Consider the following 56,912-nt stretch of genomic DNA (forward strand, 5'->3'; position numbering starts at 1 on the left):
CGGTGTGTGTCAAGGTAGTTGTCGCGTGCACCGCTACGCAGCTTCTTTGTATCGGGTAGCCGATTGCTCGGTTCTTTCTGGGTTTAGATAGACCGAGCCTGCGAGTTTCCAGTTGCGCGTGTCGCCCGACCAGCGCGACGGATTGTTTGCCTTGGCTTGCTCGTACACAGCCCGCCGTTTGGTCAGCACCTCGTCTGCTTGTCCATTGTGCCGCTGGCTTGGCGTGACGTATTTCAACCCGCTGTGACAATGTTCGGCGTTGTACCAAGCCACAAACTTCTGCACCCAGACACGCGCCTCATCTAACGTATCAAACGGGCGCTCGGGCCACATCGGACAGTATTTGGCCGTGCGGAACAGCGCCTCGGCGTACGCGTTGTCGTTGCTCACCCGCGGCCGGCTGAACGACGATTCCACACTCAAGTCAGTCATGGTTGCGCGCATCAGTGCCCCCTTCATCGTGCTGCCGTTGTCCGAATGCAGCACGAGAGGACGACCCGCCGTGCCTTCAATCAGACAGGCCTTGCTCAGCAACGCGCTCGCGTGCTCGCCCGATTCCACATCCCAAACCTCGTTGGCCACCAGCATGCGGCTGTAGACGTCCTTCATCATGTACCAGTAAAAATAACGCCCTCGGATCGTGGTGGGCATCCACGTAATATCCCAGCACCACAGCTGATTCGGACCGTCTGCACGATGCGTAGTGGGCGCGCGTCGTTGCGGCACGCTGGCGCGCCCACGTCGCCGACTTAGATTCTCAGCCTTTAATATCCGGTAAAACGTGGACTCCGAACCAAGATAGCGTCCTTCATCGGCCAGCTTCGGCACGATCTGGTGCGGCGTGAGGCTGGCAAACTCCACCCGCAAGGCCGCATCCAGCAGCGCTTGACGTTCGGCGCCACTGAATTTGTTGGGCGGCGAATGGCGACCACTTAACTTCCGCGCGTCTTCGGGCTTGTGCTGCCAACGCTGTACGCTGCGCACGCTCACCCCCAAATGCGCGCTCGCGATCGCACGCCGCGCACCCGCTTGTACCGCTGCATCGATCAACTTCATAGTTTCACTGCGATCCGGGGTGCTGATCAGCCTTCCTCTTTTTTGCCCCAGATCGCATCGGCTTTTTTTAACATCGTCACCAACGCTGCGGCCTCCGCGCGAGCCGCCTCGGTGCGCTTGAGCTGGCGTTCCAACTCTCGAATACGCTTGGCTGCAAGCTTGGCCTGACCCCGTTCAGCCGCACTCAGTTTCGGCTCAAGCGGCACGTTGGCCTGCTCGCAGGCGCCACGCCATTCGCGGATCTGCTCAGGATAAATGCCGTTGGCACGGCCGTAATGAGCGATCTCGGTTTCGCTTAACGATGCAGTCTCCAGCACCACCCTGAACTTCTCGGCGCTCGACCACTGATCGCTCGTCTTGCCATTGCCCGGCATGTATTCCCCTGAGTTACGTAGGTTTCGCGCGTGGCGCCGCCAGGTGTGCAGCGTCACCGTCGTCACACCTGTGGCGCCAGACATCTCAATGACGGCCCGGTTTAAGGGTGGCATCATTTGACGCATCGCCCACTCTTTGAATTCCGTGCTGTAACGCTTCATCTTCCATTCGCTTGCCGCCCCCCAAGTTTGCACCAAAAGTAAATTCGGGTGACGCGACAACTAGCCTGACATGGAGGGCTTTGGACAAAGAAATGACGCGCCGCCACGCGCAGTGGCTAATAGTGATTAAGAAAACAGCTAATACTGAACGCGCGAAGACCTGAAAAGCACCAACCCGGCATTGAACCAGACCGCTAACGCCAGAACCTAGCATCCCGGCATAGATCCGACCGCTAACCCCAAAACCAGTCGGCCCGCCAACCCCACCCCCGAGTGCCAACGAAACCCCACCCCCGAGTGCGAACGAAAGGCCGCCAAAAAGTCCAAACAAAAAACCCCAGCCCGCGCGCCAGCGCAAATAGCCCCAGAACCCGCCCCAGACCCACCACGATAAGCGAAGTTAGCCGCGTCGCCACGCAAACTCCCAAAGCGTCCCACGCCCGCCGGAGGCCTCCGGCCCTCTCAAAATCGAATCCCGCGACAAATTTAGAGATAATTGGTGCTCAGCGAAACACCAAGTCGCGCACATCGAGAAACCCCATGACCGATGCAATGAACCTGCAGCGCCTGAAAGTCACCGTCGACGGCTACGTAGCACGGGTCACGCTCGATCGTCCCGACGTCCGCAACGCCTTCGACGACGCCACCATCGTCGAATTGACCGCAGCGTTCCGCGCGCTCGCCGACGACAACGCCATCCGCGTCATCATCCTCGCCGCCAACGGCCCGGCATTCTGCGCCGGCGCCGACCTCAACTGGATGAAACGCATGGCAACGTACTCGGACGCAGAAAATCGCGCCGACGCACTCGGCCTCGCCACCATGCTCAACACCCTCTACGCCTGCAACAAACCCGTGATCGCGCAAGTCCAAGGCGACGCGTACGCAGGCGGCATGGGCTTGGTCGCCGTCGCCGATATCGCAATTTGCGCGGAATCAGCGCACTTCTGCTTGTCAGAGGCGAAGCTCGGGCTGATGCCCGCCACCATCGCGCCCTACGTGATCCGGGCAATCGGCGCACGCACATCACATCGATACTTCGTGACCGCCGAACGTTTCGATGCCACCGAAGCACTGCGCATCGGCCTCGTGCATCAGGTCGTGTCAGGAGAAGCGCTGGGCGCCACCGTCGATGCAGTCGCCGCAGCAATCGTTGCCAATAGCCCAAACGCCGTGCGCGAATGCAAGCAACTCGTCGTCGATCTGGCGGACAAAGCAATCGATGGAACACTGATCGCGGATACCGCCGACCGTATCGCGCGAATTCGCGCCTCGGACGAAGGGCGCGAAGGCGTGCGCAGTTTTCTGCAAAAGAGCAAGCCGTCGTGGCTTGCCTGAATGTATTCGGGAGCGTTGCCTGAATTCGCCCAAGCGCACGACTGGCCGTTCCCCCTGGAGTCGTTTTGAACCTGAACAAGCAGCCAAAGCCCGCACCCGATGACTGGGTCGCACGCTCGCTACGCGCCGTATGGCACCCGTGTACGCAAATGAAACACCACGAGCGCACGCCGCTCGTGCCCATCGCTCGCGGCAAGGGCGCGTGGCTTTATGACCACGACGGCCATCGTTATCTCGACGCCATCAGCTCCTGGTGGGTCAACCTCTTCGGCCACGCGAATCCTCACATCAATGCTGCGCTGAAAGATCAGCTCGACACGCTCGAACACGCGATGCTCGCCGGTTGCACGCACGAACCCGCCGTCCTGCTCGCCGAGCGTCTGCACGCCCTGACGCAGCACACGCTGGGCCATGCGTTCTTCGCATCTGATGGCGCATCGGCAGTCGAAATTGCCTTGAAGATGAGTTTCCACTTCTGGCGCAACAGCGGCCGCGCGGAGAAACGCGAGTTCGTCTGCCTCGCGAACAGCTATCACGGCGAGACCATCGGCGCACTCGGCGTAACCGACGTCGCGTTGTTCAAGGACGCCTACGATCCGCTGATTCGACATGCGCACGTGGCGACATCGCCGGATGCTCGACAAGCCCGCGAAGGAGAGACCGGGCGGGACGTCGCACAGCGCGCTCTCGCCGATATGAAAACGCTCTTCGACGCCAAAGCCTCGCAACTTGCAGCCGTTATCGTTGAACCGCTGGTTCAATGCGCGGCCGGCATGGCGATGCACGATCCCTCGTATTTGAAGGGCTTGCGTGCTTTGTGCGATGACTACGGCGTACATCTCATCGCCGATGAAATCGCTGTCGGATGTGGTCGCAGCGGCACGTTCTTCGCGTGCGAACAGGCTGCTATCTGGCCAGATTTCTTGTGTTTATCGAAGGGAATCAGTGGTGGATATTTGCCGTTATCCATCGTGCTGACACGCGATAAAATCTACGCCGCCTTCTACGACGACGACATGACGCGCGGGTTCCTCCACTCGCATTCGTACACAGGCAATCCGCTCGCCTGCCGCGCCGCCCTGGCAACGCTCGACCTGTTCGACAGCGCGAATGTGCTTGAAGAGAATCGCCGCAAATCGTCCGTGTTGCGCACTGCGTTCAGTCCGCTTCAAGATCATCCGCATGTCACGAACCTGCGCGAACGCGGCACGATCTTCGCCTTCGATGCTCTTATTGAAGACCCCGCTCAAGCACGCTCGTTCTCGCGGCGTTTCTTCGAAAATGCCTTGAAACACGAGCTATTATTGCGACCGATAGGCAAAACCGTCTACCTGATGCCGCCGTACATTCTCAGCGACGACGAGCTCACGCTGCTCGCCGAACGCACGCGTACTGTCTTCGACGCCACGTTATCGGAGGCTGCATGAGCATCACATCGCGCGCTCTTTTCGACACCCTGAAACAAGGTCTTGCCGATATCGAACGCAACGGTCTGCGCCGTCGTCGCCGTATCGCCGACAGCGCCTGCGCCGCGCACATGACGGTGGACGGACGCGAGATCATCGGCTTTGCGAGCAACGATTACCTCGGTCTCGCCGCGCACGAAACCTTGCGCGAAGCACTCGCGGAAGGCGCGCAAAAATACGGCGCGGGCAGCGGTGGATCGCATCTGCTCGGCGGCCACTCACGCGCGCACGAGAAGCTTGAGGATGACCTCGCGGCGTTCTCCGGCGGTTTCGTCGACCAGCCGCGCGCGCTGTATTTCAGCACCGGCTACATGGCGAACCTCGCGACGCTGACAACGCTCGGCACCTTGGGCACGTCAGGCGGCCGCGACACGCTGATGTTCTGCGACGCGTTGAACCATGCATCGCTGATCGATGGCGCACGTTTGTCGCGTGCGCAAATTCGCATCTATCCTCATGCCGACGCCGAAGCGCTCGGCGCCATGCTCGAGGCATCGGCGAATGAGGGCGGGAATGAGAACGTCACGAAGATCATCGTGACGGATTCGGTCTTCAGCATGGACGGCGACATTGCGCCGCTTGGATCGTTGCTCGAGCTGGCTGAGCGATACGGCGCGTGGCTCGTGGTAGACGATGCCCACGGCTTCGGCGTGCTCGGTCCGCAAGGACGCGGCGCGCTGGCCGAAGCGGCGTTGCACTCGCCGCATCTCGTGTACGTCGGCACGTTGGGCAAGGCAGCGGGCGTGTCAGGCGCCTTCGTGATCGCGCACGAAACGGTGATCGAATGGTTCGTGCAGCGCGCGCGGCCGTACATCTTTACGACGGCATCGGCACCGGCCGTGGCGCACGCGGTATCGGCGAGCCTGAAGATTATCGAAGGGCAGGAAGGTGATCAACGGCGCGCACATCTGGCTACGCTAATCGAGCGCACGCGGGCCATTTTGCAAAACACGCGATGGTCGCCCGTGGATTCGCATACAGCAGTTCAACCGTTGATTATCGGCGGCAATGAAGAGACGCTGAAGCTTGCCGCCGAACTCGATGAATACCGCGTGTGGGTGCCTGCAATCCGGCCGCCGACCGTGCCTGTTGGCACTTCGCGCCTGCGCATTTCGCTGTCAGCCGCGCATAGCCTCGACGACCTCGCCAAGCTCGACGATGCACTGCAAACCCTGAGCAACCGACCATGACCGCGCCGCTCTCACTCTTCGTCACCGGCACCGACACCGAGATCGGGAAGACGCTCGTATCGGCTGCGTTGCTGCATGGTTTCGCTAACCTCGGCCTGCGCGCCGCCGCGATGAAACCCATCGCCGCGGGCGCGTTCGAACGCGATGGCGAGTGGCACAACGAAGACGCCGATCAACTCGATGCCGCCGCGAACGTCGCGTTGCCGCCATCGATACGCACGCCGTTCATGCTTAAGGACGCCGCCGCGCCGCACATTGCAGCGGCGCGCGAGAATGTGTCGCTGGACATTGCGCGGATCGTGGAAGCGCACAAGTTCGCCGTGCAGCAAGCGGACGTGGTCGTGGTAGAAGGCGTGGGCGGATTCCGCGTGCCGCTCACCGATGTCCACGATACCGCCGACCTCGCGTTCGCGTTGAACCTGCCAGTCGTGCTCGTGGTCGGCATGCGCCTCGGCTGCATCAGCCATGCGTTGCTGAGCGCTGAGGCTATCGCGGCGCGGGGGCTGCATCTCGTGGGCTGGGTGGCCAACCAGATCGATCCCGCCATGCTCTTTCCTGCTGAAAATATCGAAGCAATCCGGCTGCGGCTCGACAGTCAATACAATGCGCCGCTGCTCGGCACGATTCCTCGCCTCACGCCGCCGGACGCTCGGACGGCGACGACTTTCATAAATACCTCCCTGCTGCTGGACACGCTTCGTTCAGCCGGCGCGGGCCAGTAAATTATCGTTATCTGCAATACGAAAAGGATCCTCACATGACGCAAGTGCAATCCATCGACAAGACGACTCAACCTGCCGCTCAACCCGCTGCTCTGCAAACGCTGGCTCGCTGGCGCGTGGCGGATATCGTCGCGCTCTACGACCTGCCGTTCAACGACCTGCTGTTTCGCGCCCAGGGCGTGCATCGTGAACACTTCGATGCCAACACGGTTCAGCTCTCCACGCTGCTGTCGATCAAGACCGGCGGCTGCCCGGAAGATTGCGCGTATTGCCCGCAGTCGTCGCATCACGACACGGGCCTGAAGGCCGAAAAGCTGATGGCCGTCGATGACGTCCTGAAGGCGGCAGAAATTGCCAAGGCGAACGGCGCGACGCGTTTTTGCATGGGCGCGGCGTGGCGCAATCCGAAGGACCAGCATTTGGAACCGATCGCCGACATGATTCGCGGCGTGAAGGCGATGGGTCTGGAAACCTGCGTGACGCTAGGCATGCTGGAAGGCCATCAGGCGGCGCGTCTGCGCGATGCCGGGCTGGATTACTACAACCATAACCTCGATACATCGCCGGAGTTCTACGGCCAGATCATCTCGACGCGGACGTACCAGGATCGTCTGGATACGCTTGAACACGTCCGCGATGCCGGTATCAATGTGTGTTGCGGCGGCATTGTCGGCATGGGTGAATCGCGGCGTGAACGCGCTGGATTGATCACGCAACTGGCGAACATGGAGCCGTATCCGGAATCGGTGCCTATCAACAACCTGGTGCAGGTTGAAGGCACGCCGCTGACGGGTACCGCGCCGCTGGATCCGTTCGAATTCGTGCGCACGATCGCGGTTGCGCGCATCACGATGCCGAAGGCAATGGTGCGGTTATCGGCTGGGCGGGAGCAGATGGATGAAGCGCTGCAGGCGCTGTGTTTCCTCGCGGGCGCGAACTCGATTTTCTATGGTGATCAATTGCTGACGACGAGCAATCCGCAGGCTGAAGCCGACAGGAAACTGCTGGAGCGTTTGGGGATGCAAGCGCAAGCGTCACAGCAGTTGGAGGCGGCGGAAGCGTGTGAGGTGAAATGCGGGCACGCGCAGGTGCAGTGACCGGCAAACCAGTTTGCAGTGACGGCGCGGTGAAGCGCTGTTAATGTAAAAAATCCCTCGCGATCGTAAGATTTCGGGGGATTTTATTTTGGATTGTTCCGGCTTCTGCTATTTGTCGCGTAGCAGCGAAAAAACTTGAGTCATTCCCTCGCGTCAGCGGAAAAATGTCGCTTTCCAGCGAAGAAGGAGCCCAACGATCGCGAGAAGTGTCGCCGGGCGTCTTCAGAACCAGCCGTTTTTGTCGCGTAACATCGCAAGAACCGATTGTGCTCGATGCCGCGGCAGGCTGCTCGCGCGACTATGAACGTATCGCGTACGCCCATCATCTGATGGTGCTGGCCGCAAACATGGTCACATCCGAGTGCCGGCTCCTGAAGGAAGAGAGCAATACCTTGTAGGTATTGCCCGGCGCACTTACCTCAATTCTTATCCACAATCACTTGATCGAACGTGCCGCCATCGGAGAAATGGGTTTGCTGGGCTTTCTGCCAGTTGCCGAAAACCTGTTCCACCGTGAACGTCTTGATCGGCTTGAATTCGCTCGTGTGCTTCGCCAGCACCTCGGCGTTACGCGGCCGCAGATGATGTTGCGCGATGATTTCCTGCGCCGCAGGCGTCCACAAATAATCCAGGTACGCCTGCGCTTCCTTGCGCGTCCCGCGCTTGTCCACAACCTTGGCAACCACCGCCACCGGCGGCTCGGCTAACAAACTCACCGACGGATACACCGCGTCGAAATCCTTGCCGCTCGCGCCCTCGTTCATCAACGCGACTTCGTTTTCAAACGTCACGAGCACGTCGCCAATACCGCGTTGCGTGAAGGTCGTCGTAGCGCCTCGGCCTCCCGTATCCAGCACCGGCACGTTCTTGAAGATGGCTTTCTCGAACGCCTGAGCCTGTTCATCGGTTGCGCCTTGCTGCTTCTTGTAACCCCACGCAGCCAGATACGCATAACGCCCATTACCCGATGTCTTCGGATTCGCAATCACGACCTGCACGCCGGAACGCGCGAGATCGCTCCAGTCCTTGATGTTTTTCGGGTTGCCCTTGCGCACGAGGAACACCATGGTGGTCGTGTACGGCACAGCGTTATTCGGCAACAGCGTGCGCCAGTTAGCCGGCACGAGGCCACCGCGCTCGACCAGCAAGTCGATGTCATTCGGCTGGTTCATCGTGACCACGTCGGCCTGCAGCCCCTGCATCACCGACAAAGCCTGCGCACTCGACGCCCCATGCGACTGGCGCACGGAGAGCGTCTCGCCGGTCTTCTTCTTATAGTCGGCGATGAATGCGGTATCGATGTCCTTGTACAACTCGCGCGTGACGTCATACGAGACGTTGAGCAACGCCGTCTCCGCGTGAGCGAACGGTGTGAACGTAGCGAAGGTAGCAACACCCAGCGCCGCGATTGCTGCCCAATGCTTCAAACCCGCCATACATCCCCCGATGATTCGAGTAGTGAGAACCGCTATGAAGCGGCGATTCTATCGAAAAGCCGGGGTTGTAATGCATCGGACAACTCATCCATACGCCGCCTGTTCGATGGGCTCGAGGCGCTCGAACACATCGGGCTGCTCCGTAAAACGCGCGGGGGCCGCGCAATGAATCAGGGTATCGATAAAATATTTTGCGCGCGGCCACGGACCAAAACCCGCAGCCGTATTGATGTGCCCGGAATCGCCGAGATTCACGAACGCGCTGCCGAACTGGCTTGCGAGGCGCATCGCCTGATCGAAGGGTATCCACGGGTCGGTCATGCTGGCAATCAGCACCGATGGCACGCCAAGCCGACGCGGTTCGAACTCCCCCGCGAACTTGAACTTGTCCGGGCTGGCGGGCGCGACAAACAGCACCCCGGCCACGGCGTCGCCCGTCAGCCCCTGTGCGATCGCGTGTGCGGCCGCGAGGCAACCGAAACTGTGCGCGGCAAGAATCACCGGACCACGAACGCTCGTCACTGTATCAGCGACGGATTGCGCCCACGCGTCGAGTTGAGGCGCGTCCCAGTCGTCCTGCTCGACGCGCCTTGATCTTGGCAATTGCCGCTCCAGCCACGTTTGCCAGTGCGCGCCCTCGCTGCCGTGCAAACCCGGGACGGTAACCAGCCGCGGCGGCCAGGCGGATGTGCTGCATGAACTCATGTGAACCTCGCTGCCAGCTCGTAGCCAGCATGGTGAGGAACAATTCTGCTGTGGAAGCGCGCCCGCGCGAACCAAGTTTTCGTCATTTGGTTATCGGAGGCGATCGGGCAGCGATCAGGCTAAATCAGTGGCGTTATCGCCGGCGTTGCGCAGGCTAATCGGCGGAACTACGGCGAAACCGCCGCGAAACCGTAAAATAGGCTTAATTTCGGACACAATTCCACACTCGGTCCGCCTGCCCTTTTCCGCGAACAAACACGAACCTTCGATGAAGATCATTCTCTACGAACACCAAGCCGAGGCTCCGCTTTGGCTCGACGATCTCACCCGCGCGCTTCCCGACGCCGATGTACGCCTGTGGCAGCCCGGCGACAACGCCCCGGCCGACTATGCGGTCGTCTGGCGCGCGCCATCGGCGCTGTTCGCGAACCGGCCGGATCTGAAGGCCGTGTTCAATCTGGGCGCGGGCGTCGATGCAATCCTCGCCGTCGAACGCAAGCAACCCGGCACGCTGCCGCCCAACGCGCTGCTCGTGCGCCTGGAAGATAGCGGCATGGGCCATCAGATGGTCGAATACGCGACCCATGCGGTGCTGCGCTACTTGCGTCGGCTGGACGAATACGATGCGCTCCAGCGTGAACATCGATGGCAAAAACTGCCGCCCTATGCGCTCAAGGACTTCACGGTCGGCGTGCTGGGCCTGGGCGTTCTCGGCGCGCAAGTTTCGCAGGCGCTCGCAGCGTTCGGCATGCCGGTGCGAGGATTCAGCCGTACCACGCGCGATATCGCAGGCGTCAAGACGTTCGCCGGCAACGAGCAGTTCGACGCCTTCCTCGACGGCGTGAGGGTGCTCATCAACCTGCTGCCGCATACGCCGGATACGGAGGGCATCCTGAACCGGCGCACGTTCGAACGGCTCGCACCCGGCGCGTATCTGGTCAATCTGGCGCGTGGTGGGCATCTGGTCGATGACGACCTGCTTCACGCGATGCAAACCGGCCAGATCGCCGCCGCGACGCTCGATGTATTCCACACCGAACCGCTGCCGGACAATCATCCGTTCTGGACCACGCCGCGCCTCACGATCACGCCGCATATCTCGGCGGAAACGCTGCGCGAAGAAAGCATTGAGCAGATCGCGGGCAAGATCATGGCGCTCACGCGCGGCGAGCCGATATCCGGCATAGTCGATGTGAAACGAGGCTATTAAGCAGCTATCAAGGCATTAAAAAGGAGACAGGCATGCTACCCGCCAAAGTAAAGATCGTCGAAGTGGGACCGCGCGACGGCCTGCAGAACGAGAAGGAATTCGTCGCGACCAACGTCAAGGTCGAACTGGTGAACCGGCTCGCGAACGCGGGTCTGCAGAATGTGGAATCGGCATCGTTTGTATCGCCGAAATGGGTGCCGCAAATGGCCGATGGCGCGGCCGTGATGGCCGGTATCGAGCGGCGTCCGGGCACGATTTACTCGGCGCTCACACCGAACCTGCGCGGCTTCGAAGCGGCGCTGGAAGCGAAAGTCGATGAGATCGTCATCTTCGGCGCGGCCAGCGAAGCGTTCTCGCAGAAGAACATCAACTGCAGCATCGCGGAAAGCATCGCGCGCTTCGAACCTGTCGCGAAGGCCGCAAAAGAAGCGGGCTTGCGCGTGCGCGGCAGCATTTCCTGCGCGCTGGGCTGCCCGTACCAGGGCGATGTGCCGGTCGATGCCGTCGTCGATGTCGTGCAGCGCATGAAGGCGCTAGGCTGCGACGAAATCGATATCGCCGACACTATCGGCGTGGGCACGGCGGGCCGCACGCGCGAGGTGATGGCGGCGGTATCGAAGGTGTTCCCGCGCGAACGGCTCTCCGGCCATTTCCACGATACCTACGGCCAGGCGGTCGCGAATATCTATGCGTCGCTGCAGGAAGGCATCGAGATTTTCCACGCCTCCGTGGCAGGACTCGGCGGTTGTCCGTACGCGAAAGGCGCGACCGGCAACGTCGCGACCGAGGACGTGATCTTCCTGCTGAACGGACTCGGTATTCAAACCGGCGTCGATCTCGATCAACTCGTGGATATCGGCGATTTCATTTCGCAGGCGATCGGCAAGCCGAGCGCGTCGCGAGTGGGACGCGCATTGCTCGCGAAGAAGCGCGACGGCGTGACGCCTTGCGTTTGATGACCGGTTTATTTTTTGGATAAATATACGATGAACGAAACACTTGACGCCCTGCCCGAATCCGCTCGCCGCGTGGCGTTGCTGCTGCAGGAACGCGGACACGCCAGTCCTGTCGTGATGCTTGCCGAAACCGGCAAGACATCGGCTGAAGCGGCGGCCGGCCTTGGCTGTTCGGTCGCTCAAATCGCCAAATCGATCCTGTTTCGCCGCAAAAAAGACGACACGCCGGTGCTCGTGATTGCGAGCGGCGTGAATCGCGTCGATGAGAAGAAAGTGGCCGAACGGGTCGGCGAACTCGCCCGCGCCGACGCCAAGTTCGTCCGCGAGAAAACCGGCTACGCAATCGGCGGTGTGTGCCCAATCGGCCATGCCACCACGCCGCTTACGCTCATCGATGAAGACCTGCTCGCGCTCGACAGCCTTTGGGCCGCCGCCGGTCATCCGCACGCGGTGTTCAACCTGACGCCGCAGGAACTGGTCGCGCTGACGGGCGCGCCAGTCGCCGATGTCGCGTTGCGCGAGACGGCGCGATGACCGAGGCCGTTGCATCGCCGTGTATCGATGTCTGCAGGATGAATCCATCGACAGGCCTTTGCGACGGCTGTTTTCGCACGATCGATGAAATAGCGAACTGGTCTTCCTTCGATAACGCGCAAAAGACCGATGTCCTGAAGCAAGCGCAAGCGCGGAAAAAAGCGCCGCGCGTGGTGCGCATCGGCGAGTCCATCACGGCTTCGCTGAGCTTACCGCCCGATTCCATCAAGTCGTTCGCCACGCTGGTGAACGACCTCAACCCGCTGCATCACGACGATGCCTACGCCGAAGCCAGCCGTTTCGGTTCGCTGATCGCGTCGGGCACGCAACCCACGGCGCATTTGATGGCGGTGCTCGCCGCGCATTTTTCCACGTACGCCCAGCCGCTCGGCCTTGAATTCGGCATCAAGCTCACGCGCGCGGTCAAGGCAAACGACGTGCTCGCGATGAGCTGGCAAGTCATCGAAGCGCACTGGAAGCCGAGCTTGAACGGCGATCTCGTGAAGCTGGAAGGGCAGGCGCTGAACCAGCACGGCGAGATCGTGGTCAAGGCGAGCGCGACCATCGTTGTGATGCCGAAAGGCCCGCAACCATGATCACGTTGCCGGCGTCCATGCGGGTGTTTGAGCGCGGCTGGTTATCGTCGAATAACGTGTTTTTTATAGACGGCGCCCGCACAGCACTGGTCGATTCCGGCTACTCGACCCACGCGCCGCAGACGCTTGCGCTCGTTCAGCAAGCGCTAGGGAACGAACGCAATGAACGCACGCTCAACCTGATCGTGAACACGCACCTGCATTCGGACCATTGCGGCGGCAATGCGTTGCTGCAGGCGCATTTCTTCTGCGAGACGCTGATTCCACAAACAGAAGCTGACGCCGTGCGCGAATGGGACGAAGACACACTCACGTTCCGCGCGACCGGGCAGAGCTGCGAGCGTTTCAGTTTCACCGGCACGATTGCGCCGGGAGCGACGCTGCGACTTGGCGGTATCGACTGGTCCGTGCTCGGCGCGCCCGGTCACGATCCGCATTCGCTGATGTTGTATTGCGCCGAGGAGCGCCTGCTGATCAGCGCCGACGCGCTGTGGGAAAACGGCTTCGGCGTGATCTTTCCTGAACTGGAAGGCGAAAGCGGTTTCGCGGAACAACGCGCGGTGCTCGACCTGATCGCCACGCTTGACGTGCGGGCGGTGATCCCCGGCCACGGCGCGCCGTTTACGGAGGTATCGAAGGCGCTGGATATCGCTTTCTCGCGAATCGATTATCTGCGTGCCGATCCGGTGCGCAACGCGAAGAATGCGCTGAAGGTGCTGATCGTGTTCAAGCTGATGGAGTTGCGTTCGATGCCAGTCAGCGCATTATTGCAGCTCGTGGATAACGCCGGAGCAATGCGCGCCGCCGCCAACCTGCTCTCCGATGACCGTCCGGGATTAGTGCGAAAGTATCTCGCCGAACTGGCGGCGAGTGGCGTGCTGAAGGCGGATGGCGAAACGGTGCGCGTGGCGTGAACATAACGGCACGGCACTGAACAACCAAAAGAAAAGCCGCTTGTCGGCTGTCGATTTATCGTCGAACAGCAAGCCCCAAGCGGCGGAATTTTGTTGACGTGATCAGCGCCGATTGCATCGTAGCGCGCTCATTTTTGAGACGCATCGGTGCTTTCCCTACAGACTTATGACAACCAGTTGAACGCGCGATGACGCGCGCACGCTGCGCCCTTATGCGGCCTCTGTTGCCACAAAAAATGCGAGCATTTCCGCGAGCAGTTCGTCGGGGACTTCTTCCGGAATATAGTGGCCCGAAGGCAACGCCCGGCCGCTGACATCGCGCGCGACACGACGCCATTCGACCAATGGCTCGAAGCACTGTTCGATCACGCCTTCCTGCCCCCACAACACCCGCAACGGACACGCGAGCCGGTTGCCGCATTCGATATCGACCCGATCGTGCTCGAGATCGATGCTCGCGGACGCCCGATAGTCCTCGCACATTGCATGCACCGCGCCGGGCTGGCGCAGCGCGTCGCGGTAAGCCTGCAACGCATGGGGCGCAAACGGCGCGAGGCCGGCATGGCGACTGCCCATCACGCGCTCGACATACGCGTCCGGATGCGCGCCGATCAGCAATTCCGGCAGCGGCTCGGGCTGGATCAGGAAGAACCAGTGAAAATAAGCGGTGGCGAACGCGCGATCGGTGGCCTCGTACATGGCGAGCGTCGGGGCGATATCGAGCAGCATCAGGCGGTCGACGGCCGATGGAAAATCCAGCGCCATCCGATGCGCCACGCGCGCGCCGCGATCATGCGCGCAGACCATGAAGTGCTCGAACCCGAAGTGCCGCATGACCGCGACCTGATCAGCGGCCATCGCGCGTTTGGAATAGGGCGTGTGCTGCGCGTCGCTGGGCGGTTTCGCCGATGCGCCGTAACCGCGCAAATCCGTCGCGATAACAGTGAAATGCTGCGCCAGGACGCCCGCCAGCCGATGCCAGATCTCATGCGTCTGCGGATGTCCGTGAAGCAGCAGAAGCGGCGGCCCGTTACCGCCCTTCACGCCGGCAATGTCGAAGCCCGCGGCATCGAAGGTAAACGGCTCGTAGTCTTCGAACGACATGGCGTGATTATTCAGCGTGACGGGAAAAGCATTGTAGGCGTCCGCGGCGAACTAAACTGCTTGCAGGCAGGCGCTTTCGTAGAAGCTGAAGACTTCTTCCAATGTCCGCGATGATCGCGCATCGGAAGATTCGCCTATAATCGAACGGTCGTTCGCATGCTCCGCGTGCGGCGCTTTCGTTAAAGGTTCAAGCAATGCCCAAGTCCGGCAACAATCGCCAGCACGGTTGTTGCGACCCCACGCCAGATGGACGCGCGCGTATCGCCGGCTTTCACATTCAATCAGGAGACTCGTGTCATGGCACTCCCCGCCGCCCTGCAACACCTCGCGCTACCCGTCATTGCTTCGCCCATGTTCATCGTCAGCTATCCCGAGCTCGTGCTCGCGCAATGCAAGGCGGGGATTGTCGGCTCGTTTCCCGCGCTGAACGCGCGGCCGGCCGAGCTGCTCAATGAATGGCTGACGCAGATCAGCGAGGGAATCGAGGCGCATAAGGCGGCGAATCCTGGCGCTCCGGTCGGTCCGGTCGCGGTCAACCAGATCGTGCACCACTCGAACGCGCGGCTCGAGGCGGATGTGCGAGTGTGCGTGGAGCATCGCGTGCCGATCTTCATCACCAGCCTGCGCGCACCGGTCAAGGAAATGATCGACGCCGTGCATAGCTACGGCGGCATCGTTTTACACGACGTGATCAACTTGCGGCACGCCGAGAAGGCGCTGGAAGCGGGCGTCGATGGCTTGATCCTGGTCGCGGCCGGTGCCGGCGGACACGCGGGCATGACGTCGCCGTTCGCGCTGGTGGGAGAAGTGCGGCGTATTTTCGATGGCCCTATCGCGCTGTCCGGCGCTATCGCCAACGGCGGATCGATTCTCGCCGCGCAAGCCATGGGCGCGGATTTCGCGTATATCGGCACACGTTTCATTGCCACGCGCGAGGCGCATGCGCTGGAAGACTACAAGAGTGCGATTGTCGGGTCGAAAGCGGCTGACATCATCTATACGAATCTCTTTACCGGCGTGCACGGCAACTACATTCGTCAGAGCATTCTCAACGCCGGGCTGGATCCGGATGCGCTGCCGGCATCGGATAAAGCAGCGATGAATTTCGGCGATTCAGCGATCAAAGCTAAAGCGTGGAAGGAGATCTGGGGCGCGGGGCAAGGCGTCGGCCTGATGGACGACGTGCCGACGGTCGCGGAACTCGTGTCGCGTCTCAGGCATGAATACGACGATGCCAAGACGCGGCTGGGTATCTCGGCTGATGCGCGATAAAGGAATGCTGCGGAGCGCGTTGTATCGCTGGCGCGGCTGAGAACAAAAACGCCGCTCTCCAAGTTGATAGGGAGCGGCGTTTTGTTTTGCCGAGATCTAAACTTTATCGATCAGAACTTCGTGCGAATGCCTACGCCGTAGGTGTCTCCGCTCGACATGCTCGTGTACTTGTCGTTCAGGTAGGCAGCATAGACGTCCGTGCGCTTGGACAGCGGATAGTCATAGCCGACGGCCCAGCTCTTGTGCGTCTGGTCGAGTCCGCCGTTGCTGCGCGAATACGCGTACGACGCCATCACCGAACCCACGCCGACCGGAATGGTCACGCCGCCCTGGCCCGTGTTGACATGGAACGAACCCTGGTCGATATCGTTGTGCGTGTACATGTACTGAGCGAAGAACTTGACGAACTTCATGTCGTACGACGCACCAAACTGGCCTACGCTCTGGCTCTTGTAACCGGCCACGAAAGACGTCAGGTCACCCGGCGTCTCGCTGAAATTCACGTATTGATACACGCCGGTCGCCGCAAAGGGGCCATGAAAATACAGGAATTGGGCGCTGTATTTCTTCGAGCCTTGATCTCCGGCCTGATTTCCGAAGCTGTACATCGCGCTACCCGACAATCCGCTGAAATCAGGCGTGGTGTATTGAACGGAATTGTCCCAACCTGAATCGCCGACCACACCCTGGTCCGTCGTGTAGGTTGGGAACGTGCTCTGACCGAGGAACACGTGATAAACCATCGGCGAGAACGTGTAGGAATCGATGAACGGGTTAAACAGAATCGTCGATACAAACAACTGCGTGGTCAGCCGGCCAGCGGTAACCGTACCGTACGGCGACTCAATGCCGACATACGAGTTGCGCGCGAAAAATGTGTCGCCCTGGAAACGTCCGTAATTGCCGTTCTGCGCCCGGAAAAAGCTTTCCAACGTGAAGATCGCCTTATAACCGCCACCGAGATCTTCGCTGCCTTTCATTCCCCAGTACGACGTCGACATACCGCCGCCGCCCACATTCCACGCCGTGGCGCTGCCCGGGAATTTAGTGGCGCCCACCCATTCATCGACCTGTCCGTATAACTGGACGCTCGATTGCGCTTGAGCCGAACTGGCGGCAAGCAGGCCGAACATGCTGGCAGTAACGGTAGCCTTGGCCGCGGCCTTCAGCACGCGGTTCACGGGTGGCTTCATGGACTCTCCTGTCGTATTAACGTTAAATCGGGATTCGGCGAGGGGCATTGCCTCGCTTTATCGGACTGTTCTTATAAATGTCCGCTATGCGTGCAGATGGCTTAGAGCGGGACCATCTTTACGGATCATTTTTCTGGACAAAAATAACTTTCCTTATGCCGTCTATAGCGATTTGAATACATTGCGCGTGACGAACTTTTATCGCCCGATGTAACGCGATGTGAAAAGGACGCTTGAGGTAAGGGCCGGCCGGCAATGCGATAGCCCGCGATGCTATATGCCACGGTGCACCCGGGCAATCTGCAATCCGGCAACAATAAAAATGCGATCAGAAACGCTCGCCGAACCCATTGTTAATGCGACTAATTTTGAGAGGAATGGATGCGGGCATCTGGCGACAAGACTGTGGCGGGATTACGTCATTGCGACGCTCGCCATAGACGCGGGAATTGTTTTTTGTTTTGTACTCGCAAGCAAAGATGCGGCGAGGTGAATCATCGGTTGGAAGATTGTGTGGAGATACTTGCGGGGGATGCCTTCGTTCTGAAGCGTAGGGGCGGTGCGGTACGCGTTTCGCCTACGCGCGTGCCGTGCGCGCTTGATTCACGTCGGCACTACGCAAGCGTCCGGCTGTGCGCGGAGCACTTCCGCCGTTCGCCGCCATTAATTCCGATAAGGGGAGTTCGCCTGCGAGCGCGGGTCATCGCCCTGGCGTCCTGACGGACGCGGGCTGCTGCGCTCTTCGTTATAACGGGCGATGTCAGCGCGGATCGATCCGCCGGTGCGCAATTGCGCAGCCTGGTCGGCGCGCGCACCACCGCGCACTTCTGCGCTGATCGGCGTCAAGCCAGAACCTGCTGCAACACGCTGATAACGGAACGGCTGGGCTCCGCTCTCGACCTCGTCCACTCGCATCGCATGGCGATTCACCGAGTTCGCCGAATTTGCCCTCCATTGCCCCTGAGCCTGCCCGGCATTCCGATTAAACGTCCCGCCATTGTTTCCACCGGCGAGAGCCATCGACGCGCACAGCGCCGACGCCGCAACCAGTCCGGCGGCAGCGGCGAGGATCAAGCGAGCGATAGGTCGAAATCGGGTGAGCAACATGTCGATACTGCGAGTTGTCCGACTCTGTTCGAGCGTGTTGGCGGAAAGTGAATACCGCCGGGCATCGCCGATTGGTCATTTGTCGGACCATCAGGCCGGCGTCTCTCAACGCGCGCCTGCTAACCAATCTGTCATTCAATTTATTGTGCCGCGCGACTGGAGTCGAGCCAAAAAGTGTTAGGCCTTCCTGAGGGTTGTAACACCATGTTACTTCACTGTTTTTTGGCTCTTTTTGGGATGGATTCACGAGGCTTCCGTCTTACCAAATTCGTCTTGTTTCGACCGCTGATCGCCGGCTCGCGGAAGGTCATTTTCGGCCCCGCTGCGGGCTTACTCCGGGTACCCAAAACCGACCATTCATGCATTCTAAGAATTAATAGATCACTTAAATGAATTTGCATCTTGAATCGATATGCACGCAAAATAGCGTTAGCGACGCTTTTCGCGCATGTCTATTCGCCTTTTGAACCTTTTAAAGGCAAAAACGTGATCGCCGGAAGTCGTCAAGCACTCTCATGAACATGCGAATCCCTGATGACCCGCCCCAAGTTTCTCCCCGATAACTTCACTCTCGCACTGGTAGGCACGGTCATTCTGGCCAGCCTGCTGCCCTGCCGCGGCGCTGCGGCGGTCGGATTTAACTGGCTGACCAACATTGCCGTCGGACTGTTGTTTTTCTTGCACGGCGCAAAGCTTTCCCGTGAAGCGATTGTGTCGGGCATGACGCACTGGCGTCTGCATATCGTCGTACTGCTCAGCACGTTTGCGTTGTTTCCCTTGCTCGGCCTGGCGTTGAAACCCGTTCTCACACCGCTCGTCACGCCAGCGCTGTACATGGGAATCCTGTTCCTGTGCACGCTGCCGTCCACCGTGCAGTCGTCCATTGCGTTCACATCCATTGCGAAGGGCAATGTGCCGGCGGCGGTTTGCGCCGCTTCGGCGTCGAGCCTGCTCGGCATTTTCATCACGCCCGCGCTGGTCGGCCTCGTGATGACGGACGGTACCGGCCACGCTGGTTCCGCGTGGCACACGGTCGGCAATATCGTGTTGCAATTGCTCGTGCCGTTTATCGCAGGGCAGTTGCTGCGGCCGGTGATCAGCAAATGGCTCGACAAGAATCGCAGCATCCTGCGCTTCGTCGACCAGGGCTCGATCCTGCTGGTCGTGTACGTGGCGTTCAGCGAAGCGGTAAATGAGGGCATCTGGCACACCATTTCCTTGCAAACGCTCGGTGGACTGGTTGTGGTGAACGTAGTCCTGCTGGCGCTCGCGCTTGGAATCACGGCGTTCGCCAGCAAACGGTTGGGCTTCAACCGGGCCGATCAGATCACGATCATCTTTTGCGGATCGAAGAAGAGTCTCGCTTCGGGTATCCCGATGGCGAAGGTGATTTTCGCCTCGCATGCGGTGGGCGCGGTCGTTCTGCCGCTGATGCTCTTTCACCAGATCCAGTTGATGACGTGCGCTGTACTGGCGCAACGCTGGGGCGCCCGTGACACATCGGGTGAGCAGACGGCGCAGCCAGAAGCAGAAGGCGCTGGCGTGCGAGCGCGTTAGGTCCACTGGGACCATTAGGACCGCCAGTGAGCGCTGCGCCCACGCCGCCTCTGGCATAGTAGTGGTGTGAAAACGCGTTGCATGACTGACTCCCCGACTCATATCCAAGCATGAAGCCGCCCTGTGCGGCTTTTTTGCTATTTGGAGCTCATTCAGCCGTTCTGTCGATTCGTCCTGAAGACCTATGACTTGATGCGGCAGCCGGCAACTGCGTTTCGTTTCTCCACAACCCGTTTTCACAACTCCTATGCCGTCTGGCTGACTGGTGGTCGGGCATGTGCCTTGCCACACTTGAGTCCAGAAGCTGTTACTGGCACCAGGTACGGACAACAACATGCCTGACTTCATCCATGCAAGCGGTTAGGAGTGACCACCATGCAACCACTGACCGGCGGGGCCGCGAGCGAATCCATTCTCGAGTCGTTTTTGCGTGACCTCCGTTTCGAGCGCGGCTCGAGCACTGATACGGCCCGCGCGCTTCACGCCCTGATTGATGGCGGCTTTGATCGCCTGCCACTTCCCGGCCACGGCGCCACACTCGAACGCTGGCAAATTCTCGCTGCGGTTGCGGCGTGCGACCTCGCGCTGGTCAAACTGTTCGAAGGCCATACGGACGCGCTCGCGATCATGGCCGAGCTGGGCGAAGCACACGTTCCTGAACGCGGTCAGGCATGGGGGGTTTGGGCAGCTGAACCGCCCACGGCTCGCCTCGCCGCGAGTGCGGCATCCAACGCAAACAGCATCACGTTGCACGGTACGAAGGCCTGGTGTTCCGGAGCGGCCTCGATTACCCATGCTCTCATCACAGCCTGGAACGAAAAGGACGAGCCCATTCTCGCCGCCGTCGATCTCCACCAACCGGGCGTGCGCATCACGCGTGAAGGCTGGATGGCTGTCGGCATGGCGGCGAGCGCGAGCGTAGACGTCCATTTTGATCACGCCAGAGCTATCAGCATCGGTGCGCCGCGCGCCTATCTGGAGCGAGCGGGCTTCTGGCATGGCGGCGGTGGGATCGCGGCATGCTGGTTCGGGGCGGCGGCGGCAATCGGGGAATTCGTGAAACGGGACGCAGGCCGCCGCGCCGATCCGTACAAGCTCGCCCACTTGGGCGCAATTGACACGGCGCTCTCCGGGACCGCCAGCCTGCTGCGCGAAGCGGCAGCACGAATTGATCGCGAGCCGCAATCCGATGCAATGCCGGATGCTTTTCGAGTTCGATTGGCAGCGGAACGTTCAGCGGTTGCGGTCATCGAGCGTGCTGGCCGCGCACTGGGCGCCGCGCCTCTCTGCCGTGACTGTCATTTCGCCAGCCTGATGGCCGATCTACCTGTTTTTATCCGGCAGAGTCATGCCGAACGCGATGAAGCCGCGCTTGCTGAACGACTTATCAATGGGGAATGCGGCACATGGAACCTGTAGTAACTCACTCGGCAAACGCCCGCGCCATCAAGGGAAATGGCACGCCGGAAGCAACTTGGCAAAACTCCGGGCGGCTTTGGAGCCTGCCCGAAGTTGATTCGGCGATCCTCGTGCCGCCCGGATCACGCGCCGTGATTGTTTCGCCACATCCGGATGATGAAATTTTGGGCACGGGCGGCCTGCTCGCCCAATTGTCCGACTTGGGTCGCAAGGTGCTGATCATCGCTGTGACAGACGGTACTGCGAGCCATCCTGCGTCACCGGAATGGCCCGCAGCGAGACTCGCCGCGACTCGGCCGCAAGAAACGCACGAGGCGCTACAACGTCTGCGTATGAAGCATGTCGCGCTGGAGCGACTTCACCTTCCAGACGGCGGCGGAGAAGCGTTCGAATCGGAACTGGCGGAAGCGCTGAAGGCGCGTCTCGAACCGGGCGACATTGTATTTGGAACCTGGCGTTTCGACGGTCATCCCGACCACGAATCGGTCGGCCGGGCCGTGACCGCGGTGGCGGGTGCACTTGACCTGCCGTTCGTAGAAGTCCCCGTGTGGACGTGGCACTGGGCGACGCCCGAAGACTCCCGCGTGCCGTGGAGCCGAGCGCGCCGCATCGTGCTGGATGAAGCAACGCTTGCGCGCAAGATTCACGCGATCCAGGCTTTTCGGAGCCAGATCGAAGCCGACGATTCGTCGGGTCGCGCACCCATCCTGCCCGCGCATGTGCTCGAGCGTCTCACCCGTCCCTACGAGGTCGTGCTGATATGAAGAAGGAACCGAAGCCGCCAGGATCATCCGCGCAGGAATCAACAATGCAAGGGCCGAACGCGCAGGATTATTTCGCCGGTCTCTATGAAGGCAGTGACGACCCCTGGCTGCTTCGCGAACGCTGGTACGAGCGGCGCAAGCGCGCGCTCACGTTGGCGGCCCTCCCCGACGAACGCTACCGTCGCGGGTATGAACCCGGTTGCGCGAACGGCGAACTGACCGTTGAACTGGCCTCCCGATGCAAGAAGCTGCTCGCGGCGGATTTGAATCTGGCTGCGGTCGAACTCACGCGGCAGCGTGTCTCGCATCTTGAGAACGTCCGGGTCGAACAGCGCGCCATGCCTGACGACTGGCCGGATGGCGAGTTCGACCTGATCGTCATCAGCGAGGTGGCGTATTACCTGGATGACGCGCAACTCGCCAAACTTGTCGCGAGGATTGAGGTTTCGCTCGCCGACGGCGGCACGGTGCTCGCCTGCCATTGGCGGCGGCCGATCGAGGGATGGCCGCATTCGGGCGATCATGTACATCGGGAGCTTCGCGCAAAACTCACGCTGCCGCAGTTGTCCTTCTATCAAGACGACGACATGGTGCTTGACGTGTGGTCATCGGATGCGAAATCAACTCATCAGCGAGAAGCACGCTAATGCACACCACCCCGCAGCAAATTGAATCTCTTAGCCGAGGTTTCCCAACACACCTACTAAACAATCAAGCCAACTGCAAGCCTTACCTACAAATGGTTTAGGGGTTTTCTCTAGGTTTTTTCGAGCAGGATTTCACCTCGTTTTACTATACAATCGCCAAAATCGTGCGAACTTGGCGGCGTTAGTAAACACATCACGTGCATAAAACGCGTCATCCGCGAACAACATCCTACCCAACGGCGGAGACGAGAAACCCGATGGCCACAACCATTCGCGATGTCGCGCGCGCAGCCAGTGTGTCGATCGGCACGGTATCGCGGGCGCTTAAAAACCAGCCGGGCTTGTCGGAAACGACGCGTGAGCGCGTGGTCGAAGCAGCGCGACAACTTGGCTACGACGCCGCCCAGCTTCGCACCCGAATCCGGCGCGTCACATTCTTGCTTCATCGCCAGCATAATAATTTTGCGGTCAGCCCGTTCTTTTCCCACGTTCTGCACGGTTTCGAAGAAGCCTGTCGCGAGCGGCGGCTGGTGCCGTCAGTCCTCACGGCCGGTCCCACGCACGATCTCGCCCAGCAAATGCGCCTTCACGCACCCGACGCCGTAGCGGTTGCGGGATTTATCGAGCCGGAGTTGCTGACCCATCTGCGGTCCATGAACCGCCCGGTCGTACTGATCGATTTGCGCGCGCCGGGTTTCCGCTCGGTGAACGTCGACAACGCGCGCGGCGCCGCGCTCGCCATGCAGCATCTATTTGCGCTCGGTCGCAAGCGGATTGCCTTCATTGGCGGATCGCTGGCGCACTACAGCATCTCGCAGCGGGCAATGGGATACCGGCTGGCGTATTTCGAAGCGGGATTGCTCTTTAACCCGACGCTAGAAGTCACCACGCAGCCCGCTATCGACGCCGACATAGCTGCCGCCGACGCAATGGAGCGCCTGATCGCGCAAGCGCGCGCGCAATCCGCGCCGCTGCCCGACGCCGTTTTCGCCTATAACGATGCAGCGGCCCTCGCTGCCATGCGCGTCTGTCTCGCGCACGGTTTGCGGGTGCCGGAAGACATCGCGTTTGTCGGTTTTGACGATATTCCTGCCGCGGCTCAAAGCACGCCGCCGCTCACCACGGTTACGGTCGACAAGGAAGCACTTGGCAGGCGTGGCGTGGAGTTGCTGCTGGAAACCGCTCAGAATCACGATGACGCGAACACAACCGACACGCTCGTGCCCGTGCGCCTGATTCCTCGCGCGAGCTCGGCCATAACACGGACACAGACATCGGTATGAACTCAACCGCTCTGCACGTGGCGGGTTCGGCAGAACCGAACTTTCGAAGCCGCGATTTCCTCCTCGACCACGTTCGCCACACACTTGCGTTCTACGCACGAACCGCCCGCGACGACTCGGGCGGTTTTTTTCATTTTTTCAAGGACGACGGCACGGTCTACGACCGCACCACGCGGCACCTTGTCAGCAGCACGCGCTTCGTCTTCAACCACGCGATGGCCTTTCGTCATTTCGGCGGCCAGCAACATCTGGACAATGCCCGTCACGCGTTCGCGTTCCTGCGCAACGCGCATTGGGACACGGTGAATGAAGGCTACGACTGGGAAATCGAATGGCGCGACGGTGCGAAACGCACACTCGACGGCACGCGGCATTGCTACGGACACGCGTTCGTTTTGCTGGCGTACGCGCACGCGGCAATGGCGGGTATCGATGAAGCCAAACCCTTGATCGATGAAACTTTCCAGCTGATGGACAAGCATTTCTGGGACGCGGGCGCCGGTCTTTACGCCGATGAAGCCACGCCCGACTGGCAGTTGTCGTCGTATCGCGGGCAGAACGCCAACATGCACGCGACCGAAGCGTTGCTGGCCGCGTACGAGGCGACCGGCCACGTGCTGTATCTGGATCGCGCGGAGAAAATTGCCGGCAATATCACGTTGCGCCAGGCGCGGAAGAGCCACGGCCTGGTCTGGGAGCACTTCAACGCCGACTGGTCAGTCGACTGGCATTACAACGAGTCCGACAGTTCCAACATCTTCCGCCCGTGGGGTTTCCAGCCCGGCCACCAGACCGAATGGGCGAAGCTGCTGCTGATCCTGGAGCGGCACCGCGCGTTGCCGTGGCTCGCACCGCGCGCGATCGAACTATTCGACGCCGGTTTCAACCGCGCGTGGGACGACCAGCACGGCGGCCTGTATTACGGCTTCGGCCCGGACAACACCATCTGCGACCACGACAAATACTTCTGGGTGCAGGCCGAGACCTTCGCCACTGCTGCATTGCTCGGCAAGCGAACAGGTCTGGAGCGATTCTGGGATTGCTACGACGAACTCTGGCGTTATAGCTGGGCGCACTTTGTCGATCACGAATATGGCGCGTGGTTCCGCATCCTGACCTGCGACAACCGCAAGTACGGAGACGAAAAGAGCCCCGCCGGCAAGACCGATTACCACACGATGGGCGCGTGCTACGAAGTGCTGAACGCAATCAGCGTAGCGGACGCGCCCCACAGCCGCGACGCAACGAAAACAGCGACGAAAGAAGCAGCGAATGAAGCAAGCTAAAGAAGCGAGCTAAAAAGACAAGCTAAACGGTGAGTACGATGACTTCCAACGCAACTTCCAATTCAACCTTTCCCCAATTCGTCTCAGCTGGCGACATCCTCACCGACCTGATCCGAACGGGCCCGTCGGACTGGTTGTCCCGCCCGGGCGGCGCGGGCTGGAATGTCGCGCGAGCGGTTGCGCGCCTCGGTTTGCCGACGGCATCGGCCGGTTCACTCGGCACGGATAATTTCTCCGATGAACTCTGGGATGCGAGCGTCGCGGCAGACCTCGACATGCGCTTCATGCAGCGCGTCGAGCGGCCGCCGCTGCTGGCCATTGTCCACAAGACACAACCACCGACCTATTACTTCATGGGTGAAAACGGCGCCGATCTCGCGTTCGATCCCAACCTTCTGCCGACCGGCTGGATGGACTCGGTGAAATGGGCGCACTTCGGCTGCATCAGCCTCGTGCGCCAGCCGCTTGGTGACACGCTCGCTCATCTCGCCGCGCAACTTCGCGAGCATGGCGTGAAGATCAGCTTCGACCCGAATTATCGAAACCTGATGGAGCACGGCTACGAGCCCACTTTGCGCAAGATGGCCGCACTGGCCGACCTGATCAAAGTCTCCGATGAAGACCTGCAAAAGCTCTTCCCATCAATACCGGCTGAAACCGGCGCCATTGCCGAAATCCGTGCGATGAATCCGCAAGCCACCGTGCTTGTCACACGGGGATCAGCTGAAGCTACGCTGTATGTCGGCGACGAAAGCTGGCAGGCACGCCCGCCAAAAGTCGATGTCGCCGATACGGTCGGCGCCGGCGATGCATCCATTGCCGGCTTGCTCTACAGCTTGATGGCCCGCGCCGGCGGCTGGCCGGACCATCTTCGTTTTGCACTCGCAGCGGGCGCGGCGGCGTGCCGGCGGTCCGGGGCGCATTCGCCGTCGCTGAAAGAAGTCGAGGATCTGCTGGCCTGAAACGTGCGCCTACGGTGCAACGATTGACAGCGATAGACGGACATACGCGCGATAAATGCGCGTGCTAGCATCGTTTCAACCCTTGCCGGAGGTGCATCATGGAAGACACGATCTACACGAAAGGCATCTACACCGCGACGATCCGCGCTCACGCCGTAGACGGCGGCCAGTTTCGAGGCGCTGTCACGCTAGTGCGGGACGACGGCGAAGATGGCGAGGATTCGGAGCCGAAACAGTACGACGTCCCGGCCACATCGTTATCCGAAGATGAGGCGCTGGAAGAAGCCCGCGCGCTCGCTCACCGGATCCTCGGCGAACTCGAGTTGTGAACAACAGCGGCGCGCAGATTGCTTGCCGCTGTTGTTGCTTCACTTCGCTTGACCGGGAGAATCACCATGGCTGAACAACTCTTCCTCTACGGCGTCTACTCCATCCACGTTCGGCCCATCGAACTACAGGGCGCGCGCTGGGACGCCGAATACGAAATCCGCCACCACGACAAAGCCGTGCAGTCGTGGAAAACCATTGGCGGCGATAACGGCTTGTCGGCTCCCAAGGACGCGATTGATGCCGCGCACGTCCAGGCGGTTGCCGATATTGAAGCCGGCGCGGGCATTCCCAAACCCAAGACCTTCCCTTGAATCAAAGAGACGAATCAAAGAGACCTTACGGTTTCAAGGTGACCGTGCCCGTCTGCTGCTGCGCGGCGGCTGACGGCACCTTCTGCGCTTCCTGTTTATCGATCGATGCGGCGCGTTCATGCGCCTCCCGCGACGTCGCACGCGCAACATAATCCGACAGCGCCCCGCCCGGCTCGATCAGCTTCGCCATATAGGCGATCTGCAGCGTGCTCGAAACGAGGATGTCGGCTGCTGTAAAACGCGCGCCAAGCAGCCACGGGCCATCGGCCAATGCCGATTCAATCGCCTTTTCCACGCGGCCCAAATCGCCCCAGCCGAAACTCACGCTGTTGCTCGGAGCGCCCGTCATCCGTTCGGCCATAGCCGGTTCAAGACAAGCGCTTGTGAAAAACATCCATTGGAGGAAACGGCCTCTCAGCGGATCATCAAGCGAGACACCGAGCCCGGCTTGAGGGTATTTATCGGCGAGATAAAGCAGCACCGCGCCCGACTCGGCGACGCACACCCCATCGTCATCCAGCGCCGGCAGTTTCGACATCGGGTTCACCGAGCAAAACGCCGGCGCATTCTGCTCGCCGGCCCGGATGTTCACGTAGGCGAACTCGTACGGCACGCGCAGTTCCTCCAGCATCCACAACGCGCGAAAAGCGCGCGTCTTCGGCCAGTAATAGAGCTTCATGGGCGGATTCCTTTTCGTCACGCGGCGTTGTCAGAGAGCGTCCAGATTACCCGCTCCTGAGTGTTTCGAGACGCGGGTTAACCACACGTTAGCCATTCGGCAGGTGTTTTCCGCTCATTCATCTCAATAAAGATCGATTTTGTTTCTGGTACGAGCGTTCGATCGCCAAGAACGCAAAAACCTTCCTGTTATGTCGGGGAAGAATGGCGACATCCTCTCAATTCATCGATAAAACGCCGGAGTCTCATCCATGAACGCGCGTGTGCCTTTTTCAGATAACCCTCCGCTAGCAAGCTACCAACTCACCGATAACCTCAACGCCGAGCACGGCCGCATTTTCATCACCGGCACGCAGGCATTGGTTCGGCTCGTCCTGATGCAACGCCAGCTCGATCGCGCAGCCGGGCTGAACACGGCGGGATTTGTCAGCGGTTATCGTGGATCGCCGCTTGGCATGGTCGATCAGCAATTGTGGAAAGCGAAAAAACTGCTCGCGTCGCATGACGTGCGTTTTCTTCCCGCGATCAACGAGGAACTTGGCGGTACGGCCGTGCTGGGCACGCAACGGGTGGAGTCGGACCCGGAGCGGACCGTGGAGGGTGTCTTTGCGATGTGGTACGGCAAGGGCCCGGGCGTCGATCGCGCCGGCGATGCGCTCAAGCACGGCAACGCATACGGTTCGTCGCCGCACGGCGGCGTGCTGGTGGTCGCGGGCGACGATCACGGCTGCGTGTCGTCGTCCATGCCGCATCAGTCCGATCAGGCGATGATCGCCTGGCACATGCCGGTGGTGAATCCATCGAATATCGCCGATATGCTCGAGTTCGGTCTCTACGGCTGGGCGTTGTCGCGTTTTTCGGGCGCGTGGGTGGGATACAAGGCGATATCGGAGACGGTGGAATCCGGGTCGACCGTCGACCTCGACGCGTTCCAGACCGGCTGGCCGGCGCCGGAGGGTTTCGTCGCGCCCGAGGGCGGCCTGCACAATCGCTGGCCCGACTTGCCGAGCTTGACCATTGAAGCGCGTCTTGCCGCGAAACTCGACGCCGTGCGGTACTTTTCGAAAACCCGTTCCATCGATAAATGGATCGCTCCGAGCCGTCACGCGAACGTCGGCATTGTGACGTGCGGCAAGGCGCATCTCGACTTGATGGAAACGTTGCGTCGGCTGGATCTGACCGTCGATGACCTCGATGCCGCCGGCGTGCGCATCTATAAAGTAGGTTTATCGTTTCCGCTCGAAACCACGCGCCTCGATATCTTCGTCGAAGGTCTTTCCGAAGTCTTGGTGATCGAAGAAAAAGGCCCCGTGATCGAGCAGCAGATTAAGGACCATTTGTATAACCGGACGCAAGGCGCGCGGCCGATCGTGGTCGGCAAGAACGCACAGGACGGCGCGACGCTGCTGAGCGCATTGGGCGAATTGCGCCCATCGCGCGTGCTGCCTGTGTTCGCGGACTGGCTCGCGCGGCACAAACCCGCGCTGGATCGCCGCGATAAAGTCGTCGATCTCGTCGCGCCGCAAATCCTGTCGAACGCCGCCGATGCCGTGAAACGCACGCCGTATTTTTGCTCGGGCTGTCCGCACAATACGTCGACGAAAGTGCCTGAGGGTTCGATTGCGCAAGCGGGAATCGGCTGCCACTTCATGGCGTCGTGGATGGAACGCGATACAACCGGCTTGATCCAGATGGGCGGAGAAGGCGTGGATTGGGCGTCGCATTCCATGTTCACGAAAACGCCGCACGTGTTCCAGAATCTCGGCGATGGCACCTACTTTCACTCGGGAATCCTTGCTATTCGTCAGGCGGCTGCGGCGAAGGCGAACATCACGTACAAGATCCTGTACAACGACGCCGTCGCGATGACCGGCGGCCAGCCCGTCGACGGCAGCATTTCCGTGCCGCAAATCGCGCGGCAAGTTGAAGCGGAAGGGATTGCGACGCTCGTCGTAGTCAGCGATGAACCCGAGAAATACGACGGCCATCACGATCAGTTTCCGAAGGGGACGACGTTCCATCATCGGCGCGAACTCGACGATGTACAGCGGCGTTTGCGCGATATCAAGGGAGTTACCGTCCTTATCTACGATCAAACCTGCGCGGCGGAAAAACGGCGTCGCCGGAAGAAAGGCGAGTTTCCCGATCCCGACAAGCGGCTGTTTATCAATGAAGCCGTGTGCGAAGGCTGTGGCGATTGCGGCGTGCAGAGCAATTGTTTATCGGTGGAACCGGTTGAAACCGAACTCGGACGCAAGCGCCGCATCGACCAGTCATCGTGCAACAAGGACTACTCGTGCGTGAACGGTTTCTGCCCGAGCTTCGTCACGCTCGAAGGCGCGAAGCTCAAGAAAGCAGCGGGCAATGTCTTCGATCCTGACGCGCTCGCGGCACGTGTCGATGCATTGCAGGAACCCAGGCTCGAACTCGATAACGCACCGTACGACATCTTGATTACCGGCGTTGGCGGCACGGGCGTGGTGACGGTCGGTGCGCTCATCAGCATGGCCGCGCATCTGGAGGGCAAGAGCGCGTCGGTGCTCGACTTCATGGGCTTTGCGCAGAAGGGCGGCGCGGTGCTGTCGTTCGTGCGCTTCGCGTCAACCGATGCCTTGCTGAACCAGGTGCGCATTGATACCCAACAAGCCGACGTGCTGCTCGCCTGCGACATGGTCGTCGGTGCAAGCGCTGACGCGCTGCAAACGGTGCGTCACGGGCGCACGCGGATTGTCGTGAACACGCACGCGATTCCGAACGCGACGTTCGTGCAGAACCCCGATGCGAACCTTCACGCCGGATCGTTGCTGGAAAAGATGCAGCACGCGGCGGGCGCTGAGCGCATGAACACGTGCGACGCGCAGGCTTTGGCGACGCGTTTTCTCGGCGACACCATCGGCGCGAATATTTTGATGCTGGGTTACGCGTGGCAGCTTGGACTTGTGCCGGTCTCGCATGCCGCGTTGATGCGCGCGATTGAGTTGAACAACGTCGCCGTGCCGATGAACAAGCTGGCGTTTGCTATCGGACGACTGGCTGCAGCGGATATGGACGCGTTGGAAGCGTTGCGTAAATCTGCCGTTACGCCACGAGTCGAGATGGCTGCGATGCCGCTGGACAGGTTGATCGCGGATCGTGAAGCGCGGTTGCTGGCTTACGGCGGTTCGAGTTATGTGACGCGATATCGCGTGTTGGTGTCGGCTGCGGCGGCGCATCACAACGATGCCGTGACGCGCGCGGTGGCTTCGACGTTTTATCGGCTGCTGGCGGTGAAGGACGAATACGAAGTGGCTCGGCTTCACACCGATCCGGCATTCCGCGCTGCGCTGGAAGCGCAGTTCGAAGGCACGGCCGGTCAGGATTTCGCGGTGAAATTCAATATGGCGCCGCCGGTTTTATCGAAGGCGAAGAATGGCGGCCAGCCTCGCAAGATGACGTTCGGGCAATGGTTGTGGCCGGTGCTTGGAATGATGTCGAAGGTGCGTGGATTGCGCGGCACTGTTATCGATCCGTTCGGTAAATCGCTTGAACGGAAGATGGAACGCGAGCTGGCCGGAGACTATGAAATCACGATTCGCCATGCGCTTGACGTCATGAAGCCGGATAACGCGAAAGATGTCGAAACGCTTGCGTTATTGCACGAACGCATTCGCGGTTATGGACATGTGAAGCTGGCGAATCTGTCGATGGTGAAGCGCCGCGAGCGGGATATTGGGGTGAAGCTGGGGATTGAAGTGCAGACTGGGCAGTACGTGAAAGCATCGCTCGATGAGGTTAAAGGCGCTGGAGCGTTGAGAGGCATTCCGGTGGTGGTGGCGAAATAAAACCATCCCGTCGGCGATTAGATAGCCGAAGCCGCGTCTCACGAAAATGAAAAAGCCCGCGAATCGCTCGCGGGCTTTTTCGTGAAACAATCGAACACGAACCCCCTACTCTTCCTCCTCCGCGAACCAATCGATATCCCCACAAAGCACGCACCGTTGGCCGCCCATGCGCGTCTCCACCGACAGCGTCACGCACGGCAGCGCTTCGTTAATCGATAAATACGGCTTCGTCACATGAACCCTATCCGGATCCCCTAACGCAGCCCGAAAATACGGCCGCCGCAGCCAGTTCGCCCCTTGCGCATCGATAAGCGGCAACAACCGTGCCTCGTGCGCCGCGCGATCGGCCCTCAGCACCACATTGCGCCCGGCCTGCCGGCCGTTGGCATCGAGGAGAAAACACCGCGCCGCGTTATCCAGTGCAAGGAAATTCCAGCACACCTCCTCCAGTTGTTCCCCTGCCGCCAGCCGCTCCGCCGCGCGCTCAAACGCCCGCACATACGGCTGCAGCCGCGTCGCCACGCGCCGTTCCTTCGCCTCCGTCTGCATCCGAAAACGGTCTGTCAACTCGCTCATCAACGTGTGGGCCTGCGGGGCATCAGCGAGACCTGGATTTGGCCGGCCAAAGAAGAACCCTTGCACAAAATCAGCGCCGCTCGACAGCGCCAGTTGCGCCTCGTGCTCAGTCTCCACGCCTTCGATCAACACCAGCTTGCCGGCCTCGTGCAGCAGCGACACCACGCCGCACAGAATGGCTTCCATATTGCGCCGATGTTTCAAGTGGCTCGTCCCATGCACGGCATGCGCTGACTGCGCGGCGTGCGACAACATCACGCGGTCCAGCTTGACGATATCCGGATCAAGTTGCCAGATCCGTTCGATATTGGAATGCCCCGCGCCGAAATCATCGAGCGCGATCAGGAAGCCATGCTCGCGAAAATGCTGCACGGCGTCCGCGAGCTTTTCGACGTCGTCAGCGCGCTGCTCCAGCACCTCCAACACAACGCGACGCGGCTCGATCTGCAAGCGCTTGAGATTCGCCAGCAACGCGGCCATGTGATACGGCTCGGTCAACGCAGCCGGATGAACGTTGAGAAACAGCCACTCGTTCTCCGCACCGAGCACATTGAAATTCTCGAGATGCAGCGCCTGCGACAGCCGATCGACCTGCATCGCTTCGCCCACGCGCGCGGCTTGGCCGAAGACATCGAGTGGAGACACAACGCGATCAAGCGCGTCGTGCGCCCGCAGCAAACCTTCGTAGCCCACTGCCCGCATATGCGACAGGCTGAACACCGGTTGAAACACGCTCGACAGCGTCCACGCGCCGTGCTCGACTGAGTAACGGTCGAACCCCGACGTCACGCTCAATTCGAATGTCCGCGGCGAGACCGGCTTCACCTTGTCAGGATTCGCTATTGCCATCTTGCCTTCCCCGTCCCGATGCCCGCATGCGTTCCTTGTTCATGCAACCGGTCTTGATCGCGGTCGTGGTCATTCAACGCAATCGATTGCGCTCGACATCGCTTAACCGGCGCGCTCAGTCCTGATTTCATACACTGCCCTCGATTATCCTGAAGCGGAATCTACCCGTCCCGTCGCCTTCGATAAAGCAAGCTCCGTGCTCACGCAAGCCCACGCGTTTCATGAGCGTTCGCTCGCATGTGCACCGCCACGAGACGCAGGGTCCGTAGCGCAGCGTGCGAATGCACCAGGAGAGTGCAATCCGTTTAGCCGCCTGAATCGTCAAAACACGCCTTCTGCGACCACTCAGCCCGGCCAAGCTAAACTTTGCCCCTTCTTTGTTAAAAAGGGGAGCGGCGCCAGCGACTCGCCGCGCTCCTGCCGGACGCGCATAAATCTATGGAAATCGTATTCACCGTCTTGATCCTGATGCTGGCGGTCGCCCTGTCCGGATTCGTGACCAGCCTGCTGCCCAGCGCATTGCCGTTCACGCTGCCGCTGCCGCTTATCCAGATCGCGATAGGCGCGTGTCTCGCGTGGCCGGGCCTAGGCCTGCACGTCACGTTCGATCCCGAGTTGTTCATGATGCTCTTCATCCCGCCGCTTTTGTTCGCTGACGGCTGGCGCATCCCCAAACGCGAATTTTTCATGCAGCGCCGCGCGATCCTGCTGCTCGCGCTGGGCCTCGTATTCATGACCGTGGGCGCGCTCGGCTGGTTCCTGCACGTGATGATCCCCTCCATGCCGCTGCCGGTCGCATTCGCGCTGGCAGCGGTGTTATCGCCGACAGACGCCGTCGCGCTCAGCGGCATCGCCGGCAAGGGCCGCATTCCGGCGAACCTGATGCACATCCTCGAAGGTGAGGCGCTGATGAACGACGCGTCCGGCCTGGTCGCGCTGAAATTTGCCATCGCGGCGGCGCTGACGGGCGTGTTCTCGTTGCGCGCGGCGGCAATCAGTTTCGTGATGATTGCGATCGGCGGCCTGGTGATAGGCGCGGCAATCAGCTGGCTCGTGACATCGATTCCGGGGCGGCTTGTGAAAATGTCCGAAGACGACGACCCCGCCGCCGGCGTCGTCCTGACGCTGCTGATTCCATTCGCGGCGTATCTCATTGCCGAGCGCTTCGGCTGCTCGGGCATTCTCGCGGCGGTATCGGCCGGGATGGTGATGAACTTCCAGAGCTTGCGCGAGGGAATTCCCACGGCGGCCCGCATCCGCATGACGAGCACGTGGACGATGATCGAGTTCGTGTTCAACGGCATGGTGTTCATCCTGCTCGGGCTGCAGTTTCCGCACATCCTCGGACGGGCGTTGATCGAAGCGCATCACGATGGTCTTCAGCAAGTCGGCCTGCTGCTCGGCTATGTCGCCGCTGTGGTGATCGCGTTGTACGGGCTGCGGTTTGGATGGGTGTGGGTATTGCGCTGGGCCGCGAGTCGCGGCGCGGCGAAACACGGCGTCGCGAACGCAGTGCCGGGCGTGCGCACGGTCGCGATGACCACCATCGGCGGCGTGCGTGGCGCGGTCACGCTGGCGGGCGTGCTGTCCTTACCCGAGGTGTTGCCGAACGGATCGGAGCTACCCGGACGCGACCTCGCGGTCTTCATCGCGTCAGCAACTATCCTGATGTCACTGCTGATCGGCGTGATTGGTTTGCCCTTGTTGCTGAATGGCCTGAAAAAACGCGGCGATCCACACGCGGCCGAGGAACGCATCGCGCGCCGGCATGCGGCGCAGGCTGCGATCCGTGCTATCGATGCCGCACAGGAAAATCTCAGCGAGCAGATGGACGAAGCGGCATCGGCGCGATGCACCGATACAGCCGCGCGCGTGATGAGTTTGTATCGGCGGCGTCTTGAAGGGCTTGGCGAAGATGAGGAACCCCGTCGGGCCGCGCGTCAAAGCGAGATGGTGGAGACGAAGCTGAAAATGGCGGCGTTGAGGGCGGAGCGTTCCGAGTTGCTCAAGTTGCGCACGCGCCAGGCCATCAACGATGAAACCTTGAACAAGCTGATGCGCGAAATCGATTTGTCGGAGACGGCGATTGTGAACCGGAAGAAAGGCAGCACGGCTTAGCCGATGTTTCATGTTCGCTACTTCATCGTGATTCGCCATGCCCTGAATCGCTGCGTTTTTTAAGCCACGACACAATGAGCGTCAACGAATCAACCTGCTAAACTTTTAAGAGTTTTCGTATTTGCCCGCGAGGCTGAACGTCGCATACTTCATCTCATGCGCAATCCATGAGTGTGCATGATGTCGTTGTAACTCTCCGATCTTGTCCGCTCACGGCCTCTGGCTCTGGGCGGTTTTTTTTCGATGTTTTTTCTGGATAACGAACGAGTTTTCGGCGTCCAACTGCGAGCGCAACGACAAAGAAGCCCGCACAGCTTGCGCTGTGCGGGCTTCTTAACATCACGTCATTTACTGCGAATAACCGTGGTGGAGAGGAGGAGGATCGAACTCCCGACCTTCGCATTGCGAACGCGACGCTCTCCCAGCTGAGCTACCCCCCCATCGTGTCTTGATTCTAGCACAGCCTTAAGACCGTCTGACAAGGCCCCAAGGCCACCTGCGGCGCACTTTATTTCGAGGGCGCACCCGCGAGAATCCAGCCAACAACTGTCTTGATATCGGCCCCGCTCATGGTCCGATGCGACGGCATGGGCAGGACGCCCCACACGCCACTCCCGCCCTCCCTGACCTTGGTTTCAAGCCGCGCCTGCGCCTGCGCGTCGCCCTCATACTTCGCGGCGATCTGCTGGAACGATGGCCCAACCAGCTTGCGGTCCACCGCGTGACATCCCATGCAGGCATTCTGGCGAGCGATGTTCATGGCATCGGCGGGGGAAAAAGCAGCGGGTGCGTCGGCCGCGAACGCATCCTGGCCGGCCACGGCGGCGATCATCACCGTGAAGACGGTCATGCGAAACCACCGCTTCATTTCGCGGCGGGTGCAGGATTACCCGGATGCACAGCGGAGTTCACAACCGGCGCGGGCGACTGCCCATCGAGCGGCTTTGAACTTACCGACGAATCCGGTACCGCGCCGACAGTCGGATTGTCACTGTCGATAGGCGTTACCACCGGCGCGCTCGCGCCCGACGCGGCCGCGGCCGACAACGCCTGCGCATCTTCCGGCTTGATGTACTGGAATACCTTGACCACCTGTGCAACGCCCGGAACCTGCGCCGCCACATTCGCGCCCGCAGCGCCTTCGTCACGCGTGACAAGGCCCATCAGATACACCGTGTCGCGCTCGCAAACCACCTTATAGAAGTTCGCTCGCATGTCTTTCTCACCGACCATCGCACCCTTCACGCGGCTCTCGAGATAAGCATCGTTAGTCCGCGATGACAGCGAACTCGCGCCTTGGACAGCGAGCTCGTTCACAATGCTGTTCACATTGTTGATGCCGCGCACGACCTCTTCGGCCTTCTGCTTCCATTGATCGCTCGGCACTTCGCCGGTCAACAACACACGCCGGTTAAACACGGTCACGCTGACGTGCGCCTGGTCAGGCAAGGATTCACCGATACGCGACTTCGCCTTCACCTGGATCTCGCGGTCCTCGGTTTGCGCGCCGAGCGTGCGGCGGTCCGTGGCGACGAGCGTGCCGCCGCCCACTGCACCGCCCATGGCGCCAATAACCACAAGCGGGCAACCTTGCAGGGTCAGCACAACGCCTGACAACAGGCTCGCCAGCAACGTGGCCCTGGCTAGCGTCGACCTGACGCGTGTCGTTTTCATCAACTCGTTCCCCTTAAGAATCATTCGTCGCCCAGCAGCATCGCGTCGATGCCGTCGCACAGACAGTGAATGGTTAGCAGATGGACTTCCTGGATTCGTGCCGGCCGTTCGGACGGCGCGCAGATATGGATGTCGGTATCGGCGAGCACTTCGCTGATCACGCCGCCGCCCGCACCGGTCAACGCAATCACGAACATCTCGCGCTCATGCGCGGCCTGAATAGCCGAGAGGAGGTTGACCGAGTTACCCGACGTCGAGATCACGACCAGGACGTCGCCGGCCTGCCCAAGCGAGCGGATCTGTTTCGAATAGATCTCTTCGAACGCCGAGTTATTGCCAATGCCCGTGAGCGTCAGGACATTCGCGTCCAGCGCAATGGCCGGCAAACCAGGCCGCTCGCGCTCGAAATGTCCGACCAGCGCAGATGCAAGCCTCTGTGAATTTGCCGCCGATCCACCGTTGCCGCACGTCAGGATTCGCGAGCCGTTGGCGAGCGCGCCGAACAGCACGTCAATGGCTGCAGCGATGGGGAAAGCAAGCGTGTCGAGTGCTTCACGATGGACTGCCGCGTTTTCGCGGAAATGTTGCTGGATACGTTCGACGGACATCGACTCTCGGTTATCGGCCGCGCCATGCGCGGTAGTTCATTGACGGACTACTTCGATCATTTACTTCGATGGTGCTTCACCACTTGGCGCAGCGGCTGAACATAAGACCATTGCGACCATGAAGATAGCTAAGACCTTGATCAAACACGGCATGCAAGCTCCGCGCAGTTTACCGCACTCGCTGTCCGCGTCACCTAAGATAAGGCCGTTTTCACGACGTATCGACGCGAAAAGCATCGCGTAGCCAAACGATATTGCCCGCGTCGAACGCGATTACATCGAAGCGGCACACGGGTAACGGTCCGCGCCACGTCATCAGATAATGCTCGCGCCGCGAGCACCAGCCGCCGCTGTTTATGCGCACCGATACTTGCCGCCGCTGCCGCGAACTGACGGCTGCGACGCGCGCGTACCTCCACGAATACAAGTGCCCGCTGACTGCCGATCTCACGCATCACGAGATCAATTTCGCCGCCGCGACAGGTGAAGTTGCGGGCGACAAAACGCAGTCGCTGCCGTTGCAGATATTCAAGTGCGCGTTGCTCGAACGCGCTTCCGATCGTTTTCGACATGCCGTTCCCCAAAAAGTTGTCTCTCATCGCATGGCACAATGACGTTCCCCGCATGCCACCCGCCCTCATGACTCCACTCTCCGAATTGGCCCTTGGCCAGCAGTTTCCGACTGGCGCGCTCTACATAGTCGCGACGCCGATCGGCAACGTTGCGGACATCACGGTTCGCGCGCTGCACGTGCTCGGACTCGTGGACCGCGTGGCTGCCGAGGACACGCGGAACACGTCGCAACTCCTGTCGCGCTACGGCATTTCGAAGCCGACTATCGCGGTACACGAGCACAACGAGCGCAGTGCGGCCGAGAACGTGATCGCGCATCTGCGCAATGGCGAGCGCATTGCGTGCGTGTCCGACGCAGGCACGCCAGGCATTTCCGACCCCGGTGCAAAGCTGGTCGATGCCGTGCGCGAAGCCGGCTTTCCCGTTATTCCCTTGCCGGGCGCGAGCGCCCTCACCACCGCGCTCAGCGTAGCCGGCGCATGGGTTCACACGTTTTCGTTCATCGGTTTTCTTGCCACTAAATCGAAGCAGCGCGACACGCAACTGCAGTCGCTGCTCACGCACACGCAGGCGCTGGTGTTCTACGAAGCGCCGCACAGGATTGTGGAAACGGTGCAGGCGCTTGAGCGCGCGTTCGGTGGCGAGCGGCAATTGCTGATTGCTCGTGAGCTGACCAAGTTACATGAGAGCATCCATCGATGCACCCTGGCCGAAGGGCCAACGTGGCTCTCCGGCGATGCAAACCGGCAACGCGGCGAGTTCGTTCTTGTAGTGGAAGGCGCGCCGCAAAAGGAGGCTGCGGACGACGCTCATGATGCGTTGCTCGCGACGTTGCTTGCGGAGTTATCGGTGAGCAGTGCGGCAAGACTGGCGGCTACGCTGACGGGTGCATCGCGCAATGCGCTTTATACAAGAGCGCTGGCGATAGATAAGGCGCGCGGAGAACCGGACGCAAATGAGGACGAGTGAGCCTGGCATCGCGCCGGGCAATAAAAAACGGGCCGTCGAAACGGCCCGCTTTTCTTATGCAAACAAGTTGACGATGATCAGTCGACCGAGTTGTTAGACGCCAGCGATTGATCTCGCGCCGCCGCCCGCGCTTCCTGCTGCGTCAAGCCTTCGATCTTGACCTTGCCTACACCCGCGCCGCGCATGCCCAGTACCGCAGCGGCTGCATAGGAAAGATCGATCACCCGGCCGCGTGCGTAGGGGCCACGGTCGTTGATCTTGACGACGACGGTTTTTTGATTCGCTTCATTGGTCACACGAACCCACGAAGCAAGCGGCAATGTGCGATGCGCTGCCGTGAGCGCGTGCATGTCGTAGCGCTCACCGCTGGCCGTCTTGCGACCGTGAAAGCCGCGGCCATACCAGGAGGCGCGACCTTGCTGCTCGAAGTCACTGACATCGGGTCCGGACGTGATCGGCTGCGCGTTGGCAAGCGAGGATGTGCCGGACGAATTGCTGGCCGACGAAGGCAATGCATTCAGCTGGGAGTCGTAAGCGAGCGGTGCTGCGAGACGCGTCGAGCCTCGGCCCGGGTTCGCGGCGTTGTTTGCGGTGGTCAGCTGCGAGCCGGTTTTCAGCGCGCTGGCCTGATCGCCGCCACTAGGCGGCATGGCGCAGCCCGTCAGGACTGCAAAGACCAAAAGACTCCCGAAATGCCGGGTTAGTCGTAAATTCATAGACGTGTGATCAACGGTTAGAGCCGCCTCACCATCCGACAAAACGCGGACGTGCGTAGGCAGCTCAAGGCTTTTCCGCGCAAACGCATACACCGTTCGAAAAGTCGAACGGCGAGCTAGTGCTCGGGTGCGGCGTACCTCGCCGCAAATGCCCGGTTAGTTTTCACGTCTGGCGCAACCTGTCCCCGGCAGCCTGACCAGACCCCACATGCCGCCATCGAACGTGGATCACACATTCTTGCGCGCTCAACTGCGCAGGAACGGCGGCGTAGGCCCCATCCAGCTTAACGGCAGCTAAGGCCGTTGGCAGGCGCATCGCACCTGGCTGGACAAGACGTGTACATCGGTTAAACCGATGCTTGATTGCGATTTCGAAGCGTTTTGGCTCCGAATTGCGTACTTGATGACAATTGTAAAAACGCGCTACTCGTGTTTCTCATTGCCCATTGATGGCATGTTCATACCACGCACAACTGGCCGGATTATACCCAAACACGTGGCCCGACCGTCCGCAGATGAACAAAATGTTACTTATTTTCTCGGATGGCGTAAAAATTGCAGATTTTGCCTGTTTTTTAGGCACACTCGATCGTTCGGCTAACGCTCGGCGGGCTGCCGCAGCCCGGGTTTTCGCCCGTTACAATGGACGTTTTTACACGTCCCGCCATCTCCCGGTTAACGAGCCATGAACGTCACCCTTATTCCAGTGACACCATTCCAGCAAAATTGTTCGATCGTCGTGTGCGAGACAACGCGTCGTGCCGTCGTGGTCGACCCAGGCGGTGAAGTCGAGCGGATCATCAGCGCGATCGGACAACTCGAGGTGACCATCGACAAGGTGCTGCTCACGCACGGGCATCTGGATCATTGCGGCGGAGCAAAGGCGCTCGCCGATCACTATAGCGTCGAGATCCACGGACCGCACGCCGAAGACGCTTTCTGGATCGGCCAGTTACCAGCCCAGAGCAAACGCTTCGGTTTTGGCGACGCACAGGCGTTCACGCCCGACCGATGGCTGCAAGATGGTGACTCGGTTCAGTTCGGCGATGAAACCATGGAGGTCTATCACTGTCCCGGACATACACCGGGCCACGTGATCTTCTTCAGCCGCGTGAATCGCGTGGCGCTGGTTGGCGACGTATTGTTCGCAGGCTCGATCGGCCGCACGGATTTTCCACGTGGCAATCAGCCGGACCTTGTGCGCTCCGTCCGAGAAAAGCTTTGGCCGCTGGGCGATGATGTCACGTTCGTACCAGGGCACGGTCCCACCTCCACGTTCGGACATGAACGCCGCACCAACCCGTTTGTCGCCGACCGGATAAGCACATGAGCACCGCCATCGCCATTCCTGAAATCTACGTCAGTACAGACGTTGAAGCTGACGGACCCATCCCGGGCCCGCACTCGATGCTGAGTTTTGCGTCGGCGGCCTACACGGAACACAAGGAACTAATCAGCACGTTTTCAGCCAATCTCGAAACGCTGGAGGGCGCGGCGCCACATCCGGTTCAGGCCGCCTGGTGGAAAACCCAGCCCGAGGCATGGGCCGCATGCCGGACCGACCTCCAGCAGCCGCTGACGGCCCTGCGCGCGTATGTGGAATGGGTCGAGGCTTTGCCCGGCAAACCGGTGTTCGTCGCGTATCCAGCGGGTTTCGACTTCACTTATATGTTCTGGTACATGATGCGATTCGCTGAACGCTGCCCGTTCTCGTGGTCCGCGCTCGACATAAAGACACTCGCGTTCGCGCTGACCGATCTGCCGTATCGGAAGGCGATCAAGCCGCGTTTGCCGAAACACTGGTTCGACGAACTCCCGCACACGCACGTCGCGCTCGACGACGCCGTGGAACAAGGCGCCCTTTTCTGCAATATGCTGGCCGAATTGCGGACTCAGCGGGCGCTGCTGGCGTCATTAAAAGCGGCTGGCGAAACGCCGGGTAATACTGACATCGAAGGACAAAACGCGCAGTCTGGGCGCTGAGTTAGGCAATATTGCTCACGCTGGGCGTTTGACATTGCACTTCCTTTCTGCCGCCTCTACTATTGGACTTGGTAGCGACCGAAAGGAGGCGCAGTTGACTCTCGACACGTTTTCACAAAAAATCCTGCGACTTCTGCAACTGGACGCCCGCCGTTCAGTTCAGGAGATATCCGACCAGGTCGGGCTTTCAAGCACTCCGTGCTGGCGGCGTATCAAGGACATGGAGCAATCGGGCGTGATCCAGCGGTACACCGCGTTACTTGATCGCGAAAAGCTTGGTTTGCATGTCTGCGCGCTTGCTCATATTCATCTCACACGCCATACAGAAGGCGGTGTTGAGCAATTCGAACGGGAAATCACCACGTGCCCGGAAGTCACCGAGTGCTACAGCACCACGGGTGAGGCCGATTACATCCTGAAAATAGTCGCGCCGGATATCAAATCGTACGACGCTTTTCTCCACGACCGCATCTTCAAGATTCCCGCAGTCGCGCAAGTTCGAACCAGCGTAGTCCTGCGCGAAATTAAATTCGACACACAATTGCCGCTATAAGGCAGCTTTCAAATAGATTGGCGCCAACGCGCTATGTAGCGCGCGAAATCGCATTGGATTCAGTAAGAACAACGCGCGGCATGATTCTTACAGTTTGCATAAACCGAATCTCGCGCGCGCCGAGTTGTTGCTTGAGTGCATCAAAATCGCCGCTTTCCACACTGGCCACTTGATCGTCGGTTAAGTCCGCGGGAAGCGTGACATCGATATCAAAACCGCTGCTCAGATAATGCAAATTCAGTGCGCTGTATGTGAGGCCACGGGCGCCCAATACCGCGCTTAGCGTATTGCTGACCGTCGAACGCGTTGGCATTCTGCCCGGCAGCGGGTTAGCCTCGTCATTTTCCGGATCGACGTGAATCAATGCGTCCATATGCGGGTATTCGTCAGCAAGCGCGCTCGCGCCAATTCTGCAATGGTGTGGCCCTCTGAAACTGAAATGAGGGGATCAACGAGAATATGGGCATCGACTATGGCGAGATCACCCATTTTCCGCGTCCGCGATTCATGCACATCGCGAACACCGGGCGTGCTACTCAATAGCAAGCGTAATTTTTCGGTTTCGGCATGATCCAGTGCGCGATCAGACAAATCTTGTAAAGCATCCCATCCGAAAGTCCAACCCATCCGTGCGACCATAAAACCGACAACTGCGGCCCCGATACGGTCGAGCAACCGCCAGCCAGCCATACTTCCAATAACACCGATAGCGACCACCAGCGACGAAGCTGCGCCCGAACGAGCGTGCCACGCATTTGCGATCAATAGAGCCGATCTAACGCGTTCGGCCGCACGGAGCATATAACGGAACAATAACTCCTTAAAAATCAGAACGATGACCGCCACAATCAGCGCGCCTGCGTGGACCGCCGGGATGTCTTGAAGACTGGTAATGCGCTCACCGGCTCGCCATAACATCCCCACGCCGACAGCAATTAACAGCGCGCCGAGAAATAATGAAGCGATTGTTTCATAACGGCTGTAACCGTAATTGTGGTCGTCGTCAGGAGCGGCTGCGCTATGCCGATTGGCCAGAAGCACGATGAAATCCGACACCAGGTCAGCGAGTGAGTGAATACCATCGGCAATCAATGCCTGGGATTGCGCAAACACGCCCACGACAATCTGCGCCGCCATCAGCACAGAATTTACCGCGATACTCGCGAAGGTGGTTTTGCGTGCTACGTCCTGCTTTTCCGCAGTGTGCACGGTTGATTGCGACATGTCGTCGCTCGAAGTCATCGGTTGGCAGATTTTACCAAGCCACGCTTCGACATACTTGCTTAAAACCAAAAAAATGCCATAAAAATCATCTGCTTACATGAAACACGACGCGCTCTCGGCTGTATCCCGATATTGCCGCGCAACATGTCACAGCCAGATGATTCAGGCACACCCGCATTGGTCAAGGGCCGCGCAGATACAAAAAAAGCCGCACCCATTTAATGGTACGGCTTTTTTAAACAATCGCCCTATTACTTCTGGATCAGGAAGTTGTCACGTTCCTGACCTGCAATCCACTTCGGTGGCTTGCCGCGACCCGACCACGTGCTGCCGCTGTCCGGATCGCGATACTTCGGTGCCACGCCAGCGCGCGGACGCGCGGCGTTCTTCAAATTCTTGCCGCCGCGACCACCTGCCAATTCAGCGAGCGTGATCCCATAGTCGGTCATCTTCTGCTTGATTTCATTGAGAACTTCAGCGTATTCCCGCGACTTCGCTTCTTCAATCTGTCGTTCGAGATTTTCGCGCTGTGCGAGAAGTTCCTTGTAAGACGGCATGATGATTTCCTTGTGGTTTGCAATGTACGAGTCGTTGCCCGTTCCGGTTATAACGTTAAGCCTCTCAATGAATCGCAGATTAACACAACTAGGATTGCGCGCGTGTTTCGATGTCATCGATTTAAATCAATTCAGTCGAGCGGCCGTCCGTAACAATTTGTGATATTCGCTGAATGCGACCGAAACATCGCATTCATCTTACTTTCATTGTTAAATTAACCCGCAAGGTCTTTCATGAAATGAAAATAACGAGAAATATATCGGCTAAAACTTCCATCCCGTGCGAGTTTTCCCAAACTTCTCATCGCTGTAACGTCATCTCGTAATTTAGCGACATAAAGACACGAATCGGGTGATCACGAGTTCAGACAATCACCTATGCCGTTCAATACAATCGATCAACGCGTCATTCAATTCTGCGCGGGTTTGTTTCGGTTTATCAAAGGTGAAACGATTGCGCGCGGCAGGAGTCCGCAGGTCGCAACCATATTTGTCTATCCCCATTAGTTCGAGATCCGCCGGTCGATCGGGAGAATCGGCAAATAATTCCATAAGACGAACTTCATTCAGTTCGGATAACGGTTCGAGTGGATCAAGCGCCGTTGCATCCAGCCAGCCCATAGCGCCAAAGCCGCCTATATACCTCATGCGCTCAAGCGACATGACCCAGAACGTGAAGTCACCTAATTCGAGATAACGCGCGGCATCGGGGTGATATCGCAGATAACGACGCGACAATTCATCGACGGATTCAGGCGGCGCCGGAGAAAACGAGCCGAGCATGGTGAGACGCTGGCCTTCGAGAATGGTATCGCTTGCTGTTTGGGTAATCAGGAAACCCGCGCGTGCGTCCAGTTGCAGATTGCGCGTGTGTTCGGCCAGATGGCTAATGAGCACCATTGGCACGTGACGGGCAGTCGGTGCGAACGGTAATGCAGTGGGATAAGGAAAACCGCGCGGCTCGCGTGAGTGCGTGGCAAGCGTGCCGTGCGGCACTTGATGCAACAGATGCAACGGAGCATGCGACGGGATATTCAAAGCGGGACCTCACGAGAGAACTCATCAGCGGCCAGGCCAAGCGAATCAATTAGAACCAGCGAGCGGCCTTTACGATCTTAAAGCACTAAAACCCAGTCCGTCCGCAACCCGATAGAATTGAAAGCTTCGCTGGTCACCAAGAAGACCGGCCGTTAAAACAAGCAGGCAAAGAGAGCAATTCCCGTGTCCGAATCTGTCTCAAGTGCCCGCACCGTCGGGCACGACACCCCGAACGCCGTGCATCGGCGGCTGCCCGCGGCAAAACGTGAACGCGCCCGCTACGCGACGATGGCCGTGTTTTTCATCGCCGGGATGCTGTATGCCTCATGGGGCGTGCACGTGCCCACGGTGCGCGACAAATTCCACCTGAGCCCCGGATCGCTGTCTATTGCGCTTCTGGCGGTGGCCCTAGGCTCGATTGTCGCGATGCTCACCAATGGCTCGTGGATCGCGCGGGTCGGCACTCGCCGCGCGTGCCTGGCCGGCGGTATCGGCATGACGATCTGCGGGGCGCTGATCCTTGTCGCGCCCTTCTATTGGCTGCTGCTGGTCGTGCTGGCCCTGTTCGGCTTCAGCATGGCCACCCTCGATGTCGCGATGAACGCCGAAGCCAGCGCCGTTGAAGAAGCGCTCGAGCGGCCCATCATGTCGTCGCTGCACGGCATGTTCAGTGTTGGCGGGATGGCTGGCGCAGCGGCCGGCGGCGCGCTGCTCGCGCACGGCATGCCGCCGGAAGCGCATCTGGCGCTGGCGTCGGTGGCGAGCGTAATCGTGCTGCTGGTGTCCATGCCCGCTGTATTGCCCCACGTCCCCCACGCAGACGATGTGCATGGCGGACGGTCGTCATCGAATCGCTGGCGCTCCAAAGCGTTGTGGGCGCTTGGAGGCCTTGCACTGATCGCGTTGATCGCTGAAGGGGCCATGTACGACTGGGCGACGGTCTACATGCGTGACATCGTGCTTGCCACGCCCGCGTTGTCCAGCACGGCCTACGCGGCCTTCACGGGCGGCATGGCGGCCGGGCGTTTCGGCGGCGATGCAGTGCGCGCCCGCTTCGGGGCGCCGCAACTCATCTTCGCGAGCGCGGCGCTGGCGTTTATCGGCATGGTGGCAGCACTGTTACTGCCGAATGCAATCGTTACGCTTGCCGGTTTCACGCTGATGGGCCTGGGCCTCGCCAACATGATGCCGGTGCTGTTTGCCGCGGCTGCGCGCGTGGAAGGCGTGAGCCCGGCGGAAGGGCTCGCGCAGGTCGCAGGACTGGCCTACTTCGGCTTGCTGTTCGGGCCGGTGTTGATTGGCGGCGTGGCGCAGCTGAGCACGCTGCCAGTCGGTCTATCGGTGGTTGCTGCCTGCTCGGCGCTGATCGCGCTCGTGGGGCCGAGAATCATGAGGCAGTTGAAGCTGTAAATTCAAGCTTTAAACGGACGGCGCGAGCCGCCGCCGGATTGCGATCAGCCGCTTCCTCACTCACCATCCGCCAAATCCCGGCGCAAAAAAAACGCGCGGACCGAAATCAGCGCGTTTTTCTAAGAATGAAAATCATCGAAGGCGGTCTTCGTCAAAACATCACGACCCTGACCGCCCGCGGCAATTACATCTTGACTACGTCCAGCAACGTCTTTTTGCCTGCCTTGTAGTTGTACAGCGAGATCACGCCGTGCTTCAGGTCGCCCTTCGAGTCGAAGGTCGTTTCGCCGATCACACCCTTGTAATCCGTATTCGGCATCGCTGCCAGAATCTTCGCCGGATCGGTGGAATTGGCGCGCTTCATAGCATCGACAATGATGTACACCGCGTCATACGTGAACGGAGCGTAGATCTGGATCGGCGCGCCGAAACGCTTCTGGAACTTGGCCGAGAATTCCGCGCCGCCAGCCATCTTTTCGAGCGCCATACCGGCTTCCGAGCAGACGATATTGTCGGTTGCATCGCCAGCCAGTTGCGACAACTGGTCGGTACACACACCGTCGCCCGCCAGAACACGTGCGCGCAGGCCAAGTTGCTTGGCTTGCTTGGCGAACGGGCCGCCGGTGGCGTCCATGCCGCCGTACATGATCGCGTCCGGGTTTTCGCCCTTGATCTTCGTCAGAATTGCACGGAAGTCGACAGCCTTGTCGTTGGTCGCGTCATGCGACATCACGTTCATGCCGAGCGACTTTGCAGTCTTTTCGAACTCGTTCGCGAGACCCTGGCCGTAAGCGGTCGAGTCGTCGACAATCGCGACGCTCTTCAGCTTCAAGTCCTTCGACGCGTAGTTGGCGAGTGCCGGACCTTGTTGTGCATCGGTTGCCACAACGCGATACGTCGTCTTGAAACCTTGCTGCGTGTACACCGGGTTCGTTGCCGACGGCGAAATCTGCACGATGCCAGCATCGCTATAGATCTTCGATGCCGGGATCGAGGTGCCCGAGTTCAGGTGACCAACCACGGCAACGACTTTATCGTCGACGAGCTTTTGCGCCACTTGAGTAGCCGTACGCGGGTCAGCTGCGTCGTCTTGTGCGTCGAGTTGAAGCGTGATCTTCTGACCGCCGATCGTCAGACCCTTGGCATTGATTTCTTCAACTGCGAGGCGCGCGCCGTTTTCGTTGTCCTTGCCCAGGTGGGCAATACCGCCGGTCAACGGTGCAACGTGACCGATCTTGACGACTTCGTCGGCCGTAGCGGTTGTTGCCATCGAGGCGAACATTAGCGCTGCAGCGCTGATAGGCAACAGTTTGTGAAGCTTGGTGTTCATGTAAGTCTCCAGTTTCGGTCCCAAAAACAACGGTGTCGCCCTGTGCTCCGTTTCATCACGTTTCGCTCAGCCCCGTGGACGACCACGCCGGATGCATCGTCATGCACTTGGCTCGTACTTCCGCAAGCCGTTTATGACGGCCAGCATCCGCACTGCGCGCAAGTGTAGGGTTGTCAAATTAATTTGGGGAAGTTTTTTAGGATACTGGTGTGACTACTAATAAGAGATGTGTTGAGAAGCGCTTGAAAGTGTGCTGGTGCAGTGCGGAAAGGTCCTGTTCATGCGGTTCTTCAGCGGATTGGCACTTTCCCCGATGTCTGCGGCGGGGGGAAGTTAGAGGCGGCGCTTTAGTTTCAGCCGGCCATGCCGTTAATATCGGGTCCGCTTGTTTCACGTCAATTGACCGGGTTAAGAATTCGGTTAAGAACGCAGGTTTGCGCTATTAACTCTTCGCCGCTTTAAAGAGTGAAAAGTGGCGGAAACATCGCTGAAAACGCGCCGCCGCGCGCGTTGCCTACAGCCACTTTACAGCCCGCGCCGTCGCCAGCAAGGCGCATTGAATGGTGGCAAACTGTCCGGCTGCGGTTCGTCGCTATCGTCCCCTCTCGTTTCACCCCCTCAATTCAAGCCTTATTCAGGAGCTTCAACATGACCGTGACATCCCGCTGGGTAGACATTCCTGTCAACGGCGACACCTTCCAGGGTTATCTCGCGTTGCCCAAAGGCGGCAAAGGCCCGGGCGTCGTCATCATCCAGGAAATCTTCGGCGTGAACTCGCATATCCGTGCCGTCGCCGACCAGTACGCGGCCGATGGTTACGTCGCGCTGGCACCGGATATTTTCTGGCGTGTCCAGCCGCGCGTGGAACTCGGCTATGACGGCGCAGACCGCGATAAGGCGATGGAAATCTACGGCAAGCTCGACGTTGCGAACGCAGTCGCCGACGTCTCCGCCAGCGCCGCCGCGCTGCGCGCGTTGCCGGAAGTCACGGGCAAGGTCGCGGGCGTGGGTTTTTGCCTTGGCGGCCGGCTGGCGTATTTGTCCGCGGCGCAAGGCGCGTTCGACATCGCCGTGGCCTACTACGGCGGCGGCATCCAGAACGAACTCGACCAGGCCGACAAGGTCAAGGTGCCGATGCAATTCCACTACGGCGCGCTCGATGCCCACATTCCGTCCGACGCCGTCGACTCGGTCAAGCAGCGTTTCGCGGGCAAGGACGCGCAGGTCCACGTGTACCCGGGCGCCGATCACGGCTTCAATTGCACGGACCGCGCATCGTACAATCAAGCGGCATCGGCACTGGCGCACGGCCGCACACTGACGTTCCTTGGCGAGCATTCGTAACTCGGCGCACTGTTCCGCGGACTGCACGGTTGGCCGCCTGACAAGACGGAACACAACGGCATCAAAGTAGGGGGAACCTTGCAGTCCGAGTATCTCGATTACGACGCGATCGGCCTGGCCGAACTCGTGCGCAACGGCCAGGTCAGCGCGCGGGAACTGATCGATACAGCCATCGCGCGCGCCGAAGCCGTCAACCCCGCGCTCAACGCGATTGTCCTGAAGGACTATCAGGCGGCCCGCAACCGCGCGAGCCGCAACGGTCGCGATGGTTCCGGCACGTTGGGCGAAGGTCCGCTCGCGGGCGTCCCGTATCTCATCAAGGATCTCGGCGCGCCGGTCGCGGGTTTGTGCATGTCCATGGGCTGCCGCCACTTCCAGCATTTCACGCCCACTGCAGATTCGCCGATCGTCGCGCGCTCGAAGCAGGCGGGACTCAACATTTTCGGCAAGACCAACACGCCCGAAATTGGCCAGATGCCGTACACCGAACCTGAGTTGTTCGGACCCACGCGTAACCCGTGGGGACTCGACTACACCGCCGGCGGCTCCAGCGGAGGAGCGGCAGCGGCTGTAGCGGGCGGCGTTGTCCCGCTCGCGCACGCGGCGGATGGCGGCGGGTCGATCCGCATCCCGGCGTCGTGTTGCGGGCTGTTCGGCTACAAGCCATCGAACGATGTCCAACCGCAACCGCTGCCCGCACCCGGCGATTTAACGGTGGATCACGCCGTGTCGCGCAGTGTCCGAGACAGCGCCCTGCTACTCGACCTCACGTCGTCAGGGCAATCGGGCGCTTTCCATAAGGCTGTCGGCGAGCCGTGCGGGCCGTTGCGCATCGGCTATATGGAAGATCCACAGTTGGCCGGCGCGTTATCGGCGGATATAAAAGCCGCTCTCGACGACGCCGCCAAGCTCGCCGAATCATTAGGCCATCGTGTGGAACCCGCGTCTTTCGGGCTCGACTTTGGCGCGATTGCGCACGCGTTCCTCGTGATGTGGTCAATACAGGCCGAAGAGATCGTGCTGCACGCTGATCGCATCAGTGGTCAAAAGCCGAGGCGCGGTGATTTTGAGATTGCGTCTTGGACCATGGCGCATATCGGCCGGAAGATCGGCGAGCGCGATCTCCCGGCTGCGCTCGACACGCAGCGTCAGGTCGCGGCGCAGATGGCTACGCTGATGACACGCTATGACGTCTTGTTGACGCCTACGCTTGCCGGCGCGCCGTTCAGGATCGGCGCCAAACAGCCGACGCAATTCGAGCGCTTCCAGATGCACGTTTTATCGACGGTTCCGATCGAGCCGTTGTTGCGGCGGATGCTGGCGATTTCGTCGAAGAAGGCGTTTGACTGGGCTGGCTGCACGGAGCTTTTTAACTTTACCGGTCAGCCGGCGATGTCCGTGCCGCTCTATTGGAACGCCCGCGGCATGCCGATCGGCGTGCAGTTCGCGGGGCGGAGAAACGACGATGCCACGTTGTTCCGGCTGGCGGCGCAGCTTGAGGCCGCGAGGCCGTGGTTCGCCCGCCGCCCGGCGTTGATGTCGGCGAGGTGAAAGGCCTAAGGCTACTAGCCTGAACGCTTCGAGAATCGATAATGCGCGACGCCCCATTCGTTGCCGCCGGCGTAGCCGAACAACTCGGCTACAGCCATATAGAACATGCGCCAGCGCTGAAACCAGATACCGGCGTTAGCCGTACCGTATGTCTCGACCATCATCGGCATTAGCTCGCTGCGCGCCGCGTCCAGATTCTCCAGCCAATGATTCGCCGTCTTTTCATAATGCGCGCCGCTCACCCACCACCGACGGTCAATGGTGAGATCGTCCTGAAAATGCAGTAACAGCGCCTCGGACGGCATGGTCCCGCCGGTGAAAAAGTACTTCGACATCCAGTCGCCGCCGTCCTTCACTTCAAAGTGATAGGCCAGCGTGCGATGCGCAAACACATGCACAAAAAGCTTGCCGTCCTCACGCATCCAGCCTGAAATCTTGTTCAGCAATAACCGATAGTTCTTCATATGCTCGAACATCTCGATCGATAAAACGCGGTCGAATCCTTCGCCGAGCAATGCCGGATCAAATTGGAAATCGACGATATTCCCCGTCACCACGCTTAAGTTTGTAATGCCGCGCTCGGCAGCCTCGTCCTCGATAAACTCGCGCTGCCCCCGCGAATTCGATAAAGCCACGATCTCCGAACGCGGATAAGTTTCCGCCAGCCATAACGAAAGCGAACCCCAGCCGCAACCGAGATCGAGAATGCGCTGACCGTCGGTGAGTTGCGCGCGGACGGCATATTCCTCGAGCATGGCGCGCTCGGCCTCATCGAGCGTTTCCGATCCCGTCCGATACAAACAGCACGAATACTTCAGATGCTCGCCCAAATGGCCGTAGAAAAACGCTGCCGGCAATTCGTAGTGCTGCGTGTTGGCGGCTTGCGTTTCGATTGCGATCGGACTTGCGCGCAGTTCATCGACCAGACGATTAAAGCGCTTTGAACGCGCTTCGCCATCGTCGATGCCTTCATCGCGCAGACGCTGCTTCATCAAGTGGCGCATCCCGAGGCGCACGAGCGAATCCGGAATCCGGCCGCGCTCACACCAGTTGATTAGCCAGCTTTCAGTCGGCACTTCTCGTTCTTGTGGTTCTGACATAACCGCTTGCGATGGCAGGTCGCTCATGTGGGATCTCTCGCTATTATTATTTAAGGATGACGCGGCGGCCACGGAATCAATGCGCTGGTCGTACGCATGTAATCGGCATATCCCGCGCGCTTTTTAGCCGATTCCGCTTCGACCATGGGTACGCCTGATACTTTCATCAGAAGCCACGCCATGAGTACGGGCGGCAACAGCATCGCGAAAATCCAGGCTCCCACGCCTATCGCGAGCGGAATATACGCGACCCAATGCACGCATTCGAAGAAATAGTTCGGGTGCCGCGAATAACGCCACAGGCCAGCGCGGCAGACAGCGCCGTGATTCGACGGGTCCGCTTTGAACGCGCGCAATTGTTGATCGGCGAGCGCTTCTCCCGCAATCGATATCACCCAGATCACCGCAGCCAGCGCGACCCACGCGGCGCCCGGCGGAGTGGCACGATAGGCCGGCACGAAAAACGCGAGTGACAGCAGCATCGAAATCACGACCTGGACCTGGAAGAACCAGAACATTTTCTTGTTGGCATCGGCGCCCCATTGCTCGCGGAACTTGTGATAACGCGGATCTTCGGCGTGACCCGCATTGCGCTTCCACAAATGCACACCGAGCCGAATGCCCCAAACGAATCCGCCGATTCCCACAATGATTCGCGTGTGCAAATCGCCATCCGCGAGCACGGCGACCAGCATCGCGATGACGCCGAGCGACATCGCCCAGACTGGATCGACCATCCCGGCATTCTTCGATTTAACTTGCCACGCCCACACCGCCGTGAAAACGACGATGAGCGCGATAAAAGCGATAACAGCAACGGTAAGCGCCGCCATGGGGTCCTTGATGTCGATTTTTGTTCGATGATATAAATGGCATCGACTGGAGAGCGATTGACTTGGCCTTGATTGACTTGACCTATTTACGCACGATGTCCTCCGGCGGATGCGCCGGTGCGAGACAGGACAGCTATAGTTAAAGCCAAGCGTCGACGTTCAGAGCGAACGTGAGCACGGGATATTCCCGACATGAAGCAGACACGAAGCAGACGTGAAGCGAGGACACGGGAACAGCACGTCTTTCGACGCCCGGTTTCCGCTTTACAGGCGTAGCAACAGAAGCCGAGACAATGACTCGGACCCGCCGCCGCGCCAATCAGTCCGTCGGGTTACTAAACCAGCGCCGGCAGTCCTTCCACCAGCAGGAACGCAACCAGCACGCCCAGCAACGCCCCAAATACGCGTAGTGTGTTTTTCCGGAATTGCGTGGCGCACGGGACGGCACCGAGAAAGAGGATGCCTGCGAGGGCCATCGGGATAATCAGGATGAAATCGCCGACCGTGAAGTATGTGGTCATACTCGTCTCCCATCATTCGTGCTCAGCGTCCACCTGGTTGCGTGAGACGTCGCACTGTCGATTTGAGTATAGGCCCTTGTTTGACGGATATATGTGCTGCTTTCCGCAAACGTTGGCCAGGGACTAATGAAATTCCATATGGAGCAAGCGTTTCAGGCCAGATGTTTTAAGCGGATACGGAAATACCCTCATTTCCCAGTATTTACAACCAACTTTCATTACATTCGCGCGTGAATCTAAGTGATCAAATAAGCGCTCAAGCATTTATGTGACGTTCTATTCGGCGCAAATACTCCGCACCGCCCAAACCGATTGCCAGCAGCACGAATACAAAGCCGCTTACGCCCGGCCATCCGGCGACCGTCCAGAAATGCCCACCCCATGAACCAAGCACGCTAGAGCCGATGTAATACGCGAGCAAATACAGCGCGGCTGCCTGACCTTTAGGGCCCTTCGCCAACAAGCCGATCCAGCCGCTTGCCACTGCATGGCCTGCAAAAAATCCGAATGTCATGCACGCGATACCCGCGATCACCACGGGCAGCGAACTCGACAACGTCAACGAGACGCCAAAAATCATCAGCAGAAGCGCGGCAATCAGGACGCGGCCACGGCCGAATATATCGGCCATTTTCCCGGACCACGGCGACGCCACCACACCCGTCAGATACACCACGAAAATTGCGCCAATCTCCGTCTGGCTCAGGTTGAACGGCGCCGCGATCAATCGATACCCAACGTAGTTATAGAGCGTCACGAAGCTGCCCATGAGCACGAAACCCATCAGGATCACGCAGCGCAGGCCGCGGTTTTTCAGATGCCCGGCGAGCGCCGTGCGGTGATGGCGAAACCCCATTCCCGCGCGCGGCACGAAACGTCGCGACGGCGGCAAGAGCGCACGAAACGCGAGCGTGGCAAGCAGCCCAAGCACCCCAATTCCGCCGATAGCCACGCGCCACGAGAAACAGTCCGCGAGTATTCCGCTGATCACGCGGCCGGCCATTCCGCCGATGGCCGTGCCGCCGACATAGAGTCCCATCGCGAGGCCGAGGCCTTCGGGTTGCACTTCCTCGGCAAGATAGGCCATCGCAACAGCCGGCACGCCCCCGAGCGCCAACCCTTCGAGCGCGCGCACGAACAGCAGCGCGTGCCAGCTCGGCAGAAACGCCACGATGATCGTCAGCAGCGACGAAGCGGTCAGCGATAGCGTCATCAGCCGGTGCCGGCTCCAGCCCTCTGAAACAAAGCCGGCGATAAATATCGCCACGGCGAGTGAAGCCGTCGTCACCGATACCGACAACGCACTTTCCGCCGGACTCACGCCAAACGTCTTGGTGAATTCCGGAAGGAGCGGTTGCACACAGTAGAGCAGCGAGAAGGTGGCGTAGCCTGCAAATAGCAACGCGATCGCCGCGTGCCAGTAAGCACGCGATCCACGTTCGAGATGGGGCAAGGGATCGGGGGAAAGCGAAGAGGACGAAGCTGACCGGGACGGCGCCGGCGATGAAGTCACAAAGATATCTCCGGTGGCGAAGGCCATAACGATACCGTGATCGTCGGGGTTTTGCCGGACGTTGCACCATGCGCTTTCAATCGACTTTCAAAAAGCGATTGAACCGCAAATACGTTGTTTCAATGCAATGCAAGTTTTCGCCCCACGCGAATTGATGCGCTAAAGTAGAACATCGTTTCAGCCGAAATCATCGGGATAGGACTGCGGTTTGCAGGCATTCGAGGAATGACGCGCGGCACTTGAGTTTCGTGCACAGGGCCTCACGCTCCTGTGCTTCATGCAGAACCGACCGGCACGCGCACTGTTTTGCCGGCACACCTCGGGGAGTCATCATGCAAATTGGTTCAATCGTTCGCTCCGTCCATATCGCTGTGCCACAAGGTGCGCGCGGGATCGTCATGCGGATTCTCGGCGACATGGCGATGGTCGCCTGGTACGCCGACGAACCCGGCACGTCGGAGTTGCTAAACACGGAACCGTTCTTCCTCGAAGATCTGATCGATACCGGCGAACTGGTTCGCCCTACTAACGCGCTGATGCATTGAGGAATCAGCGCGTTTCAGAACTCTGTTTCACAGTAACCGCGCATCGCTGATGCTTCCACCCGCGATGCGCGTCACAATGCAGGGATGAACTCGAACCATTCCGATGCATCGCGCACGTCCGCAGACAGCCCCTCTCTCTCCGGCGACGACGCTAATCTCCCGCCTCCCCCTTTCGCCGATCTCACGCCCGAGCGTGTGCTCGATGCGCTTGACAGCGTCCTCATGCCGCTCGGCGAGCGTACCGACGGCGGCATGCTCGCGCTTAACAGCTACGAAAATCGGGTGTATCAGGTCGGCATGGAAGACGGACCGCCGATGGTCGCAAAGTTCTACCGGCCGTTGCGATGGTCCGACGACGCCATTCTCGAAGAGCACGCTTTCGTTTCGACGCTTTATGAGCGCCAGATTCCGGCGGTACCGGCTCGCGTGCTGAATGGCGCGTCGCTGCATACCTTCGAGGGTTTCCGGTTTTCGATTTTTGAACGACGCGGCGGGCGGGCTCCGGACATCGACCGGCCCGAGACGTTGGAGTGGCTTGGGCGGTTTATCGGGCGGATTCACGCGGTCGGACAGATCAAGCCGTATGTGGAACGGCCAGCGCTCGATATCCAGACGTTTGGATACGAGCCGCGGGAATTTTTGCTCTCGCACGGTTTTGTGCCGAAGGACGTGCGGGAAGCGTATGAAACCGTGGTGAAGATGGCGCTGGAAGGTGTCGAGCGATGTTATGAACGCGCCGGCGATGTAAAAAGCATCCGACTGCACGGAGATTGCCATCCGAGCAACGTGTTGTGGACGGACGCGGGTCCGCATTTCGTCGATTTCGACGATAGCCGCATGGCACCCGCTATCCAGGATTTGTGGTTGCTGCTGCCGGGCGACCGTCCGGAGGCGTCGCGTGCATTGGGCGATTTGCTGGCCGGATACGAAGATTTCTGCGATTTCGAGCCGCGCGAGCTGCATCTGGTCGAAGCGTTGCGCACGCTGCGGTTGATTCACTACGCGGCGTGGCTGGCGCGTCGCTGGAACGATCCGGCGTTTCCGGCTGCATTTCCGTGGTTCAACACGCAGCGGTATTGGGAAGACCGGATTCTGGAGTTGCGCGAGCAGGTTGGCGCGATGGAAGAAGGGCCGCTCTGGCCGGTTTAACGGGCTTTTCATCGGCCATTCGCGGGTGTTTCTTTGCCATGGCCGACGCGCCTCTCCTGCGTCGGGCGTTTGTTGGCCGTCTAACACGGACTGTTGAAGATTTTCAATGTTCGTGTAATGATAATAATTCTCATTTGAAAGCTTGACTCCGCTGACGAGCTTGCCTCTGGCTTGGCGGCTTATTAGCTGTATCGATGAGAAATCCATCCGCAGCATCCCCTTATTCGCACTGCCCTTTGGAGAGACGCGTGAACGCGCCTGAAACTCTTGAATCCGCGTCGAACGTGACCACCATGCCGTACGCGCCGCGCGGCGGCCGCCTGTTGGATGACGCCGAACAATTCGCCCGGAAACAACGTTCGCGCCGCGCAACCTTTATCAAATGGCTTCGCAAAGTGCATGGCTGGGTCGGTTTGTGGGGCGCGGTGTTGGGGTTGCTATTCGGGACGACGGGTTTTCTGCTGAATCATCGCGCCGGTCCGCTGAAGATTTCGAGCGGCGAACCGCAGGTTTCGCAGATGCAAATGGCCGTGCCCGCGCAAGGCCTCAAGTCGCCGATGGAACTCGGGAAGTGGCTCAAGCAGGAACTCAAGCTCGACGGCAATATCGGCCGGCCGAAACGTGAGGCGGCTCACACGGTTGGATGGGGCGATCAGAAGACCATGCAGCCGGAATTGTGGACGGTGGC

At 59.9% G+C, this 56,912-nt stretch carries 53 protein-coding genes, 1 tRNA gene and 2 pseudogenes (1 of these 56 running past the window's edge); 33 read left to right on the forward strand and 23 right to left on the reverse strand.

What is annotated here, in order from left to right:
• Positions 1 to 33: 33 nt before the first annotated feature.
• The gene (locus ACMX25_RS00005; protein ID WP_414947539.1) at positions 34 to 1,056 is read right to left on the reverse strand and encodes an IS3 family transposase; all 1,023 of its coding nucleotides are present in this window, start codon (positions 1,054 to 1,056) and stop codon (positions 34 to 36) included.
• Between the two features lie 26 nt (positions 1,057 to 1,082).
• A complete protein-coding gene (locus tag ACMX25_RS00010; RefSeq protein WP_414947540.1) occupies positions 1,083 to 1,592 on the reverse strand; it encodes a hypothetical protein in 510 nt (169 codons plus the stop codon).
• 552 nt (positions 1,593 to 2,144) lie between these two features.
• Between ACMX25_RS00010 and ACMX25_RS00015 the strand changes: the two genes are divergently transcribed.
• From ACMX25_RS00015 to ACMX25_RS00040, 6 genes are all read left to right on the forward strand, one after another.
• Positions 2,145 to 2,930, forward strand: coding sequence for an enoyl-CoA hydratase/isomerase family protein (locus ACMX25_RS00015; RefSeq protein WP_414947922.1), 786 nt, complete (start codon positions 2,145 to 2,147; stop codon positions 2,928 to 2,930).
• A 65-nt stretch (positions 2,931 to 2,995) separates the two neighbouring features.
• Entirely contained in the window at positions 2,996 to 4,357 is a 1,362-nt protein-coding gene (gene bioA, locus ACMX25_RS00020) for an adenosylmethionine--8-amino-7-oxononanoate transaminase (protein ID WP_414947541.1), read from the forward strand.
• The gene (gene bioF / locus ACMX25_RS00025) at positions 4,354 to 5,586 is read left to right on the forward strand and encodes an 8-amino-7-oxononanoate synthase (RefSeq protein WP_414947542.1); all 1,233 of its coding nucleotides are present in this window, start codon (positions 4,354 to 4,356) and stop codon (positions 5,584 to 5,586) included. Before bioA ends, bioF begins: the two co-directional genes overlap by 4 nt.
• Complete coding sequence (bioD, locus tag ACMX25_RS00030) at positions 5,583 to 6,308, forward strand: dethiobiotin synthase (RefSeq protein WP_414947543.1); 726 nt, start codon at positions 5,583 to 5,585, stop codon at positions 6,306 to 6,308. The genes bioF and bioD overlap by 4 nt, the downstream gene beginning before the upstream one ends.
• Before the next feature lie 35 nt (positions 6,309 to 6,343).
• Positions 6,344 to 7,405: a biotin synthase BioB gene (gene bioB / locus ACMX25_RS00035; RefSeq protein WP_414947544.1), complete on the forward strand. Its 1,062-nt coding sequence runs from the start codon at positions 6,344 to 6,346 to the stop codon at positions 7,403 to 7,405.
• A gap of 164 nt (positions 7,406 to 7,569) precedes the next feature.
• Positions 7,570 to 7,803: a hypothetical protein gene (locus tag ACMX25_RS00040; RefSeq protein ID WP_414947545.1), complete on the forward strand. Its 234-nt coding sequence runs from the start codon at positions 7,570 to 7,572 to the stop codon at positions 7,801 to 7,803.
• A gap of 21 nt (positions 7,804 to 7,824) precedes the next feature.
• Here the strand turns inward: ACMX25_RS00040 and ACMX25_RS00045 are convergent, their stop codons facing one another.
• Both ACMX25_RS00045 and ACMX25_RS00050 read right to left on the reverse strand, forming a co-directional pair.
• Positions 7,825 to 8,841 (reverse strand): sulfate ABC transporter substrate-binding protein, encoded by a 1,017-nt coding sequence (locus tag ACMX25_RS00045; RefSeq protein ID WP_414947546.1) that lies wholly within the window; start codon positions 8,839 to 8,841, stop codon positions 7,825 to 7,827.
• Between the two features lie 84 nt (positions 8,842 to 8,925).
• Positions 8,926 to 9,546, reverse strand: a complete 621-nt coding sequence (locus ACMX25_RS00050) for an RBBP9/YdeN family alpha/beta hydrolase (protein WP_414947548.1) — start codon at positions 9,544 to 9,546, stop codon at positions 8,926 to 8,928.
• A gap of 268 nt (positions 9,547 to 9,814) precedes the next feature.
• Between ACMX25_RS00050 and ACMX25_RS00055 the strand changes: the two genes are divergently transcribed.
• The 5 genes from ACMX25_RS00055 to ACMX25_RS00075 are packed head-to-tail and all read left to right on the forward strand — an operon-like array spanning position 9,815 to position 13,756.
• Complete coding sequence (locus tag ACMX25_RS00055; RefSeq protein ID WP_414947549.1) at positions 9,815 to 10,756, forward strand: 2-hydroxyacid dehydrogenase; 942 nt, start codon at positions 9,815 to 9,817, stop codon at positions 10,754 to 10,756.
• A 32-nt stretch (positions 10,757 to 10,788) separates the two neighbouring features.
• Positions 10,789 to 11,712 (forward strand): hydroxymethylglutaryl-CoA lyase, encoded by a 924-nt coding sequence (locus tag ACMX25_RS00060; RefSeq protein ID WP_414947550.1) that lies wholly within the window; start codon positions 10,789 to 10,791, stop codon positions 11,710 to 11,712.
• Between the two features lie 30 nt (positions 11,713 to 11,742).
• Positions 11,743 to 12,246 (forward strand): YbaK/EbsC family protein, encoded by a 504-nt coding sequence (locus tag ACMX25_RS00065; protein WP_414947551.1) that lies wholly within the window; start codon positions 11,743 to 11,745, stop codon positions 12,244 to 12,246.
• Positions 12,247 to 12,284: 38 nt separating this feature from the next.
• Entirely contained in the window at positions 12,285 to 12,842 is a 558-nt protein-coding gene (locus tag ACMX25_RS00070) for a DUF1289 domain-containing protein (protein WP_414947923.1), read from the forward strand.
• Complete coding sequence (locus ACMX25_RS00075; protein ID WP_414947552.1) at positions 12,839 to 13,756, forward strand: MBL fold metallo-hydrolase; 918 nt, start codon at positions 12,839 to 12,841, stop codon at positions 13,754 to 13,756. Before ACMX25_RS00070 ends, ACMX25_RS00075 begins: the two co-directional genes overlap by 4 nt.
• A gap of 210 nt (positions 13,757 to 13,966) precedes the next feature.
• On the opposite strand, the gene ACMX25_RS00080 is transcribed toward ACMX25_RS00075, so the two are convergent.
• Complete coding sequence (locus ACMX25_RS00080) at positions 13,967 to 14,860, reverse strand: alpha/beta fold hydrolase (RefSeq protein ID WP_414947553.1); 894 nt, start codon at positions 14,858 to 14,860, stop codon at positions 13,967 to 13,969.
• 297 nt (positions 14,861 to 15,157) lie between these two features.
• Between ACMX25_RS00080 and ACMX25_RS00085 the strand changes: the two genes are divergently transcribed.
• Positions 15,158 to 16,132 (forward strand): NAD(P)H-dependent flavin oxidoreductase, encoded by a 975-nt coding sequence (locus ACMX25_RS00085; RefSeq protein ID WP_414947554.1) that lies wholly within the window; start codon positions 15,158 to 15,160, stop codon positions 16,130 to 16,132.
• A 110-nt stretch (positions 16,133 to 16,242) separates the two neighbouring features.
• On the opposite strand, the gene ACMX25_RS00090 is transcribed toward ACMX25_RS00085, so the two are convergent.
• Both ACMX25_RS00090 and ACMX25_RS00095 read right to left on the reverse strand, forming a co-directional pair.
• Positions 16,243 to 17,265 carry a porin gene (locus tag ACMX25_RS00090; RefSeq protein ID WP_414947924.1) on the reverse strand — a complete coding sequence of 341 codons (1,023 nt, stop codon included), beginning with the start codon at positions 17,263 to 17,265 and terminating at the stop codon, positions 16,243 to 16,245.
• A gap of 723 nt (positions 17,266 to 17,988) precedes the next feature.
• Positions 17,989 to 18,432, reverse strand: a complete 444-nt coding sequence (locus ACMX25_RS00095) for a hypothetical protein (RefSeq protein ID WP_414947555.1) — start codon at positions 18,430 to 18,432, stop codon at positions 17,989 to 17,991.
• A gap of 534 nt (positions 18,433 to 18,966) precedes the next feature.
• Here ACMX25_RS00095 and ACMX25_RS00100 point away from each other — a divergent pair.
• The 9 genes from ACMX25_RS00100 (at position 18,967) to ACMX25_RS00140 (ending at position 26,991) form a co-directional block, all read left to right on the forward strand.
• Positions 18,967 to 19,989 carry a bile acid:sodium symporter family protein gene (locus tag ACMX25_RS00100; RefSeq protein WP_414947556.1) on the forward strand — a complete coding sequence of 341 codons (1,023 nt, stop codon included), beginning with the start codon at positions 18,967 to 18,969 and terminating at the stop codon, positions 19,987 to 19,989.
• Positions 19,990 to 20,364: 375 nt separating this feature from the next.
• Positions 20,365 to 21,408, forward strand: coding sequence for an acyl-CoA dehydrogenase (locus ACMX25_RS00105; protein WP_414947557.1), 1,044 nt, complete (start codon positions 20,365 to 20,367; stop codon positions 21,406 to 21,408).
• Positions 21,396 to 22,172, forward strand: a complete 777-nt coding sequence (locus ACMX25_RS00110) for a PIG-L deacetylase family protein (protein WP_414947558.1) — start codon at positions 21,396 to 21,398, stop codon at positions 22,170 to 22,172. The genes ACMX25_RS00105 and ACMX25_RS00110 overlap by 13 nt, the downstream gene beginning before the upstream one ends.
• A 44-nt stretch (positions 22,173 to 22,216) precedes the next feature.
• The gene (locus tag ACMX25_RS00115) at positions 22,217 to 22,819 is read left to right on the forward strand and encodes an SAM-dependent methyltransferase (protein ID WP_414947559.1); all 603 of its coding nucleotides are present in this window, start codon (positions 22,217 to 22,219) and stop codon (positions 22,817 to 22,819) included.
• A gap of 257 nt (positions 22,820 to 23,076) precedes the next feature.
• The gene (locus tag ACMX25_RS00120) at positions 23,077 to 24,102 is read left to right on the forward strand and encodes a LacI family DNA-binding transcriptional regulator (RefSeq protein WP_414947560.1); all 1,026 of its coding nucleotides are present in this window, start codon (positions 23,077 to 23,079) and stop codon (positions 24,100 to 24,102) included.
• Entirely contained in the window at positions 24,099 to 25,388 is a 1,290-nt protein-coding gene (locus tag ACMX25_RS00125) for an AGE family epimerase/isomerase (RefSeq protein ID WP_414947561.1), read from the forward strand. Before ACMX25_RS00120 ends, ACMX25_RS00125 begins: the two co-directional genes overlap by 4 nt.
• Before the next feature lie 38 nt (positions 25,389 to 25,426).
• On the forward strand, positions 25,427 to 26,350 hold the full coding sequence (locus ACMX25_RS00130; RefSeq protein WP_414947562.1) for a carbohydrate kinase family protein: 924 nt from the start codon (positions 25,427 to 25,429) through the stop codon (positions 26,348 to 26,350).
• 98 nt (positions 26,351 to 26,448) lie between these two features.
• Positions 26,449 to 26,679: a hypothetical protein gene (locus ACMX25_RS00135; RefSeq protein WP_414947563.1), complete on the forward strand. Its 231-nt coding sequence runs from the start codon at positions 26,449 to 26,451 to the stop codon at positions 26,677 to 26,679.
• A gap of 66 nt (positions 26,680 to 26,745) precedes the next feature.
• Complete coding sequence (locus tag ACMX25_RS00140) at positions 26,746 to 26,991, forward strand: hypothetical protein (protein WP_414947564.1); 246 nt, start codon at positions 26,746 to 26,748, stop codon at positions 26,989 to 26,991.
• Positions 26,992 to 27,016: 25 nt separating this feature from the next.
• Here ACMX25_RS00140 and ACMX25_RS00145 read toward each other — a convergent pair whose 3' ends face one another.
• On the reverse strand, positions 27,017 to 27,670 hold the full coding sequence (locus tag ACMX25_RS00145; protein ID WP_414947565.1) for a glutathione S-transferase family protein: 654 nt from the start codon (positions 27,668 to 27,670) through the stop codon (positions 27,017 to 27,019).
• A gap of 250 nt (positions 27,671 to 27,920) precedes the next feature.
• Here ACMX25_RS00145 and ACMX25_RS00150 point away from each other — a divergent pair, with 250 nt between their 5' ends.
• A complete protein-coding gene (locus ACMX25_RS00150; RefSeq protein WP_414947566.1) occupies positions 27,921 to 31,490 on the forward strand; it encodes an indolepyruvate ferredoxin oxidoreductase family protein in 3,570 nt (1,189 codons plus the stop codon).
• 105 nt (positions 31,491 to 31,595) lie between these two features.
• Here ACMX25_RS00150 and ACMX25_RS00155 read toward each other — a convergent pair whose 3' ends face one another.
• The gene (locus tag ACMX25_RS00155) at positions 31,596 to 32,915 is read right to left on the reverse strand and encodes a sensor domain-containing phosphodiesterase (protein ID WP_414947567.1); all 1,320 of its coding nucleotides are present in this window, start codon (positions 32,913 to 32,915) and stop codon (positions 31,596 to 31,598) included.
• A gap of 438 nt (positions 32,916 to 33,353) precedes the next feature.
• Between ACMX25_RS00155 and ACMX25_RS00160 the strand changes: the two genes are divergently transcribed.
• Positions 33,354 to 35,033, forward strand: coding sequence for a Na+/H+ antiporter (locus ACMX25_RS00160; protein WP_414947568.1), 1,680 nt, complete (start codon positions 33,354 to 33,356; stop codon positions 35,031 to 35,033).
• A gap of 364 nt (positions 35,034 to 35,397) precedes the next feature.
• On the opposite strand, the gene ACMX25_RS00165 is transcribed toward ACMX25_RS00160, so the two are convergent.
• The 5 genes and pseudogenes from ACMX25_RS00165 to ACMX25_RS00185 all read right to left on the reverse strand — a co-directional run bounded on the left by ACMX25_RS00165 (position 35,398) and on the right by ACMX25_RS00185 (position 37,956).
• Positions 35,398 to 35,473 (reverse strand) — tRNA-Ala (locus tag ACMX25_RS00165).
• Between the two features lie 68 nt (positions 35,474 to 35,541).
• Complete coding sequence (locus ACMX25_RS00170; RefSeq protein ID WP_414947569.1) at positions 35,542 to 35,883, reverse strand: c-type cytochrome; 342 nt, start codon at positions 35,881 to 35,883, stop codon at positions 35,542 to 35,544.
• Between the two features lie 14 nt (positions 35,884 to 35,897).
• On the reverse strand, positions 35,898 to 36,707 hold the full coding sequence (locus tag ACMX25_RS00175; protein ID WP_414947570.1) for a BON domain-containing protein: 810 nt from the start codon (positions 36,705 to 36,707) through the stop codon (positions 35,898 to 35,900).
• A gap of 20 nt (positions 36,708 to 36,727) precedes the next feature.
• Positions 36,728 to 37,315: an SIS domain-containing protein gene (locus ACMX25_RS00180; RefSeq protein WP_414947571.1), complete on the reverse strand. Its 588-nt coding sequence runs from the start codon at positions 37,313 to 37,315 to the stop codon at positions 36,728 to 36,730.
• A 211-nt stretch (positions 37,316 to 37,526) separates the two neighbouring features.
• Positions 37,527 to 37,956 (reverse strand): annotated as a pseudogene (locus ACMX25_RS00185) (YraN family protein).
• Here ACMX25_RS00185 and rsmI point away from each other — a divergent pair.
• Positions 37,955 to 38,857 (forward strand): 16S rRNA (cytidine(1402)-2'-O)-methyltransferase, encoded by a 903-nt coding sequence (gene rsmI / locus ACMX25_RS00190; RefSeq protein WP_414947572.1) that lies wholly within the window; start codon positions 37,955 to 37,957, stop codon positions 38,855 to 38,857. The pseudogene ACMX25_RS00185 and the gene rsmI overlap by 2 nt on opposite strands.
• A 77-nt stretch (positions 38,858 to 38,934) precedes the next feature.
• On the opposite strand, the gene ACMX25_RS00195 is transcribed toward rsmI, so the two are convergent.
• On the reverse strand, positions 38,935 to 39,573 hold the full coding sequence (locus ACMX25_RS00195) for a septal ring lytic transglycosylase RlpA family protein (RefSeq protein WP_414947573.1): 639 nt from the start codon (positions 39,571 to 39,573) through the stop codon (positions 38,935 to 38,937).
• 685 nt (positions 39,574 to 40,258) lie between these two features.
• Here ACMX25_RS00195 and ACMX25_RS00200 point away from each other — a divergent pair.
• The 3 genes from ACMX25_RS00200 (at position 40,259) to ACMX25_RS00210 (ending at position 42,109) form a co-directional block, all read left to right on the forward strand.
• Complete coding sequence (locus tag ACMX25_RS00200) at positions 40,259 to 40,903, forward strand: MBL fold metallo-hydrolase (RefSeq protein WP_414947574.1); 645 nt, start codon at positions 40,259 to 40,261, stop codon at positions 40,901 to 40,903.
• Positions 40,900 to 41,556, forward strand: a complete 657-nt coding sequence (locus tag ACMX25_RS00205) for a 3'-5' exonuclease family protein (RefSeq protein ID WP_414947575.1) — start codon at positions 40,900 to 40,902, stop codon at positions 41,554 to 41,556. The genes ACMX25_RS00200 and ACMX25_RS00205 overlap by 4 nt, the downstream gene beginning before the upstream one ends.
• A 94-nt stretch (positions 41,557 to 41,650) precedes the next feature.
• Positions 41,651 to 42,109, forward strand: a complete 459-nt coding sequence (locus ACMX25_RS00210) for an Lrp/AsnC family transcriptional regulator (RefSeq protein WP_031357026.1) — start codon at positions 41,651 to 41,653, stop codon at positions 42,107 to 42,109.
• Between the two features lie 31 nt (positions 42,110 to 42,140).
• On the opposite strand, the pseudogene ACMX25_RS00215 reads toward ACMX25_RS00210, so the two are convergent.
• From ACMX25_RS00215 to ACMX25_RS00225, 3 genes and pseudogenes are all read right to left on the reverse strand, one after another.
• A pseudogene (locus ACMX25_RS00215) lies at positions 42,141 to 43,333 on the reverse strand (cation diffusion facilitator family transporter).
• A gap of 251 nt (positions 43,334 to 43,584) precedes the next feature.
• Positions 43,585 to 43,890 (reverse strand): H-NS histone family protein, encoded by a 306-nt coding sequence (locus ACMX25_RS00220; RefSeq protein WP_060817484.1) that lies wholly within the window; start codon positions 43,888 to 43,890, stop codon positions 43,585 to 43,587.
• Positions 43,891 to 44,262: 372 nt separating this feature from the next.
• Positions 44,263 to 44,928 (reverse strand): HugZ family pyridoxamine 5'-phosphate oxidase, encoded by a 666-nt coding sequence (locus ACMX25_RS00225; protein ID WP_414947576.1) that lies wholly within the window; start codon positions 44,926 to 44,928, stop codon positions 44,263 to 44,265.
• A 183-nt stretch (positions 44,929 to 45,111) separates the two neighbouring features.
• On the opposite strand from ACMX25_RS00225, the gene ACMX25_RS00230 reads away from it, so the two are divergent.
• Positions 45,112 to 46,338: an MFS transporter gene (locus ACMX25_RS00230; protein WP_414947577.1), complete on the forward strand. Its 1,227-nt coding sequence runs from the start codon at positions 45,112 to 45,114 to the stop codon at positions 46,336 to 46,338.
• Positions 46,339 to 46,522: 184 nt separating this feature from the next.
• Here ACMX25_RS00230 and ACMX25_RS00235 read toward each other — a convergent pair whose 3' ends face one another.
• Positions 46,523 to 47,668: a branched-chain amino acid ABC transporter substrate-binding protein gene (locus ACMX25_RS00235; protein WP_414947578.1), complete on the reverse strand. Its 1,146-nt coding sequence runs from the start codon at positions 47,666 to 47,668 to the stop codon at positions 46,523 to 46,525.
• A 648-nt stretch (positions 47,669 to 48,316) separates the two neighbouring features.
• On the opposite strand from ACMX25_RS00235, the gene ACMX25_RS00240 reads away from it, so the two are divergent.
• Both ACMX25_RS00240 and ACMX25_RS00245 read left to right on the forward strand, forming a co-directional pair.
• On the forward strand, positions 48,317 to 49,012 hold the full coding sequence (locus ACMX25_RS00240; protein ID WP_414947579.1) for a dienelactone hydrolase family protein: 696 nt from the start codon (positions 48,317 to 48,319) through the stop codon (positions 49,010 to 49,012).
• A gap of 78 nt (positions 49,013 to 49,090) precedes the next feature.
• Positions 49,091 to 50,563: an amidase gene (locus ACMX25_RS00245; protein ID WP_414947580.1), complete on the forward strand. Its 1,473-nt coding sequence runs from the start codon at positions 49,091 to 49,093 to the stop codon at positions 50,561 to 50,563.
• Between the two features lie 14 nt (positions 50,564 to 50,577).
• On the opposite strand, the gene ACMX25_RS00250 is transcribed toward ACMX25_RS00245, so the two are convergent.
• The 4 genes from ACMX25_RS00250 to ACMX25_RS00265 form a co-directional block, all read right to left on the reverse strand.
• Entirely contained in the window at positions 50,578 to 51,663 is a 1,086-nt protein-coding gene (locus tag ACMX25_RS00250) for an SAM-dependent methyltransferase (protein ID WP_414947581.1), read from the reverse strand.
• A gap of 50 nt (positions 51,664 to 51,713) precedes the next feature.
• On the reverse strand, positions 51,714 to 52,496 hold the full coding sequence (locus tag ACMX25_RS00255) for a DUF1295 domain-containing protein (RefSeq protein WP_414947582.1): 783 nt from the start codon (positions 52,494 to 52,496) through the stop codon (positions 51,714 to 51,716).
• 335 nt (positions 52,497 to 52,831) lie between these two features.
• A complete protein-coding gene (locus tag ACMX25_RS00260; protein ID WP_414947583.1) occupies positions 52,832 to 53,017 on the reverse strand; it encodes a hypothetical protein in 186 nt (61 codons plus the stop codon).
• Positions 53,018 to 53,273: 256 nt separating this feature from the next.
• Positions 53,274 to 54,530 (reverse strand): MFS transporter, encoded by a 1,257-nt coding sequence (locus ACMX25_RS00265; RefSeq protein WP_414947584.1) that lies wholly within the window; start codon positions 54,528 to 54,530, stop codon positions 53,274 to 53,276.
• 332 nt (positions 54,531 to 54,862) lie between these two features.
• On the opposite strand from ACMX25_RS00265, the gene ACMX25_RS00270 reads away from it, so the two are divergent.
• The 3 genes from ACMX25_RS00270 to ACMX25_RS00280 all read left to right on the forward strand — a co-directional run.
• Entirely contained in the window at positions 54,863 to 55,075 is a 213-nt protein-coding gene (locus ACMX25_RS00270) for a hypothetical protein (RefSeq protein ID WP_047895387.1), read from the forward strand.
• 84 nt (positions 55,076 to 55,159) lie between these two features.
• Complete coding sequence (locus ACMX25_RS00275; protein ID WP_414947585.1) at positions 55,160 to 56,224, forward strand: serine/threonine protein kinase; 1,065 nt, start codon at positions 55,160 to 55,162, stop codon at positions 56,222 to 56,224.
• A gap of 248 nt (positions 56,225 to 56,472) precedes the next feature.
• Positions 56,473 to 56,912 carry the 5' portion of a PepSY-associated TM helix domain-containing protein gene (locus ACMX25_RS00280; RefSeq protein WP_414947586.1) on the forward strand. 286 nt of this gene lie beyond the right edge of the window, so the window shows 440 of its 726 coding nt (coding positions 1–440); the start codon lies at positions 56,473 to 56,475; its stop codon lies beyond the right edge, outside the window.

It is taken from the genome of Caballeronia eucalypticola, from assembly GCF_047608185.1.
Lineage (GTDB): Bacteria > Pseudomonadota > Gammaproteobacteria > Burkholderiales > Burkholderiaceae > Caballeronia.

Coding starts and splice junctions, on each gene's coding strand:
- ACMX25_RS00005 (WP_414947539.1), bottom strand. CDS start 1,056: ATGAAGTTGATCGATGCAGCGGTACAAGCGGGTGCGCGGCGTGCGATC.
- ACMX25_RS00010 (WP_414947540.1), bottom strand. CDS start 1,592: ATGAAGCGTTACAGCACGGAATTCAAAGAGTGGGCGATGCGTCAAATG.
- ACMX25_RS00015 (WP_414947922.1), top strand. CDS start 2,145: ATGAACCTGCAGCGCCTGAAAGTCACCGTCGACGGCTACGTAGCACGG.
- bioF (WP_414947542.1), top strand. CDS start 4,354: ATGAGCATCACATCGCGCGCTCTTTTCGACACCCTGAAACAAGGTCTT.
- bioD (WP_414947543.1), top strand. CDS start 5,583: ATGACCGCGCCGCTCTCACTCTTCGTCACCGGCACCGACACCGAGATC.
- bioB (WP_414947544.1), top strand. CDS start 6,344: ATGACGCAAGTGCAATCCATCGACAAGACGACTCAACCTGCCGCTCAA.
- ACMX25_RS00040 (WP_414947545.1), top strand. CDS start 7,570: ATGTCGCTTTCCAGCGAAGAAGGAGCCCAACGATCGCGAGAAGTGTCG.
- ACMX25_RS00045 (WP_414947546.1), bottom strand. CDS start 8,841: ATGGCGGGTTTGAAGCATTGGGCAGCAATCGCGGCGCTGGGTGTTGCT.
- ACMX25_RS00050 (WP_414947548.1), bottom strand. CDS start 9,546: ATGAGTTCATGCAGCACATCCGCCTGGCCGCCGCGGCTGGTTACCGTC.
- ACMX25_RS00055 (WP_414947549.1), top strand. CDS start 9,815: ATGAAGATCATTCTCTACGAACACCAAGCCGAGGCTCCGCTTTGGCTC.
- ACMX25_RS00060 (WP_414947550.1), top strand. CDS start 10,789: ATGCTACCCGCCAAAGTAAAGATCGTCGAAGTGGGACCGCGCGACGGC.
- ACMX25_RS00065 (WP_414947551.1), top strand. CDS start 11,743: ATGAACGAAACACTTGACGCCCTGCCCGAATCCGCTCGCCGCGTGGCG.
- ACMX25_RS00070 (WP_414947923.1), top strand. CDS start 12,285: ATGAATCCATCGACAGGCCTTTGCGACGGCTGTTTTCGCACGATCGAT.
- ACMX25_RS00075 (WP_414947552.1), top strand. CDS start 12,839: ATGATCACGTTGCCGGCGTCCATGCGGGTGTTTGAGCGCGGCTGGTTA.
- ACMX25_RS00080 (WP_414947553.1), bottom strand. CDS start 14,860: ATGTCGTTCGAAGACTACGAGCCGTTTACCTTCGATGCCGCGGGCTTC.
- ACMX25_RS00085 (WP_414947554.1), top strand. CDS start 15,158: ATGGCACTCCCCGCCGCCCTGCAACACCTCGCGCTACCCGTCATTGCT.
- ACMX25_RS00090 (WP_414947924.1), bottom strand. CDS start 17,265: ATGTTCGGCCTGCTTGCCGCCAGTTCGGCTCAAGCGCAATCGAGCGTC.
- ACMX25_RS00095 (WP_414947555.1), bottom strand. CDS start 18,432: ATGTTGCTCACCCGATTTCGACCTATCGCTCGCTTGATCCTCGCCGCT.
- ACMX25_RS00100 (WP_414947556.1), top strand. CDS start 18,967: ATGACCCGCCCCAAGTTTCTCCCCGATAACTTCACTCTCGCACTGGTA.
- ACMX25_RS00105 (WP_414947557.1), top strand. CDS start 20,365: ATGCAACCACTGACCGGCGGGGCCGCGAGCGAATCCATTCTCGAGTCG.
- ACMX25_RS00110 (WP_414947558.1), top strand. CDS start 21,396: ATGGAACCTGTAGTAACTCACTCGGCAAACGCCCGCGCCATCAAGGGA.
- ACMX25_RS00115 (WP_414947559.1), top strand. CDS start 22,217: ATGCAAGGGCCGAACGCGCAGGATTATTTCGCCGGTCTCTATGAAGGC.
- ACMX25_RS00120 (WP_414947560.1), top strand. CDS start 23,077: ATGGCCACAACCATTCGCGATGTCGCGCGCGCAGCCAGTGTGTCGATC.
- ACMX25_RS00125 (WP_414947561.1), top strand. CDS start 24,099: ATGAACTCAACCGCTCTGCACGTGGCGGGTTCGGCAGAACCGAACTTT.
- ACMX25_RS00130 (WP_414947562.1), top strand. CDS start 25,427: ATGACTTCCAACGCAACTTCCAATTCAACCTTTCCCCAATTCGTCTCA.
- ACMX25_RS00135 (WP_414947563.1), top strand. CDS start 26,449: ATGGAAGACACGATCTACACGAAAGGCATCTACACCGCGACGATCCGC.
- ACMX25_RS00140 (WP_414947564.1), top strand. CDS start 26,746: ATGGCTGAACAACTCTTCCTCTACGGCGTCTACTCCATCCACGTTCGG.
- ACMX25_RS00145 (WP_414947565.1), bottom strand. CDS start 27,670: ATGAAGCTCTATTACTGGCCGAAGACGCGCGCTTTTCGCGCGTTGTGG.
- ACMX25_RS00150 (WP_414947566.1), top strand. CDS start 27,921: ATGAACGCGCGTGTGCCTTTTTCAGATAACCCTCCGCTAGCAAGCTAC.
- ACMX25_RS00155 (WP_414947567.1), bottom strand. CDS start 32,915: ATGGCAATAGCGAATCCTGACAAGGTGAAGCCGGTCTCGCCGCGGACA.
- ACMX25_RS00160 (WP_414947568.1), top strand. CDS start 33,354: ATGGAAATCGTATTCACCGTCTTGATCCTGATGCTGGCGGTCGCCCTG.
- ACMX25_RS00170 (WP_414947569.1), bottom strand. CDS start 35,883: ATGACCGTCTTCACGGTGATGATCGCCGCCGTGGCCGGCCAGGATGCG.
- ACMX25_RS00175 (WP_414947570.1), bottom strand. CDS start 36,707: ATGAAAACGACACGCGTCAGGTCGACGCTAGCCAGGGCCACGTTGCTG.
- ACMX25_RS00180 (WP_414947571.1), bottom strand. CDS start 37,315: ATGTCCGTCGAACGTATCCAGCAACATTTCCGCGAAAACGCGGCAGTC.
- rsmI (WP_414947572.1), top strand. CDS start 37,955: ATGACTCCACTCTCCGAATTGGCCCTTGGCCAGCAGTTTCCGACTGGC.
- ACMX25_RS00195 (WP_414947573.1), bottom strand. CDS start 39,573: ATGAATTTACGACTAACCCGGCATTTCGGGAGTCTTTTGGTCTTTGCA.
- ACMX25_RS00200 (WP_414947574.1), top strand. CDS start 40,259: ATGAACGTCACCCTTATTCCAGTGACACCATTCCAGCAAAATTGTTCG.
- ACMX25_RS00205 (WP_414947575.1), top strand. CDS start 40,900: ATGAGCACCGCCATCGCCATTCCTGAAATCTACGTCAGTACAGACGTT.
- ACMX25_RS00220 (WP_060817484.1), bottom strand. CDS start 43,890: ATGCCGTCTTACAAGGAACTTCTCGCACAGCGCGAAAATCTCGAACGA.
- ACMX25_RS00235 (WP_414947578.1), bottom strand. CDS start 47,668: ATGAACACCAAGCTTCACAAACTGTTGCCTATCAGCGCTGCAGCGCTA.
- ACMX25_RS00240 (WP_414947579.1), top strand. CDS start 48,317: ATGACCGTGACATCCCGCTGGGTAGACATTCCTGTCAACGGCGACACC.
- ACMX25_RS00250 (WP_414947581.1), bottom strand. CDS start 51,663: ATGTCAGAACCACAAGAACGAGAAGTGCCGACTGAAAGCTGGCTAATC.
- ACMX25_RS00255 (WP_414947582.1), bottom strand. CDS start 52,496: ATGGCGGCGCTTACCGTTGCTGTTATCGCTTTTATCGCGCTCATCGTC.
- ACMX25_RS00260 (WP_414947583.1), bottom strand. CDS start 53,017: ATGACCACATACTTCACGGTCGGCGATTTCATCCTGATTATCCCGATG.
- ACMX25_RS00270 (WP_047895387.1), top strand. CDS start 54,863: ATGCAAATTGGTTCAATCGTTCGCTCCGTCCATATCGCTGTGCCACAA.
- ACMX25_RS00275 (WP_414947585.1), top strand. CDS start 55,160: ATGAACTCGAACCATTCCGATGCATCGCGCACGTCCGCAGACAGCCCC.